Origin of the sequence: Pseudoalteromonas sp. Z9A5 (assembly GCF_011378875.1) — a bacterium.
In the GTDB taxonomy this organism is placed as follows: domain Bacteria; phylum Pseudomonadota; class Gammaproteobacteria; order Enterobacterales; family Alteromonadaceae; genus Pseudoalteromonas.
In genome coordinates, this window is record NZ_WTLC01000027.1 from 1 (window position 1) to 57,671 (window position 57,671).

Consider the following 57,671-nt stretch of genomic DNA (forward strand, 5'->3'; position numbering starts at 1 on the left):
CAAAATTGGCTGTGCACTTCAACTGTTTTTTAAACTACCTTATTGATTTATATTATCAAATTGTGGGGATTCCTCAGGGTCAAATCTTGACTTCATACATCATAATTTTTGACAGTCCGCTTATCGCTCACTGCAGACTATTAGCTTTATGTGCTTTTTAGTTGCCTATTACGCCAGCCGCTCTACTACGTCTTTTTAAAAAAGCTACGTCACGTCTAATATTATTCATTTTCACAACATGGTCGAAAGTTGATAATCCAGTTAAAAACCAAAGGAAGACGTCGATGAAGGCTGCTCGAATCGAAATAATAAAAGTTTAAAAATGGTGTTAAACGCTATTGCAAATAGTGATATTGAACAAGCGACTCACACTTTACTTAAATGCATTAATAATTTAACTATTGAGAAATGAGGTAGTTACTGCGAGTTTATAAAGTGTTTGGGTTTAGTAAAAAAAGCTTAACGAGTGAAGCAGTCTAACAACGCCAAAACTATTGCTTTAGTTTTGGCGCTTATTAAAGGGGTAATATTTACCCTTTCATTTGTTCAAGCTCTTTGCCTTTGGTTTCGTGTAAAAACTTAAATACAAATATGACTGAAACAAACGCGCAAAATGCGTAAAAACCATAAGCCCCTGCTAAACCTATACCGGTGAGCATGACAGGGAACGACCAGGTAATTAAAAAGTTAGCTATCCACTGGGCAAAGCCAGTAACTGCAAGGCCAGAGCCGCGAATTTGGTTAGGGAACATTTCTCCTAACATAACCCACATTACAGGGCCCCACGATAAGTTAAAAAAGAATACATACGCATTAGCGGCTATTAAAGCAACTATGCCCTGCTCTCCTAATTCTAAGTTACCTGTTGAGCCAATATCTGCGTTTAAAAAGGCATAAACAATAACCGAAAGCGTCACCGTCATACCAATTGAGCCGGTTAACAAAAAAGGTTTTCTGCCAATTTTGTCTATAAAACACATGGTAATAAACACTGCTAAAATACTTACAAAGCCGCTTATTATATTAATAAGTAACGCGTCAGATTCAGTAAAACCGGCTGCTTGCCAAAGTACCGCGCCGTAGTAAAAAACAACGTTAATGCCGACTAATTGCTGAAATGTAGCTAAGCCAATTCCTATCCAAACAATGGGACGTAAACGTTTTTTAGGTTTATCAATAAGATCAGATAATTTAGGTTGGTGTTTATCGCCAGCAAGAGACTCTGCTATTTCATTTAATTTAAGAGCGGCAGTTTCAGCACCATATAATGACGATAAAACACGTGCAGCAGCGTCTTTTTTACCAGCCATAATTAAGTATCGAGGGCTTTCGGGGATAAAAAATAAAGCGATTAAAAACAAGCATGCAGGTAATAACTCAACCCAAAACATCCAACGCCATGTTTCAAAGTCGAGCCAAAATATAGCCGTAGAGCCGCCAGCTGTGTTGGCTAAAAAATAGTTACTCACAAATGCGCTAAACAAACCAAAAATAATAGCCACTTGTTGCAGTGTAGAGAGCGTGCCTCTGTATCGTGCGGGGGCAATTTCGCTAATATAAGCTGGGGTCATAACCGATGCAGCCCCTACAGCTAAGCCGCCTAAAATGCGATAAATCACAAATTCAAACGATGTGACTGACACACCCGAGCCCCAAGCACTTATAATAAATAAAGCAGCGGCAAAAAGTAAAATTAGACGCCGACCAAATTTATCAGCCAATCGACCTGCGCAAAACGCACCAATGGCACAACCAATTAGCATGCTCGATACGTTAAATCCCGTACCCGCACTACTGGAGCCAAACGCCGTTTGTAATCCATCAACAGTGCCGTTAATTACACCGCTGTCAAAACCAAATAAAAACCCGCCAATGGTCGCAACAAAGCAAACCAGTACTATTAAAAGTACATTTTCTTTCTCGTTCATAAGTATCCATATTGTGTGTTGTTGTTATTTTATATAGATTTTGAAGCTCAAAAGGGTGTGCGTATTCGCTTATTTAGTTGTTTTTATTGGTTGAGCTTGATTCTCTTTCTATTAATTCAAAATCTAAAATATGTCTTAAGTCTAAGCTTTTTACATTGCTTAAATCGTTATACTGACCCGATGCAAGTAAAGTAATCGCAAGCTCAGCCATTTCATTAATGGGCTGTTTTACCGTAGAAATATTTGGCCAAACTATGGTTGCAAGTTGCGTGTCATCAAAGCCAACAACCGACAGTTCGCTTGGAATATTAATACCTTGTTTTTGAGCTATTGAGATTACAGCGGCAGCCATATCATCGTTAGCTGCAAAAATAGCCGTTGGTTTATCATCAAGCGAAAGTAATTTTATTGCCGCTTCCATACCCGATTGATAGGTAAAACTGCCCTGCTCTATATACTCAGGTGGCGTTATTATTTTATTAGAGCGCAGCGCATCTAAATAGCCTTGGTAACGCAAACGGCTAACACCTTGTTTAGTGTCGCCAATAATATGTGCAATTTTGCTATGCCCTTGATTTATTAAATGTTCTGTAACATCAAACGCTGCTTGGTAATCGTCCATGCATATATAAGGGGAGCGATTTAATTTTGTATCTGGCGTTATTCTTACAAACGGAATATTTGCTTTAGTAAGAACATCTAAAACCTGTTCGTTGTCGCACATAGGTGGCAGTAAAATCATGCCATCAACCTGTGTAACATCAATAAGTTGCTTTACCGATTCAATTGTTTTGTCAATATCGGTATGCGCTTCGTCAACAACAAGGTGGTAGCCCAATGCGCGGCATTTTTTAAGCGCTGCCAATAAAAATTGGCTTATGTAAGAGTCACTTGGGTTATCGTATAAAAGCCCTAAAAAGAATGACTTAGTACTAGCAAGGCGCCTAGCAGACACATTTGGCCTGTAATTTAATTGCTCAACAACAGCCATTACTTTTTCGCGGGTTTTGTCGCTTACTTTTTTGTCTTGGTTGAGCACGCGCGAAACCGTCATCATTGATACACCAGCCTGCTCGGCTACATCTTGTATTCTTGCTCTTTTAGTGTCGGCCATATTCTTATTACCTACTCACAATCATGTGATTGTTATAATTAACTTTCTTAATTTTCATTATACATAATTGTAAAGCTTGATATTGTTTACAGCGCGTTTTAAATGATTACTTATTGACAAAGTCTTATACTACACTGAAAATGTTAGCGCTAACAACAAATTTATAATATTCACACCCAATAATATAAAAAACTTAAAAAGGCCTATATTATGAGCATGCTGCAAAACCCAATTCTAAGAGGCTTTAACCCAGACCCAAACATTGTCAGAGTTAATAACGACTACTACATAGCCACTTCAACATTTGAATGGTTTGGCGGTGTGCAAATTCACCACTCTACCGATTTAGTAAATTGGCGAGTTATAGGCCAAGCACTTAACACCGTAGAGCAACTCGATATGCGAGGAGTGCCCGACTCTTGCGGCGTATGGGCACCGCAACTTAGTTACAATAATGGCCGTTTTTATTTGGTATATACCAATGTAAAAAGCTTTGATGGTCCTTGGAAAGACACACCAAACTATTTTGTATCAACCACTGATATTACCGGTAACTGGTCACAAGCGACTTACTTAAACTCTAGCGGTTTTGATCCGTCTATTTTTCACGATGATGACGGTAAAAGCTATTTGCTAAACATGCTGGTTGATCACCGCAACAACACACTATTTGGTGGCATAGTAATGCAAGAGCTTTGCCTAAAAACCAATAAGTTAATAGGCGATGTTAAACCTATATTTTCAGGCACAAAACTTGGTTGCACTGAAGGCCCACATATTTTAAAACGCGGCGATTACTACTATTTAATTACCGCTGAAGGTGGCACTGGGTATGAACACTGCATTAGTATAGCGCGTGCTAAAAACGTATTTGGCCCTTACCAAGTACACCCACACAACCCTATAATAACAGCAGTACATGAGCCGAGTAATGCGCTGCAAAAATGTGGCCATGGAGATTTTTTTCAAACGCAAAACAGTGATTGGTACACGGTATTTTTAACATCAAGACCACTGTCTGAGCGTGGCCGCTGCATTACAGGGCGTGAAACAGGGATTGAGCAAATAATCTGGAAAGACGATGGCTGGCCTTATGCAAAGCACACAAATAAAGCCCCCAGAATACACGTACCCGTTGAAGGTTTAACGCTAAATCCACAGCCGCAACCATCAACAAATATTAATTTTAGTAACGATGGGCTTACTGTTGATTTTCAGTCATTGCGTATACCCATGTGCAAAAGCTGGGTCTATAAAAATGCCCAAAAAGCATCGCTCACCCTAGTGGGAAAAGAGTCTTTAAGCTCATTGCATCAGCAAAGTTTTATTGCCAGGCGTGTACAGGCTCATCATACTGTTAGCAGCACATGCGTTGATTTTGCGCCGAGCAGTTTTCAGCAAATGGCGGGGCTAGTATGTTATTACAACACCGCTCATTACTACTATTTGCATATAAGCGGCGGCGATGTAGGCGATGAAACCATACCACGTTATTTAAATATAATAAGCTGCGATAAATACCAAACAAGCACGCCTGTTGCACCGCTTTTGCTTAAAACAAACAAACCTGTTTACTTAAAAGCTGATTTTAATGGCGCTCAGCTGCAGTTTTACTACGCCACCGAAAAAAGCTGCTGGATAAAGTTTGGTCCAGTGCTCGATGGCAGTATTTTATCTGATGATTACGTACAGCAATCACCACAAGGGTATCGCCCGTGTTTTACCGGTGCTTTTGTTGGTATGGCGTGCCAAGACTTATCGGGGCAAAATAAAGAAGCTCACTTTTCATTTTTTAATTATGACGAACCTAGCGGCGAATAAATCGCCGCCAGTTAAGTTTATTAGTTGATTTAGAGCTGATATAAAACCATTTAAAAGCTCATTCAAAGCTCTATTAAAACAGGGCTTTAATACGCTCCATTTGCGATTGTAAAAGTAAACTTTGAGAGTGGCTCATAATGTCACTCTCTCGTATATTTTCGCTCAGTAAGCGCCCTACTTCTTGGGCTTCAAAGCTGTAACCTTGTGACTGCCTCCCATCTTCAAAATGCTCAATTAAGTCATCAAGCTCATACAAAGAGCACTCATAAGCCCTAAATGCATCGGGTATTTTTATATAGCCTTTGTCGCCAATAATATACGCGCCATTCCCTAACCGGCATTGAAATGACGTTGCTAAGCTCACCATTACATCGCCACAATTAGCAGTAATAAGTACATCGTCTTCCACGCCTTTGTAGCGAATATTTGCTCTTACGTGTAAGTTTTCAAGGTCGTTATTTAAAAAGTAATTGGCAATCGCAAGCGGATAAATTCCCATATCGAGTAAACAACCGCCCGCTAAATCTGGGTTGTATTCACGCCCATCGGGATTAAAAGGCACAGGATAGCCAAAGTCAGCTTTAACATGTTTAATAGTGCCAATTCGCCCTTGCTCTACCCATTGTTTTGCTTTTTGTATTGCAGGTAAAAAGTACGTCCACATGGCTTCCATTAAAAATACGTCGTGCTTTTTAGCCAGTAAAGACAACTGCTTGCACTCTTCAGCCGAAACCGTAATGGGCTTTTCGCACAATACATGCTTACCTGCTTTAATAGCATCGCTGGCATTTTTAAAGTGAAAGTTATGCGGGGTCGCAATGTAAACTACATCAACGTTTTTATCGTCAAATAATGCCTGATACCCTTCGTAGGCATTGGCCGCACCATACTTGCTCGCAAAAGCGGTTGCATCATCTCCATTTCTTGCTGCAACTGCGTACGCAACACTATTATTTGTATGTGCTAAGTCTTCACAAAATTGTGCAGCAATTCGGCCACAACCAACAATACCCCAGTTTATTTTTTTCATAGTGTTTCCTTATGATCTTAAAAAGAAATTTAAGTGAACTCCAACAACCAAGCAATAAACTTGCAAATTAATTGTTAAACATAGTTTAAAACTAGCTTGACTTAACAATATCAAATCATTAATGTTAGCGCTAACACTAAAACAACATTAAGTATCACATTTATGTTCCTTGGTATCGATTTAGGCACTTCAGGTGTAAAAGTAATTATTTTAGACGAGCAAGACCAATTGCTTGCTCAAGCAAGTGGATCTTTAAGCGTTTCACGCCCGGCACCACTTTTTTCTGAGCAAAACCCTACAGATTGGTGGCTTGCTACCTGTAGTGCAATCGAGGAGCTTAAAAATACTCACCCTGCATTACTAAAATCGGTAAAGGCTGTGGGCCTTTCTGGGCAAATGCATGGCGCTACGCTGCTTAATAAAAACAATAACATTATTCGCCCAGCCATTTTATGGAACGACGGGCGCAGTGCAGCACAATGTGTAGAGCTTGAAAAACGCGAACCAAATTCTCGTAATATTACCGGCAACATAGCAATGCCTGGTTTTACTGCACCTAAATTGGTGTGGTTAAAAGAGTTTGAACCAGAAAACTTTGCAAAAGTAGCCAAAGTATTATTACCAAAAGACTACCTACGCTTTTTAATGACCGGTGATTTTGCATCAGACATGTCTGACTCAGCAGGCACACTGTGGCTTGACGTAGAAAAAAGAGCATGGTCGCAAAAAATGCTTAGCGCCTGCGACTTAACAGAGCAACACATGCCTACTCTTTTTGAGGGCACACAAATTACTGGAAAATTAACAGCCCAAGTTGCTGCTAAATGGGGTATGGAGCAAGTGCCTGTTGTTGCAGGTGGTGGCGATAATGCCGCAGGCGCTGCCGGTGTTGGCGTAGTAAGGCCTAAACAAGCGTTTTTATCATTAGGTACTTCGGGCGTTTACTTTGTTGCTAACGATAAATACCTGCCTAACCCAGAAGGTGCTGTACATACTTTTTGTCATTGCATTGAAAACACCTGGCACCAAATGTCAGTGGTGTTAAGCGCAGCAAGCTGTTTAACCTGGGTCACTAAATTAACCGGTTTTAAAAACGAAAGCGCATTGCTTGAACAAGTAAGTAAATGCGATTTTAGCAAACCAAGCTCAGTGATATTTTTACCTTATTTAACTGGCGAGCGTACGCCGCATAATAACCCCGATGCCAAAGGCGTATTTTTTGGTTTAGATAGCGATACCGATGCAGCAGCCCTTGGCCGCGCAGTACTAGAGGGCGTTGCTTTTGCTTTTGCCGATGGCCAACAAGTACTGCTTGATGCTGGCGCACAAATTGACGATGTAACCGTTATTGGTGGTGGCGCTAAAAGCCCACTGTGGGGAAAAATCATCGCAAGTGTACTCAACCGCCCCCTAATTTACCGAGAAGGCTCAGAAGTTGGCCCCGCATTTGGCGCTGCAAGACTTGCCCGAATAGCAGTAACACAACTCCCTGCACAACAAGTGTGTGTTAACGGCAAAGTAACGCAAACAATTGAGCCAGACCCAGTCATGCAAGACTTTTACGCACAGCAATACACAACATACAAAGCACTTTACCAAAGTGTAAAAACATACTTTTAATACACTATTATAAAATTAATGGAGCACATTATGAGCGAACAATTTTTTACAAACGTTGAAAAAATCAAATTTGAGGGTGAAAACTCTAAAAACCCATTTGCATTTCGTTACTACGACGAAAACCAAGTAGTGCTTGGCAAAACAATGAAAGAACATTTACGTTTTGCAGCCTGTTACTGGCATAACTTTTGTTCTACAGGGTTTGATATTTTTGGTGAAGGTACATTTGATCGTCCTTGGATCCAACCTGTAGGCAATCAATTAGAACTTGCTGAACAAAAAGTAAAAGTAGCCTTTGAATTTTATGAAAAATTAGGCGTTCCTTACTTTTGTTTTCATGATGTTGATATTGCCCCTGAAGGCAAAACACTACAAGAAAGCCACGATAACGTAACGCACATAGCTAACATTATCGAAAAAGAAATGCAGCGCACAGGTGTAAAACTACTGTGGGGTACTGCTAACTTATTCTCAAATCAGCGTTTTTGTGCCGGTGGTGCAACAAACCCTAATCCTAATACGTATGCATATGCAGCAGCACAAGTTAAACATGCAATGGAAATTACGCATCGTTTAGGCGGCGAAAACTACGTACTTTGGGGTGGCCGTGAAGGTTACGATACGCTACTAAATACAGACCTTGCACAAGAAAGCGAACAGTACGCACGCTTTTTGAAAATGGTTGTAGAGCACAAGAAAAAAATTGGTTTTAAAGGCACATTATTAATTGAGCCAAAACCACAAGAGCCAACTAAGCACCAGTACGATTACGATACAGCAACGGTTGCAGGCTTTTTATATAAGCATGGCTTACAAGACGAAATTAAAGTAAACATTGAAGCAAACCACGCAACACTTGCGGGTCATAGTTTCCATCACGAAATTGCAGTTGCTTGCGCTGAGGGCATTATGGGTAGTATTGATGCTAACCGTGGCGACATGCAAAACGGTTGGGATACTGACCAATTTCCTAACGACGTAGCCGAGTGCACACTTGTTGTTTACGAAATTTTAAAAATGGGTGGTTTTACAACCGGTGGCTTTAACTTTGACACTAAACTTCGTCGTCAATCGTGTGAGCGTGATGACTTATTCATTGGTCACATTGGCGGTATGGATACAATGGCTAAAGCATTACTCAATGCAGCAGCAATGATTGAAGGTGGCGAGCTGACTGATTTTGTTGAAAAACGTTACGCTGGTTGGAAAGAAGACCTAGGTCAAAGCATTCTAAATGGTGAGCAATCACTTGAGAGCCTTTCTGCCTTAGTACACGAGAACAACATCGATCCTAAGCAAGTTTCTGGTCGCCAAGAGCTGCTTGAGAATATTGTTAACCGCTACGTATAAGGACATCGCCTCGGTTTTAAAGCCGAGGCGTACATCATTATGAACTTGTTAGAACAACTCAAAAAAGTAACCACAGTCGTTGCCGACAGTGGCGATGTAGAGTCAATCAAAGCCCTACAACCGGTTGATGCAACAACCAATCCTTCGTTAATTTTACAAGCTGCAAAATTACCTCAATATAAACATTTAATTGAAGACGCTATACAAAAAGCTGGCAACAACGTTGACGCTATATGCGACCAACTTATTGTTAACTTTGGCTGTGAAATACTAAAAGTAATACCTGGGCGTATATCGAGCGAAGTAGATGCGCGTTTGTCGTTTGATACCCCAGCAAGTATTGCCAAAGGGCGTAAGCTTATTTCACTTTACGAGCAAGCGGGTATTTCAAAAGACCGCGTACTTATTAAACTTGCTTCAACGTGGGAAGGCATTAAAGCCGCCGAGCAGTTAGAAAAAGAAGGCATTAAGTGTAACTTAACACTGCTTTTTTCGATGGCTCAAGCCATTGCGTGCGCACAAGCTAACGTAACGCTTATATCTCCGTTTGTTGGGCGTATTCTTGATTGGTACAAAGCCCGCGATAATAAAGAATACACCCCAAGCGAAGATCCTGGTGTGCAGTCGGTTACAGGTATTTATCAGTACTATAAAAAGTACGATTATAAAACCGTGGTAATGGGCGCAAGCTTTAGAAACACCCAGGAAATAATCGAACTTGCTGGCTGCGATTTACTGACTATCTCGCCATCATTACTCAATGATTTACAAAGCCAAGAAGGTGAACTGGTTACAAAGCTTGACGCTGCAAACATTGCCAAAGCACCGCAAAGTGACTTAACCGCACTCACCCATGAGCAATTTTTATGGCAGCACAACGAAGATCCAATGGCCAGCGAAAAGCTCGGTGAAGGTATTCGTAACTTTGCCAAAGATCAGCGTGTTTTGGCTAAATTGGTTGAAGACTTACTAAACTAATTTCCCTCAAGCCTGCCACATTACGTGCGGGCTTTTTTAATTTTATTTGAGGTAATACATGACTCAGCTTTCTTCTCGTGCGCCTTTTGCTAATGCCATTCGCGCACTCAGTATGGATGCGGTACAGCAAGCAAATTCAGGGCATCCGGGCGCACCTATGGGTATGGCCGATATAGCCGAAGTACTGTGGAACGATTTTTTAAACCACAATCCAACCGATCCAAATTGGCCAAACCGAGACCGCTTTGTACTCAGTAACGGTCACGGATCTATGCTTATTTATTCTTTATTGCATTTAAGCGGGTACGAACTACCACTTAGCGAGCTTAAACAATTTAGACAAATGCATTCAAAAACCCCAGGTCACCCTGAATACGGTTATACCCCAGGTGTTGAAACAACCACAGGTCCGCTTGGCGCAGGTTTATCAAATGCCGTAGGTATGGCTATTGCCGAAAAAGCCCTAGCAGCACAATTTAACAAAGAGAGTTTTGATATTGTTGATCATTACACTTACTGTTTTATGGGTGATGGCTGTTTAATGGAAGGCATATCGCACGAAGCATGTTCGCTTGCAGGCACATTAGGCCTGGGTAAACTTATTGCTTTTTGGGATGATAACGGTATATCTATCGACGGACACGTTGAGGGCTGGTTTACCGACGACACCGCTAAACGCTTTGACGCTTACGGCTGGCATGTAATAAAAGATATAGACGGCCACGACCCAGAACAAATTGCCAGCGCCATTGCACAAGCCAAACTAGTGAGCGATAAACCTACCCTACTTTGTTGTAAAACCGTGATTGGCTTTGGCTCGCCAAATAAATCAGGCTCGCACGACTGCCATGGCTCGCCATTAGGCAATGACGAAATAACTGCTGCACGCAAATTTTTAAACCTCCCAAATAAAGCATTTAGTATCAGTGATGATATTTACGCCCATTGGGACGCTAAACAAAGCGGTGATAAAAAACAAAAACAATGGCAGCAACTGTTTAGCGACTACACCAATAGACACCCTGAGCTTGCTAAAGAATTTGAGCGCCGCGTAATTAAACGCACCCTTCCTGACAACTTTGAAGCTATTGCAAACAACTATATTGCACAGTGCAACAAAGACGCCGCTAACATTGCCAGCCGAAAAGCCTCGCAAAACACCATTGAAGCCTTTGCCCCGCATTTACCAGAGTTATTGGGTGGCTCTGCCGATTTAGCCGGTTCTAACTTAACACTGTGGTCTGGATCTAAAGGCATAAGCGCAGATGACGCCAGCGGTAATTACCTGTTTTATGGCGTGCGCGAGTTTGGTATGAGCGGCATTATGAATGGTATATCACTGCACAGTGGTTTTATTAATTACGGTGCTACATTTTTAATGTTTATGGAATACGCCCGTAACGCAGTAAGAATGTCAGCACTTATGGGTATTCAAAATATATTTGTGTATACCCACGACTCTATTGGCCAAGGTGAAGACGGCCCGACTCATCAACCTATTGAGCAACTAGCCAACCTACGTATGACCCCAAACTTAGTCACATGGCGCCCGTGTGATGCAGTAGAAACCGCCGTTTCGTGGAAAAACGCTATACAAAATCAGCAGCAACCTACGGCGCTTATTTTTAGTCGCCAAGGGCTCAACCACCAGCCACGCAGCGCTCAGCAAATTAGCGACATAGAAAAAGGCGGCTATATTCTTAGCGAAAGCAATAAAGCGCCTGAGCTTATTTTAATAGCAACGGGGTCTGAAGTTGATTTAGCAATGCAAGCCGCAAAAGAGCTTACAGCACAAAGCGTTGCAGTACGTGTGGTATCAATGCCAAGCACCACATTGTTTGACCTGCAATCAGACGATTATAAGCAAAGTGTATTACCAAACTCGGTTGCAAACCGCATTGCAATTGAAACATCACACCAAGATTACTGGCTTAAATATGTAGGCTTACAAGGCAAAGTAATTGGTATGAGCACTTTTGGTGAGTCGGCGCCAGGTAACGTGTTATTAGAGCACTTTGGCTTTACCACCAAAAACGTAGTTAGCACCGCGCAGGCGTTAATTAAAGCCAACGCCTAATACATTTAGTACGCGTAATGCGCGCAATAATACAATTTTATCCAATTAATGCGCTAAGCCTCCCAAAGCTCGGCGCATTTTTATAATTAACTAACAAAGGTGAACTATGAAATATTTACTATTAATTATGCTTTTTAGTGCAGGTACTAGTTTTAACGCATGGGCAAATGACAAGCAAAATGATGAACTAATGCTAACGATTTTTTTAAAACACGACCAATCAAAAAACCTCTCTGAAATAAAAGAAATACTAAACAACGCTAACTTTTACAAACACTTCCCACCAGAGGGCGCAACGGTAGAATCTTGGAAAGTAATGATGGGTATAGGGCAAGTAGTTACTCTGCGCTTTCCGGCAGCGCTACTGCCAAAAGTAAATTTATCAATAGAACGCTATGGCTGGAAAGCTTACAGCACTGAGTTTTACCCAACTTACGATCTGTATCCAATCGTAAAAGAAGAAATTAAAAAAGCCAGAACGAACAATTAAAAGAGTAACCAACATGACAACTTCAATTGTTCAATACACACTAAGTAATGAAACAAACGATACTATTTCTATTATTAACTACGGTGCCCGGCTTACCAGCTGGGTTACCCATGTTGATAATAAAAAACGAAATATTATACTTGGCTATTCTAATATTAATGACTATTTAAACGATACGTTTTACTTAGGCGCGGTAGCCGGTCCTTATGCAAACAGGCTAAATAACGCACAAGTACACATTGATAATAAAGCCTATGCGCTTAATAAAAACGAAGGAGTAAACCAACTCCACGGCGGTCAAAAAGCATTAAGCGACTTGTTTTGGCATCTCGATTACCATCAAAAAAACGTGTTAAGTTTAAGTATTACCCTACCCGATGGTTATAACGGCTACCCCGGTAAAACCACATTTAATGTGCTGTACAGCTTTACAACTAACAGTAAAAACCAAAGTAATCTTGATATTAAATTTACTATTACCAGCAATAAAAAAACCATTACGGGGCCTACATTACACCCGTATTTTAATCTAAATGGTATTACTAACAGCGCACAAGGGCATGTATTAACATTAGCCGCAGCGCATTATACGCCCGTGGATACACATGCCATTCCTACCGGTTTAATAGCCCCTGTAGCCAATACGCCTTTTGACTATACAAATGCGCGGGTGCTTAATAAAACCGATAAACTTGATCATAATTTTGTAACCGAGCAAACGCTTAACCTGCAAACTATTAAGCAACACGCGACGCTTACAAGCGCTGATGAAAAAGTAATGCTGAGTGTGCTTTCTAACTACCCTGCCATTCAGGTGTATACAGGGCAGCACTTAAAAGGTGCGTTTAATGCATATGACGGTATTTGCCTAGAGCCGCAATTTTGCCCCGACAGCCCTAATAACCCACACTTCCCATTTAGCTATTTAACACCACAAGTGCCTTTGCAAACGCATATTAGTTATTGCTTAACTAACTTGAAATCTTAATAATAAACCTATCAAAAATAGCTATTTTAAGCGCTTAAAACCAAAAAAGGATCGCTCTTAAGCGATCCTTTACGGGAGATTAAATGTTTTTTACTATTATAAATCGCTTACAAAGCTTTTAAGTTTTAACTCACGGTCAATTAATAATGGGTAATCGGTGCGCCCTTGCATTGGCCAATCGTTACGCCAAGTGCCTGCATCGCTTATACCCCAAAATGTTACGCGACTTACTTTATCGTCATGCTTTTTAAGTATGTTAAACACGGCTTTATAGCGCTCGCCTAACTGGGTGTTTACTTCACTCGGTAAACCATCTGGGTATGGGTTAAAGCGCTCTTGCAAGGCAATATCTAACGAAATATCAGCCCCTTGTTCTTCACCTTCTGGGAATGGCAAAACCGAAATATCAAGCTCAGTGATCATCACATCAATACCTGTGGCTGCGTATGCCACAATAGAGTCTTCCATTAACGAAAGCTCTGGGTTATCAAGCGAGTAATGCGCTTGCATACCAATACCATCTATTTCAATGCCTTTGCTTTGTAAGTTTTTAATAAGCGCAATTGCACCGGCTCGTTTTTCTGGCTTATACAAGTTGTAGTCGTTGTAATACAGCTTGGCATTAGGCGCTGCCTGCTTAGCGTATTTAAACGCGTATTCTATAAAGTCGTCACCAATAATGGTGCTCCATTTAGATTCGCGCAGTGTGCCGTCTTCGTTAAGTGCTTCGTTTACCACGTCCCATGCAAAAATGCGGTTTTGATAACGCCCTGCAACAGCATTAATGTGGTTTTGCATGCGCTTAAGTAATGCATCGCGGGTTAGCGGCTCGCCTTGTTCGTCTTCAAAAACCCAGTCGGGAGTTTGCGAATGCCACACTAATGTGTGCCCAACTAATTCTTGGTTGTTCTCTTGTGCGTACTGAACTAACGCATCAGCGGCTTCAAAATCATAAGTTTGAGGCTCTGGGTGTATACGCTCCCACTTCATAGAATTTTCTGGCGTAAAGGTATTAAATTGCGCTTTAGCCACGTTTAAATCTTCAGGCAAAGCCCCTAACACTTGGTCGCGGCTAATTGCTGTACCAATTTTAAAATGATCTTTAAATTGCGCTTTAAGCGTTAATTGCTCCGGCGCTTTTTGTGCTTTTAGTGTCGGTTTACTTTGCTCTGCTGAGCCATTACAGCCAAGTGCAAGGCTCGACATTCCTAATAAAATAGCAATCGTTAGTTTATTTTTATGCATGATGTACCTGTTGTGTGTTTTTTAGTGTGCAAGGTAAACTTAACACCATATAGTCTTTTTGACAACAACGTTTTATTAAAATAGACTGAACAAAAATAACACGAACAAAGTTCCTTAATCACACGCTTAACTAGCAAGAAAATCAGCAAGGACATACATGAAAAATCAAACAATAAAACTGCTGCTGTTAATTAGCGCATTTTTCGCTTCATTAATTTTCAGCGCCCTAATTCGCGCGGAGCAAACCAGCACTCACGTGCCTATTTGGCATAAATTAAGCTTAACCCTTGAAGGCCCGCACACCAGCGAGCTTGCCACGCCTAACCCCTTTACCGACTACCGCTTAGACGCTACATTTACCAGCCCCACTAACAGGCAATATGCAGTACCTGGGTATTATGCAGCCGATGCAAACACTGCTCAAACACATGCAACAGCAGGCAACAAATGGCAGGTTTTGTTTTCGCCCAACGAGCTTGGCAAATGGCGCTATACACTCTCATTTGTTAAAGGCAGTAATATCGCAAGCGTGCCATTAAATACTGTTACAAATGAGCAATCAGCCGGATTTTTTGATAAACAAACAGGCGAGTTTAATGTTACCGCCGCCACTAAATCATCCAGCAGTAAAGACTTTAAAAGCAAAGGTAAGCTTGAATACGTTAATAAACCTTATTTGCAGTTTAATAGCTCAAAAGAGTACTTTTTAAAAGCAGGGGCTAACAGCCCCGAAGTGCTGCTTGGCTTTTCAGGGTTTGATGCCACTTCCACAAAGCGTAACTACCAAGCGCACATAAAGCATTGGCAAAATAGCGACCCTACATGGCAAACAATCAATACAGAGACTGATAACAGTAGTCATCAATCTTCTAAAGGCATTATTGGGCTAATAAATTATTTAGCGTCGCTTAACATTAACGCGTATTACTTTTTAACCATGAACGCCTACGGCGATGGCGACCAAGTTTGGCCATGGCTTAGCAAAACCCAAACCACACGCTACGATGTATCTAAATTAGTTCAGTGGGATATTGTATTTAGCCACATGCAGCAAAAAGGCATAATGACTCACTTTGTAATGAGCGAAACCGAAAACGAATCACTGTTTGAATGGAACGAAAGCCAGCTTAAAAACGACTTTGCTGTTAGTCGTAAAATTTACTATCGCGAGTTATTTGCCCGCTTTGGCTATCATTTAGCAACCACGTGGAATATAGGCGAAGAAAACGGCTGGCAAGATCCAAGCGGCGACGATAAACAACAAAAAGCCAATACCACCAAACAAAGAAAGCAATTTGCCGATTACTTTCAATCACTCACCTACTATCCTGAGCATATTGTTGTACATAATGGCCCGTCGCTCGACTACCACATTTACGATAAACCAAACGACAATATTTTGGGCTACCCCGCCTACACAGGGGCAAGCTTACAAGGTGAACTTAAAACTAACACCACTTACGGCGATGTTTTAAAGTACCGCCAGCTTACTCAAAACAATCCTCACCCGTGGGTGATCACCATGGACGAGGCCTATATTTACGAGTATGCAAACAATGTAGATACGTGGCGTAAAAGTAACGTGTGGGCCACATTTATGGCAGGTGGCGCAGGTATTGAGTTTTATTTAGGCGGTGGCGGCGACTTAACAGAGCAAAATTTAACGCCATACAAAGATTACTATTTAGCGATGACCAACGCTGTTGCGTTTTTTCAAAAATACGTGCCTTTTACAAAGCTTACACCCACTCCAGAGCTTACAAAAACAGGCTGGGCGTTAAGTGATAACTCAGCGTTTTACTTATTTTATTTTAGTAACGCAAGCCAAGCTCAGGTCACATTACCAAATGCCTGCTATACACTCGACTGGTTTAACCCACGAACTAACAACTACATAAACGGCAAACGCTTTTGTGTAAATACCGCAACGAGTACACAACTGGCAACACCACCCAACACACCTAATAACGACTGGGTTTATTTAATTAACCTAAGCGCTAAATAATAAGGATAACAACCATGAATCATTTAACAGTTAAACATTGTGTAACCGGCGTATTACTTACAACCGCAGCCACCATAGCATTGCCTGTAAACGCAGCAGATAAACCCACACAACTTACATCAGCTATTGTGAGTCAAAAAGACGCGCACATTACTCACTACGAAGGCGGCGATTTTCATACTTACTTTTATGGCGATACACCACTCACCAAAGTTGCTATTACGGGCGTTGCGGTTATTAAACCTAATAACGAAATACATCCCGCCCACCAGCATCCTGATGAAGAATACTTAATGATTCTTGAAGGCTCTGGCACGTGGACGCTTAATGGCAAAAGCCAGCCAGCACGCACTGGAGATATTTTATTTGCAGCCCCTAATGACGTACACGGCATTTATAACAACTGCGATGTGCCACTTAAGTTTGTGGTAGTGAGGTATCAAGCTAAGTAGTTTTGAATGGCTTTTTTAGTTTTTAAGTGAAATAGACCAAGAGAATGATGCACAAAGAGGTTAAGAGACGCTTCGCTTTTAGAGGAAATAAAACAGCCTGATATATGATCAGGCTGTTCTATGTTTATTGCTTATACACTCTTTAGTTATGATGAAGTCAAAAAAATCTATTGTGAATATAACTTTAAACTCCTATCTGTATATAAATTCTAAAACTGACTAAGCGTTAAACAAAGTAAGAAGTTTCAACTATATTTTCTTATGTTAAATTTTAGTTTTGTTATTTGCTCAATGTGTATTCAACTTTACCCGAACCAAAATCTTCCAAAACAGCATGTACAAAATCTTTCGCATCAACAGAAATAAATAAATCTTGTTTAGTTAACTCCCAGAGAACTTTCACATTACGAAGTTTTAATTTTTCTCCAGATGGAAAAATAACTCGAGCTTCAATAGGCTCAATTACATCTTCTTTCTTAACATTACACTCAATTAAATTATCGATAATATTTTTATCAAGCCAGTCACTAATAAATAATACCTCACCACAATCTTCAATAGTTGAATCATATATATTGAAAGATACTTCCATTTCATTAGCTTCAAAAAATTTCTTTGTTTCAGGATCTCGAGCATCAAAATCAGCACTTAAATTTAAATATTGCTTTTGATAAATCTCACCGCTTATATCCACAATCTGAATGCATCCATCCCAATCTGAGCCTTCCGGGGGTCTGATTCTTTTTAGACTAATCTCATAGTGATTACAGAAATCAACTACTCCAGATTGAAATCCCTGTGTGGTAACAATTAATCCCTGACTATTCGCGATATCATTAAGTAGTCCTAACATGTTTCGAGCATGGATTAGTGATATTGGTTTAGAATAATATTTACACTCTATAAGTACTTTATGACTAACGCCTGCATATTTATATTCCCAAAAAACATCTATTTGATGTTCTACACCTGACTTACCTTTGATTTTTTGATCATGCTTAACTTCAAGGTTTTCAACACCTTCTGACTCCAATATAGATTTATATATCTTTTGGGTAAGTAGTTCATAATCTTTTGATGTTTCACAAAGTTCCAAAAGCAATCTCCTTGAACATAACAATATTAGTAAAGGACAATTTCATAACTAATTGATAGCAACTTATCCTAGTCTATTTCCTATATTAGTACCAAACACTATAACGTATTGCTAGTTATTAACTTTAAACTCCGCGTTCTTTTTCTGATGCAATAAACTCATGAGGCACTTCTCATTTTTTATTTTTGTGAAAAACTCCGAAAACACAAAATAGAGGAGCATATTAAAAATACTCGATTTTGAATACTCAAGCTACCCTGCTGCATCATGCACAAACAATTAAAGCCCGCGCAAAAAAATAGTCTGTATAAAAATACAGACTATTTAATCTGGGGTTAATTACTTTTAGTTAGGCTTATTATTCGACCAAGGTTACCGATACATCATCCACATAAAAGTCAGCGGTGAGTTCACTTGACTCAACATAAAGTAAAGCGGTGCTTTCCTGCGTTGTAATTGAATGTGTGTAAGTACCTGATAACTGTACCCAGTCACCTGCGTTAACGGGTGTAACAGGCGTCAACTCAAGGTATTCAGTGCTAGCATGTTCTATTTGTAGTGTTAGTTTTAAATCTGGCGAAACGGTACTGGTATCGTCAGATAATTTAACCCATGCAGATACGTTATAGGTTTTATCTGCTGTAAATAAGCCTTTTACATCCTTTTGTATCCCATTCCACGTTTCAGTTCGCCCTTGTACTAAAGCGCTATAATTACCGCTATGAGCTTGGGTTGACTCTAAGGTTATGCTTGCACTGCCACGCGCTTGCCATGAATCAAGTCCGGCTTCAAAGTCGCCATTAGTTAGCAGCTCTGATGAAGGTGCTGGTTGTACAACTTCAATTAACTCTTTTAATGCATTAGCAAATCCTTGTAAGGCAGGTTTTGCAGTAAAGTCATTAAAAAATAACAGTGGCCATTCTGTTGTCGGCTCTGGCCAGTTTTGTAACCAGCTATCCTCGTCAATTACGCCCCAAATAGTTATGCCACCGCGTTGATCTTCAGGTACAGTTTCTAGGTATGTTTTAACAATATCATAGTAATACTGCTTTTGTTCATCTGCTCTTTCACTGGTTAGGTAAGTTAGAGGAATGCCGCCTTCGTTGTTCATACGAACATCTAGCTCGGTAATTTTTACTTTAATTTTAGGGCGAATATCGACCACTTTTTGAAGATGTGCCTGAATGGTTGAAATGTCAGGGCTGTTAAGTGAAATATGAGATTGAAACCCTATACCATCAATAGGCACGCCATTGTTTTGAAAATCGTTAACCATAGATATAACGGCATCTAATTTATCAGCATTCCAAATCAGGTTGTAATCATTGTAGTATAAGTCGGCATCAGGATCGGCCGCTCTTGCTGCTTTATAGGCTAAGGGTAAAAATTCGGATCCTATATTTTCAAACCATACAGATTCGTCGGCGCTGTCGTCAGTGGTTTTTTCACCACGGTATTTACCATTTTCCATAAACGCTTCGTTAACTACATCCCAGCTAACTACGGTATCGTTATCGCCTTCTTCTTCAAAGTGAGTGGCAACTTGAGTGATGTGGTTTTCCATCATGGTTATCCACGCGGCTTTATCACCTTGAAAACTTTGCATCCAAGGCGCAATTTGCGAGTGCCACACAAAAACATGGCCATGCACAGTGAGTGAGTTGTCTTTGGCGTAGTTAACTAGCTCATCAGAATCATCGTAAAAAAATTCGCCTTGGGTTGGTTGTAAATAGGTAGGCTTCATAATATTTTCAGCCGAGAGCTGATTAAAGTGTTGTTCAATAATCGTTTTAATCTCTGGTCTATCTATTATACTGTTACCAAAACCACCCGCTGGCACAGCCACGCCAATATTAAAATTAGGTGCCAATGCTTTTAAACTTTGTGCTGTTACTTCGCTATATTGAACATCAGGTATTTCTTGTGCTGGGACATCGTCTAAAATAAAGCCTGAAAATTCGTCTAGGTATATAGACTTATTAATGTTCTCTTCTTTTGAAAAGTGAATTGCCAGCCTAATTAAAGAGTCAGCTTCGGCTGTTGCGGCTGTTAATGTTATTTTTTGCCACTCGCCTGTGAGTGTTTCTTTTACTAGGCTAAGTTGACCGTAATCTGGCGCAGGCGTTTGAATCCAAAAATCAGCACTGGTTCCCTCTTCACCTTTGGCCCAAACACTAAACTCATAATTTTTACCTCCGGTAATAGGAAGGTCTTCATAAGCTATTTCAATACCCCACGGGTTGTCACCCAATGTATTAACGCTCACCTCAACTGCTTTTGTGCCTTTGTAAGTATTAACGCCTTCTTCGGATTCTATTACTTCTATAGTAGAAGTTGCGCTTGATTCTTGTGTTGGCCTAAATACCCAATTTCCGACGGGCGTTGTTTGACCTGCAGTGTCTTCCTCTAATCCACCATTAACTATTTCAGCCGCAATTGGGGCTTCAGGCTCTGGAGTATCAGGTGCTACCACTTCCGGTATTTGTACTTCAGGTATCTGCGTATCACTTTTATTACCCCCGCACGCCACTAATAGCGACACTAAGGTCACTAATCCGGTGTTACGAAAAATCGATCTTTTCATTTTTTATTCCTTAGACTAAAGCAATAAATGAGTCGTTTTTTAACTAGATGCAATAAACGTCATTTAAGTGAATAAATATGCTCAAAGTGTTTTTTACAACACTTTCAAACTATCTATTATTCAATATGACTACAACTTACTAGTAAAAATAGACTGTCATCTATATTTATTATTGTAATATCTCTTTAATTATTAATATTCACCTTGTAAAAAACCACAAAGAGAAGCTAATAATCAATTAGTTATAGTTAAGGTTTAAATTAAATTTTTACTGTTCTATATCGTGTGTGTGAATATATCATCATTAAATTAACCTAAAACCAACACTGTTATAGTCTAATTAACAATAAGTATCAAGATTAAAATTTGTTCTACTTTTATATTTGCCTAGGTGGTTAAATCGTAAGGTGAATACTTTTATAAAAGGCATAGTGGTATCTGAACGTATAACACTTGCGTAAAATCAGGATATTTAAAATCACTAACTAGCTAAGCTAGTGAAGCGGTTGCTCATTATTTTTCTTTGTAACAACTTCAAACACAAAAAGCCGAGTATTTAAAAACACTCGGCTTTACATTTTACACATTAAATTGCTTACTGAACTACATCAGCAATTGTTTTAATAATCGGCTTAGGGTTTAAATTACGATCCCATAACAACGGGTAGTTTGTTCTGTTTGGGATTGGGTAGTCGTTTTTCCACGACATACCATCGTGTAATCCCCAAAAGGTTACGCGGTCTATCTTGTCGCGTTTTGCGTAAAACAGTTCAAACAAGGCTTTATAACGGGCGTTTAATTGCGCCTCTACGTCGCTAGGTAAGCCATTTTTGTATGGGTCGAGGTAGGTTTCAAACTCTTCTAACTGAAACTGTGGTTTCATCATATCGGTGCCGGTAATCTGCCCTTCTTTTGTTAAAGGCAGCACGTCTATATCAAGCTCGGTGATCATCACTTTTATACCCAGCGCGGCGTATGCATCGATGGCTTGTTCAATATATTGCATTTTAGGAAAATTAAGCCCCCAGTGCGCTTGTATGCCAATGCCATCGATTCGAATACCTTCTTTTTGCAACATTTTGATCATACGTATAATGCCGTCTCTTTTTTCTGGTCGCCATGCATTAAAGTCGTTGTAGTAAAGCTCGGTATTAGGTGAATACTGCTGGGCGTATTTAAACGCGGCTTTTACCATTGTATCGCCATCACCTACGCGGTTAACCCACACAGTTGGGCGATAAGAGCCGTCATCAGCAATTACTTCGTTAACTACGTCCCATGCATCTACTTTGTTTTTATAGCGCCCTGCTACCAGCTCTATGTGTTTGCGCATTTGCTCTAACTGCTCTGCTGGGGTATTTGGCTCATTTTTGCTATTTGTAAAAAACCAGTCAGGCGTTTGGTTATGCCACACTAAGGTGTGGGCTACGGTAAACATGTTATTTTGCTTGGCAAAATCTATAAACGCATCTGCACCACTAAAATCGACCTTACCTTTTTGCGGATAAATTACTTCAGCTTTCATGGCGTTTTCTAGGGTGACTGTATTAAATTGCTTAGCAATAATTGACTGCGCGGCTGCGTTTTTGCCTGTCACTATATCTTGATTTACAGCAACCCCCATTTTGAATGAGTCTGCAAAGGTGTTTTTAAGACCTTGGTCTTGTGCAGCGTTTACGCTTAATGATCCTGCAAGTAAAAGCAGGCTGAGTGTGTGTTTTTTATGCATGTGTGTGCTCCGTTGAATCGTTATTATTTTCGATAAATATCATACAACGAAAAAAATAAATGATATAGTCAAAATGACCATTAATTATAAATTAAACAAACCTGAGTAAACGTCCATGCTAAAAACACACAAAAAAACGCTAAGCTTAGTTGTATTAATGCTCTGCTTTAATAAAGCAGCGCTGGCACAACAACTTGAAAATACACCTTTGTTAAACGCTGTAAACAGCCAAAGCAATGAGCACTCACCATTAATAAAAGGCGTTAAGCCCACACTTGTTAGTGACGAGCTTTTGTTTTTAGAAGGGCCTACGTGGTCAAGCCAAGACAATGCGTTTTATTTTTCAGAAATGAACTTTGCTAGCTCGCAAGCACTTGGCCCTGATTCGACCATTTATAAATTAGTGCTGCCCAATACCCTCACCACTTATTTAAAACACAGTGGTACAAACGGCTTGTATGCCAAAGGGCAGAACCTCTATACGCTTAACCATAGTACGCAGTCGCTTTCTAAAATTAATATAAAAAGTAAAACTAATACCGTAATAGTTAGCGAGTTTGATGGGCTAAGCTTTAGCTCGCCAAACGATATGACTATGCATAAAAATGGCGATATATTTTTTACCGATCCTAACTGGCAAATAGGCGAACGCACTCAACAAATGCCTTATACTGGTGTGTATAATTTAAGCAATACAGGCGTACTTAGTTTAATTGACGCTACTCTTGAAAAGCCCAATGGTGTTGCGCTCTCGCCCGATCAACGTACCCTTTATGTTGGCGACTTTAGCAACCGCGTAAGCAAATACACTATTGATGAAAACGGTGATATTTCACCGCGCGAAGACTTTATTAAGGTAACCTCGCCCGATGGTATAAAAGTAGATTCAGCTGGCAATATTTACGTAAGCAGCCACAAAAAAGGCGTTATTAATATTTATACGCCACGCGGCTCACTTATCGATAAAATTGAACTGGGCCCTAATGTAACCAACCTTGCCTTTGGTGGTAAAAATCGCAAAACATTATTAATAACCACCGCAAAGGGCTTGTTTACGCTTGATGTAAAAGTAGCGGGTTTGGCTAACTAATTAAGTACTTATTAAAGGGAAAGTTAAGCTCACTCGTTAAGCACAAAAACCGGTGTAACTTGGTTACACCGGTTTTTTATTATTTAAGTTTTTGCTGCCTAAGCTTTTGCTACTTAGATTTTTGCTACTTAGGCACCGTTATTTTAATTAAACGTGTTGTTATAAAACTTAAAATTGCCCGATACATGCAGCATAGCTAACATATATAACGAACCATTGTAGTAGCGGTAGTTACCTGTTGGTTGTGATAAAGACCAGAAGTCATTAAAAAACTCATTTGCTTGCCCAGCGTTTGTTGAAGCAAGTAACGCTACTGCATTCGCGGCTTTTTGACCTTCACCTGCGCAGCCTTTGTTTTGCGCTCCACCGTACGAATACACTTGCTCGTAACAGTTTTTACTGTTGTTTGTTTTTGCATAACTTAAAAAGCCTAATGCTTTATTTACTGCACTTTTATGCCATGCTTGAGCACCCATTAAATGCGCGTCTAAGCCAACATTCATAATTACGCGCCATGCATCAAACTCATACCATTGACCTGGGTTTGCTTGGCCGTTAAAAATGTAGCCAATAACAGGGCTGCCATCTAAGCGCGATAAAAATGTAGGTAAGTTCCAATGCGGATTATCATTCACTTTTGTAAAATGGTTTTTAAGTAAGGTTCTACTTTTTGTAGCCACTTGTCGCCAGTAATTTTTGTCGGCTTGATTAGTCACGTTATTTGCAAAGTAGTCGTAAAACGCAGGTATATGATAAGAAGGGTCTGTTAGGTTATCAATGTAAGGTGAAAAACGGATTATTTGGTTTTGCATCAGCTTGTTTTTAATTGTGTTTAACATGGTAATGGCATCAGCATAATAATCAAATTCGCCCGAATTACCCCAACGGGCTGACGCATTAAGTAGTGCGAACGCAAAGTACTCTTCGCCATCCGGAGCGGGGCCCTCATCTACTTTATAAACAAAGCCGTTTTGATTAAGCTTTAGTTTCCACGCGTAAACGCCTTGTTTTTTTACATCAGGGTGATTGTCTGGATTTTTTTGATACGCTTTAGCAAAGCGCCATAGGTTATCAAATTCTTCTTGCTTGTAGAGCATAACAGCGGCGGTCATTCCCCACGATTGCCCTTCTGTTCTTATATCGTCGCCTTCGTCTGGGTTAATTGCTTTTATGTAGTGTGCTTTATAAACACCGTTTTCGGTGTACGGGTAGTAAAGTTGTTGAGTGTTGTTATAGCCAAACATATTGTCAAAAGTACTATTCACCTTTTGCTGTATATTTGTTTTACCCATTTCTTGTGCGAGGTTACGGTATGTCCCTGAACTGTCGGCGCCTACACTCGATGGGTTATTATTAAATGCAGCAAGTGATTGATAGCTTATTAGTGTTAACAATAAAGTTGTTATTTTAAAAAATACTTTCATGTTTATCCTCTTTATTTGAATTATATCAGCGTGCAAATTTAATATAGTCTTTTTGACCATTTGATCAAGCAATTCTCAAAATTATTTGTTTATTTTATAAACTAAGTGAAATGAGTGAGGTGTTTAAACAGTGCCTAAAATGCAAAAGGCCGCTTAAAAAAGCGGCCTTGAACGATGTAAATAAAACTAAAAAGTACATTTATGAGTTATTCATTAATTACTGCTTTTTAACCCTTTACCTGTTGCAGCCCAATAAATACCGCCATAAATATGTTCGGTTAAAAACTCACTGCTATACACCGCATTAGTATGCCCAAGAGCGGTATAAAATGAGCGGCCGCCATCGTAATTGTGATACCACGAAATAGGATGAAACGATCCCATGCCTGAGCCTGTTTTGTTATTACCCCAATCGGCAGTTGGGTTGTAAGTTTGCTCATCAACCGTGAGTAAGTAGTTTAACTTAGTGAGCTCTGGCCCAAACTCGTACCACTCGTCAGTCCAAAGCATTTCCTGCGGCATATGGCTTAAGCCAATAAAGTTAGTATTAGGCACTTTGCTTAATACACCGGTTTGAATAACAGGATGAATGTTAAAGGTGCGCCCCACCAGCTTTTGATACCACAGCCAATCGTATTCGGTGTCTGATGCGCTATGAATACCCACAAAGCCTTTACCTGCTTTTACAAATCGTTCAAGCGCGGCTTGCTCTTTTGGGTTTAAAATATCGCCTGTGGTTGATAAAAATACCACTACATCAACATTTTTTAAGTAATCGTCGTTAAAATAATGGCTTTCTTCGTGCCAAATTAAATTAAAAAAGTGCTTATCGGCTAAGCCTTCTAGCGCTTTAACGCCTTCGGTTTGCGACTTATGGTGCCACCCTGCGGTTTTTGTAAATAGCAGCACATTAAATTGCTTTTTAGGGAGGGTATCAAACCCTGTAGCATGACTTTTTTGCACTGTTGCCATACTCAGCGCCAATACAACAAAGCTTAATAGCCAACCCTTATATGCGAATCTAGGTAAAGAAAAAGACATAGTATTCCTATTTAAAATGAACAAACATATTGGCCGTTAACCGCCCTGTTTGTGGACACGGTGAAATATCGGTGGCTGTATTAAGTAAACTGGTGTGCAGCAAATACCCAGGAAACACAATAAGCCTATTTGGCTTGTAGGGTATGTGCTTGTAGCATTCAAACTCACTGTGCTGTGGGGTGCAGTAACTAGGTTTTGTGTTACTGCACTCAAGAATGTGTTGAGCATGCGTTAAATACGTGTTTTTGCGCTTTGTGCTTATTGTTTCAAACCCTGTTTTTTTATGCCTAAAAAACCCCGTTCCGCCATGCGGCCCCTCTCCAAGGTAATGAATAATGGCAATTAGGTTAGGATCGTTGGTATCAAAGTGTGGCAAGGTTTGTATTGGTGATAGCTGCTGCTCCGTTTTAGTAATTAACGATAAGGTATTATCTTTTGGGTATGGGGTAAGTGTTTGCCCAATATTAAATACGTTATAAAACCCCTGTATAAGAGGCTTTAAGTAATCAACCACACATTGCTTTGGCAGCGGCATACGTAAACCTGGGTATTGAGTGAGTTCGTCGGGTTTAAACTCTCCATTACTTTGAGCAGCACTTTGCGCTAATTTTATAAGTTTTTGCGGCTCACTAAGGTAGTCGTCAATTATAATAATTGGCGTTTGCTCTTGCCCTATAAACTCATACTCTGGCTGTAAGTTATTGCCAAGTGTTAGCATAATACTTACTTAGCCTTGCAATAATGATTAATAAAATCAATGTGACTCGGTAAGCTATTTGCTTTTTTAGCCACATGATTTTTTATTGATTCTAAAAATCGTTTAAGCTCATCATCGCTCATGCTATCTACAATGGGGTGATAATTTTGCGGCACTAGCCCTTGCCCTAACATCACTTGTAACCACGATGCTTCGCCAAATAGCTCTTGCTCTGCTTTATAAACATGCCCGCTTTGTTTAAATAGCTCAAGGCGTTTAGCGAGCGACTCTGGTATTGGCATATTTTTACAGTAACGCCAAAAGTCGCTGTCGGTGCGCTGCGTTACGTGGTAATGCAGTACAATAAAGTCGCGGATATTTTCCGCCTCAAAGCGCATTTTGTTATTAAAGTCATCTTGATAGCACGACTCAATTGCTTTGGTTGGCATGTTTTGCATTAATCTAATAATGCTTTGCTGAATTAAATGAATACTGGTTGATTCAAGCGGCTCAATAAAACCACTTGCCAAGCCAATAGCAACACAGTTTTTGTTCCAATGTTTACGCCGTGTACCGGTGCGGTATTTAATAACGCGCGGCTCATTAATAGGTTTGCCTTCTACGTTATTAAGGAGCGCTGTTTTGGCCTCATCATCGCTCATGTATTTACTACAAAACACTAAGCCATTACCACGGCGGCTTTGCAGCGGTATTTGCCACTGCCAACCACATTTATGTGCCATTGCACGCGTATATGGCACTATTGGGCTTACTAATTCGGTTTGTACTGCTACTGCGCTGTCGCACGGGAGCCAATGGCTCCAATCTTCGTATCCGGTGTGTAGCGCTTGCTCTATTAATAAACCTTTAAAGCCGGTGCAATCTATAAATAAATCGCCCTCAATAATTTGCCCGTCACCTAAAGTAAGCGATTTTATAAAGCCATTATTGGGCTCTAAGTTAACTTTGCTTATCATGCCTTCTATACGTTTAGCGCCGTTTTGCTCTGCAAAATTTCGTAAAAACTTAGCGTACAAACCGGCATCTAACTGATAAGCATGGTTACGGTCTTGATTCGGCACTACGGCAAATTTACCCAAGCGACTTGCTACGTGCTCTGTGCAATAATCACCAATATCGGCTGCTACACCTTGTTGCATACCTTTTAGCCAAAAGTGCTGAAAACCTGCAGCCCAACAACCTTGCCCCACATAACCAAATGAGTGAAAGTAGCTTTGCTGGTTTTGTTTCCAGCCCTCAAACGATATGCCTAATTTAAACGTGGCGTTAGTGGCTGCCATAAATTCTGATTCACTAATTTTTAGTAAATCATGAAATATATGCAGCGTAGGAATAGTTGACTCCCCGACCCCTACGGTAGGTATTAAATCGGATTCAACCAAGCATATTTCAATATTTTTACCTAGCAGCTTTGCCATTGCAGCGCTGCACATCCAACCAGCGGTGCCGCCACCTGCTATTACTATTTTTTTAATTGCATTTTGATTCATAATTCAAACCTTACAAGTACGCTTAGCGTCTTAATTTATTTTGTAATTCGGCTCTTAATTTACGCGCTGTTAGCTCATCCATTGGCTTTGTTAAAATAGCCTGTGCGGGCTCTGGTATGTGGGTAAATTCGTTATCAGCAAATACATAGTAATTAAACAAGCGTTGCCATGCTGCTCGCTCATGTTTTGGTAAATTACGTATGTTTAAAATAGCAAGGTGCAACGCATTAGTAGGCTGCCCATACACCGCAGGCGTATTTTTAAACCAATAATTAAACAGTATATTTAAACTGCCAAGCCCCTCTACTTGGTGCCACCACATGCTGGGTAATATAAGGGCATCGCCGGCTTCAAGATCAACGGTAATTGCCGCTTTTATTGCCTGCTCAAACTTAGGGTATTGCGTGAAGTTGGGCGCAGTTGTGGTGGTTAAGCTTATTGGCTGACCACCGGGTGCCTTATCAAGCGGGCCTATGTATAAATTATCTATTTGATCGGGGGAAAATAAAGTAAAACGCCTTTTACCTGCAACACAACATGCTAAATTTTGCGCTACGTCGTAATGTGCTGGTACGGTAACTTTTCCGCCTGCCCATACATTAAATAAACAGCCTTCGCTTAATGCGTTAACATGGCAGTGTTTAACCAAAGCAGGTAAGCACTGTGCAATGCTGGTAGAGCCAATGTATAAAGTGTCGGCTTGTGGGCTATTTGCACTTTGCGTTATTTGCTCAAGCGCATTAATAAATGCAGCTTGCTGATTAGTAAAATTAAAACCGCTCATATCGGGGTTATACCCTACAACCCCGCTTTGACTGGCGGGTATTGTGCAAGTATTAACTAAAAAACCTTCGTAAAACGGCGTTAAATAATCAATCGCTGCACTGTCTGACTTTTTAGCAGCAATAACTAAGGGCCAATCGCTTACAAACCCTTTTAGTACAATAGGCACAGGCGAGTTTAAAAGCTCCTTGGGTAACGTCCTGGGAGTTAAGCCACTCAGCGTTTGGATATTATTTGCTAAATTTTCCATAGCTAAGTACTTACACAGCGTGCTTTTGTAGCATAAGTTGCTCGTTTTTAAGCGCCACTAAATCACGCACATGTACTTGCGATGCAATGATCATGTATATACACGCTAAATATCCTTGCGAATGCAGCTGTGTAATTGCATCGCTACTTAGCTGGTTAAGCGACTCTTCGTTTATGGTATAAAAACCAAGTAAGTTATGTTTAAGCCCGTTTACTAAATCAAGCTCTAGCGATACCGATTCAAGCAAACCATGTTTAATTAAGGTTTTAATAAAGGGCTGGTTTTGTTGTAGGCCGTGATGAAGGCTGTCGAGCACGTTTATTATATTTTCGAGGTAATCACTATTCCCGCCGTGTTCTAAAAATAAGTTAATACCCTGCTTTGTTGACACTTTTGGCGAGTCTAAATCAATACTAAGCATGCGCTCTTGCGTTGCTACACCGTTTTGCATTGTATTTTGAGTCGCAATAGCAAAAGGCAGTCGCTGCATGCTGAGCGGAATGTAGTGTGCTTGCCATTGTTGGTTTACTAAAAATAAGTTTTCGTCTTTGTTTATGCCGTATAAACACACCGGCGAAAATGTATTTGTTGTATCGTCTTTGGTAAAAAATATTGGGTAATGTGCTTGAGCGACTCTAAATTCACTCACAAATGTTTCGCTGTACCAAACCCCGTCACCTAGGTGTGTGCTGCGTGCAGGGTTTATTTTTAAATGCTGATGTTCAACATTATTTAATAATGCATGATTGGCCATGGATTGTGTGCTCCAATTGTTGTTGTGTGCCTTTACCTATTGCTACACATTAAATGTAACTAATAAGTTAAATTCACATTGACTATAACAGCTGGATATTATTATTACTAGGTTAATTTAGGCAAATAAAAAAGCCGCAAAATGCGGCTTTTATAAGGTTGCTACAAGGGTAATTTATTAAAAATTATAACGAACACCTAAACCGTAACGAGAGCCTGTTTGAGTGATGTTATAAATCAACTGTTGCTTACGCCCGTACGATGTTACGTACTCGTCGGTAATGTTTATACCTTCAATAAATACAGTAAGTCCCTCTACTGCTGGTACTTCGTAACTTACGTTAAAGTCTATTTGGTAATACTCATCGGTGTAAATTGGTGCGGTTAAATCGCCATTTACACGACGTTCATTTAAAAACGAGTCGCGCCAGTTATACGCAATACGTGCTTGTAAGCCTTCTTTATCGTAAAAGAACACCACGTTTGCAGTATCACTTAACCCTACGAGTGCTTCTGTATCCTCTAGCGAATCGTTGTCGTATTCAAGACCCGAGTCAACCATGGTGTAGTTGAAAATACCGCCAAAGCCTGACTCACCAAATAAGTGCTGAATATTAAATTCAAAGCCATCAATGGTGTATTCTTGGTCGCCATTTACAGGCACGTTTATTCTAAAGTTAATTGGATCATCTGAGTCTGGGTCACCAACAATTGTGCCGCCGTCTAACTCACCATCTTCATCAAATTTAGGTTGCACATTTGGATCATCAGCAAAGTTTTCAAATATGTAATTTCTGATGTCTTCGTTAGATGCATTACCACCTAGAGCACTTGATGCAGCTCTAAATTTTTCACCATTTAATGGATCCGCTAAGTTAAATATATTTGAGTCGATAGTGCCTGTAGTTATCCAGTTTGTTACGTCTTTTTTAAAGTAACCAAACGAAATATAGCTTCCTTCGCCGTAATACCATTCACTTGATAAGTCGTAGTTAATTGATTCAAGCGGTTTAAGTCCTGGATTACCAGACCCACCCGAATAACCACTTAAACTACCGCCGGTATTAATAGTTGTGCCGCCTTGCAGCTGACCATAACCCGCTCTTGAAATAGTTTTGCTTGCTGCTGCGCGAATCATTACATCTTCAACAACTTCAATATTAAAATTAATATTTGGCAGGAACTGGCTGTAATCTGCCGACTGGCTTAGCGTTTCAATACCGGTAACACCCGTTACTGATGTGGCTGTATCTTCGTTCCATTCTACGCGGCTGTAGCCGGGTGCGGTTGCTTTAGAATATACGTCTGTTTTTTCGTAGCGTAAGCCAACTTGTAGATCGAAGAACATGCCGCTCAATTCGCCTTTGTAATTTACTTGTGCAAAAGCAGACTGCGTTTTTTCTTCAGTAAAGCGGTTTGTTGCTGCATCCCAATCGGTTGAGGCACAAAATTGTCCTTCCCCGTTTGGTCCTGCCGCTGCGCCGTCGGCTGCTTTACAATCACCGTAAAGGTTATCTACGTTGGCAATCGGATCTGCGTACTCTGCTGCATTTACAATCGCGTCAAAGTCGGCAAAAAAGATTGTATTAAATAAATCATATTCGCCTTGTGTTGCAGTGCCTTCAAAATTACCCGCTTTAGCTTGAAACTTATCTAAAATAGTATCTTGGCGCCAATCGATATCAGCAAAGTCGCCCTCAACACCAACTCCACCCCAATCTGGGCGCTGTACTTGCGTATGACGATAATGGTTATTTACTTTATTAACCGCAACGCCAAAATCAATACTTAAACTGTCGTCAAAGAAGTACTTACCTGAGATTTGTGTTTGATCGATTTCTGAATCGTATTTGTCGTTTGCAAACCAGCTACCCGATAAACGCATGGTTTCTGGCGTGAAATTTTCAATGTTACCAATAGCAATACCTGGTAAGTCACCGGTTAAATCAAGCCCTGTACGCGAACGAGTGTACGACGGTAACTGAATATTATTACGTGTACCGTGGCGTGGATCAGTTGCTTTCATTGATGCTTTTGAACTGTGATGATCAAATTCTAGGTTAAGCTGATCCGATACCGCCCATTCTAGGTTAAAGCCTAATGAATCTGTTTTTTCTTCGCGACCCCAAGAACCTACCGTAAGCGACGTATCGCGGTAGTCGGCATCACTTTGAATGTCATAAATTTCTGAGTAAATAAGTGGATACGCGTTAGGCTCGCCCGCCCAAACAGATTCACTTCTGTCGCCAGCGTAGTTAAACCATACTGAAGCATCAGTGTGCTGCTCTTCAACGGTTGTTTTAAAGCCCGTGTAATCAAGGGTTGCTGTAATATTTTCAACAGGTTGATATTGAAATACCAACTGACCATTTACACGTTCACGTTGACGCTCTTCAAACACATAACGTGGTTGTTGCGGGTTTGAGTAAATGCCTGATGTAGGTCTGTTTGTTCCGCCTTCAGCGCCTGCAGGTACGCCGCCCCATCCTGTATTTGTGTAATCAGATGCTCTGTAGCCTTGATCTTGAATAAACTGTTGCATACCGCTTTCACGGTCTTGGTAGCTACCTGAAATCGAAATACCAAACTTGTCATCCCCAAATGTTTGCGAATATAAACCGCTTACCTCTGGTGTAATGCTACCCTCGTCGGTAGATTGATCGTCTACAGCTTTAACGCCAAACGATGCTTTTATACCTGGGCTATTTAAGGGTCTGTTGGTTGTTAAGTTTATAGTTGCACCAATGCCACCTGAAGTAACACTTGCGTCTGATGTTTTATAAACTTGCACGCCCGATACGCTTTCAGATGCGACATTTGCAAAATCAAATGTACGGTCACCTGTTGTATTTGGAAGTTGGCGACCATTAATTGTAATTAAGTTATTAGCAGGTCCAAATCCACGGACTGTTACGCGGCTACCTTCACCGCCCGCTCTATCTATTGATACGCCGGTAATACGTTGTAGTGATTCAGCAAGATTGGTATCAGGAAATTTCCCCATATCCTCAGCCGAAATTGCATCGACAATACCAGAAGAATCGCGTTTAACATCCATAGAGCGCTGCAATGAACCTCTAATGCCTGTTACTTGTATTATTTCTACATCTTCATCGGCAACGGTTTCTGCAGCGTAGCTTTGGTGAGGAAGCGTAACGGTACCCATTGCAGCGAGTATGGCTGTTGAAATTATCTTTTTCTTAAACATCATGATGCCTTTTTCTTATTAAATTATTATTGACGTACTGCAAGACTTTAAGAATTACTCGAAACATAATTGTAAACTATTTGTTTCATTTTACGGTCAATAAATAATTATTGTGTGTGTATGTTTTAAACGTTTTACAAAGACCACAACCAGTTTTAAACATGTGCTACTTAACTAATAAATCTTTAAATAACAGCATGTTTATGCTAATTCTTTGTGCTATTTTTTACTTTAAAATGTTTTCATTTTTTCATATGTCCTCAGCTTCCTCTTATTTAGACCATTAACAAAATAAATAAATGGTCATATTGACTATATCTTTTTAATGCAAATAAAAGGCGTTGCAGTGCTCACGCAGATAATTTGCATTGTTTGTAACTATTTATATTAAGCGTGTTCATATGGGCTTATTGTTTGGATTTTTCCGTTTGAGTCGTGCTCAAGCTTAGCCATTTTCATACTGCGTAAATGGGTTTGTCCGCCCGACAACGTACTGTCGTGATAAAATAAAAACCAACCATCATTGTGCTTAACAATTGAGTGGTGCGTGGTCCAACCAAGTACTGGGTTTAAAATAACGCCCTGATAGGTAAATGGTCCGTATGGGTTATTGCCCGTTGCGTATACAATTTTGTGCGTATCACCTGTTGAATACGAAAAGTAATAAACACTGTTGTGTTTGTGTACCCAAGGGCCTTCAAAAAAGCGGCGGTTGTTATCGCATACTGTTATTGGTAAGCCGCTCTCATCAAGTACAATAACCTCTTTTACGTCTTCGCTTAGGCTGATCATATCTTCAGATAATTTTGCAACACGCGCAGGGATTGCAGCTTCACCAATTTTTGGATACGTGTTTTCTTTGTTAAATTCGCTCGTTTGCCAATTTTGTAATTGGCCACCCCACAAACCACCAAAATACAAATAATGGCTTGAGTCGTCATCTTCAAATACAGCAGGGTCAATACTAAATGTTCCTTGAATATAATCGTCTTCGGCTTTAAATGGACCTGTTGGACTGTCACTTTTTGCAACGCCAATTCTAAAAATACCTTGCTGATCGCGCGCCGGAAAATAAAGGTAATACTGACCAAGTTTATGCGCTGCATCGGGTGCCCACATTTGCTTGCTTGCCCATTTTACGTCGTCTACACAAAGTGCTACGCCATGATCTATGGCTTTGCCTGAGTTTTCGTCCAGCGAAAACACATGGTAGTCGCGCATTGCAAAGTGGTCGCCGTTATCATTAATTTCATTTTTTGATTCAATGTCGTGCGACGGATAAATATACACTTTGCCGTTAAACACATGCGCAGACGGATCGGCGGTATACATGTGATCAACTAATACATTATGATTTTGTATTAACGAGTTGGCTCGTTGTAAGTCTTTTAACTGTTTAAGTTCAGCGTCACTTAATCCATTAGATGGGGGTGCTGCTTGTGCTGTATTTTGCATTTTCACTCCTAGTATTGCCTGCCCACTTTGCACTTTTAAAAGGTGCAAAGTGGACTGCTAAATTAGTTTATGGTTTTGTTATCAGCCAGCTGCGTTTGAATGCGCTTTACTTCAGGCTCGGTAAGTTTGTAACGTGTTATAAAAATTAAACATGCCACGGTACAAATTACTGGAATACCAGCAAAGGCGAGTAAAATGCCTGATAACGTGTGTTCTGATTGCTCTTGATTAGGCACGTATGCATAGCCAGATAATATCCACCCTGCAATAGCACCGCCAATTGCAAAGCCTAGTTTTATTGCCAATAAATGACCCGAAAACGTAACGGCGGTTAATCTGCGACCAATTTTTAATGCCCCGTAGTCAACCGTATCTGCCACCATCGAAAACATAATTGGGGTAATTATCATGTGGGCAAAGTTAGCAATAAAGTAGACGATAAAAATGGTGACTATAGCGTCGCTCTCAAGTACGTAAAACATGCTGTGAGAAATAATTACGACAACTAAAGCGACTATAAATAGTGTTTTCTTTTCAATAAATTTGGTTAAAAAGTTGGTAGACACAGCCCCTAGTACTGAGCCAATTGCTGAGAGTGTTAAAAAGTTAGAAGTAAGTGAGGCTTCTCCTACGTAGTACTTAATATAATGTGGTGCTACAGAGGCTCTAACGCCAATTAATATTAATGTTGCTAGGCTTATAACGGCTATTACAACCCATTGATCGTTTTTAAATAAGCTTAAAAACTCAAGAAAGGCATTCTTTTTACTTTGCGCGGGTTTAACTTGTTTGGTTTCTTTGGTCATTTTAAAACACAGTAAAAAACAAGCCGCTGCAAGTCCGCCTAAAAACACCATGGCTAGTGGGTAACCTACTACATCGTCGCCGTCGCCAAAAAAAGCAACCAGCTTAGGCAGTGCCCATACAATTACAAGCAGTGCAGCCATTGCCATTGCAAATCGATATGACTGAAGCGATGCACGCTCTTTAGGGTCGTTTGTCATTACTGCGCCAAGTGCGCCATAAGGTATATTAATAGCGGTATAACACGTCATTAATAGCCCGTAAGTAAAGTAGGCATATATAAGCTTGCCCGTAGAATCAAAATCGGGGGTTATAAATGCTAAGCAAGCAAACACACCGTAAGGCACGGCTAAAAATAATATATATGGGCGGTAAGACCCCCAACGGCTGCGCGTTCTATCGGCAATGCTGCCCATTATAGGGTCGGTAATACCATCAAATAAACGAACCGCTAATAATAAGGTACCCGCAGCGGCTGCAGATAAACCGTAAACATCGGTATAAAATATCAACATAAAGTTAGCGACCATTTGAAATACAATATTACTGGCTGTATCACCAAGGCCGTACCCTATTTTTTCTTTAATTGTGAGTGTGTGTTTTGTGTTGTTCATGTGTGCTCAATTTTCAATGCAAATCGATATAGTCAAAAATACTATATGCATTTTTAGCGGATGTAAACATTTATGTTACATTTTTAATCAGCCAGTAATTTATTTAATACATGGCGCTAATTAAGCGTTAAATTTACTAACATACAAAGGTATTATTCGTTCAATAAAAAACCAATACCAAGCCAAAGTCGAATATCGGCGTTAACGCGTAAAAACAGGTACAGTGTATAAAGTGATTAATTAAATAGATGTGATTGTTTTAAATAGGAATTATAAAAGCTTTTTATTTGCGCTTTACCCACCTTTTATATACCCTTAATAGTCTTTATAACAATATCTTCGTATAGCTTTGGCTGAGTAATTTATGCACTATAAAACATCAAACATTTCTAACAACATCGACGAAGAATCGATTCCTGATGACTGCATTAGTAATCTAACCGTAGATAATATTGTATTTGCTATTCATGAAGGTAAGTTAAAGGTGTTGCTGGTTAAATATAATCGAGGCCTTGCAACAAGCCAATGGGGTTTAATTGGTCATTGGGTTCGTAAAGATGAAAACTTAGACCTTGCAGCTCTGCGTGTTGTTAAAAGTACGACCGGTGTTGAAAACCTGTACTTAGATCAGTTAGGTGCTTTTGGTAACGTAGACCGCTACCCTGCCAGACGTATTATTACCATTGTTTATTATTCGCTCGTTCGCTTTGAAGAAACCAACCTTGTGAGCGGCGACAATGCTTTAGAGTGTGAATGGTTTGATGTAAATAGTGTACCGGCTTTAATGTTTGACCATGCTGATATTTTAAAAAGCGGCTTAGACTACTTACGCTACAAAGTAAGACACGAGCCTATTGGTTTTAGCTTACTCCCTGAAAAATTCACCCTGCTTGAGCTACAAGGAATTTACGAGTCGATTTTAAATAAATCACTCGATAAACCTAACTTTAGACGTAAGTTTCAAAAAATGAACTTATTAATAAACTGCAAAGAAAAACAAACCAACGTAGCTCACAGAGCCGCAACGCTTTATCGTTTTGACATAAACGTGTACGAAAAATTAAGAGAGTTTGGTTTTACATTTGAGTTTTAAATACAATGAATAATTGCAGTATTAAACATTGAAACGGGGAAATAAATACAACCCCCTCTTTTTTTAGATTATGCTATTAGCCTACTCGGTAGATTAAATAAAAGTGTTTATCAAGTTTTAGTTATTGATATAAAACTTGATAATATACAACATAATTAAATAGTTAAATAGTTAAATTATGTTGTATATCAAAAATAAACGTTAGCTAATACCTTGCAAGCTTACTTCACAGTTTTCAATGCTAAAGCCTCTGTCTTTTGCTATTTTAACTTTACTGTTATCAATGTCTGAGTTAAAAAACACGTCGTTGCCTTCAATAGAAATACTGCCTATTTGCTTTTGCATCGCAATCCCGCTGCTTGTAAGCTTAATGTCCATGTCGTCTGTAAAACCAATTAAAATAGGATCTGCACCAAGTGTTAAATTAAAGCTGTGTGCTTTTGCTAATGAAACGCCAGTACCAACGGGCTTTAATGTGACGTTAATTGATGCTTTTCTAAATACCTCTTCTGATGTTGCAACCATAAGCCCAATTACAGCGCCGGTTACAATAACGCCCATGGTGTAGCTTAAACCTAAGTTCATTACAACAAGCCCAATTGCACCACCTACTGCACCGGCAATTAACGCTACTTGTGCTTTTAAATTAGGTATTCTTAATGAGGCAACATAACCTGCTGCGGCTCCACTAATACTCCAACCAATAAGTCGCCCCATCTCATCAGATAACATATTCATTGATAAAAATGCTAATAAGCCACCAGCAGCACCTATACCAAGCCCTTTAGATGCACCATTAAATATTTTATTGGTGTTATCCCATGAATTGCTTTGGTAGTAATTTTGAACATAAACAAGGGATGCACCAATTAATGCAGCATCAAGCGCTCCTGTAAAAACCCAACTACTAAAGGCTGATTCAAGAATACCTGTAATATGCGCCAAAATTGCACTCGCTAAACCGCCTACACCGGCGCCTGCTGCAAACAAAACTTTTTTATTTATCATTTTCCTTCCTATAGAAAATTAGTGTTTTAGTTACTGTATACCCAACTAAAAATATACATGTAAAGATTTAATCAACAGTCACTATCAACCATTTGAATATTTAATAATCGGTCACCTCTTTCATTACCAATGAGTAAATTAATCCCATCTGTAATTTGAATCTGACTTCCTACTGGGTAACTTTCTTTTGTGGTTGCATTTATTAGGTGAGGCATATTTTCGTTTACCAAATACCAAGCGTGATTATGAAAAACAAAATAGCCTTGTCGCTTTTTATCATGTGCTTGCAGCCTTTCGTTTGGTGTTACAAAACGATTGGTGTGCCATCTGTATAATGATTGGTTTGTGTAAACCATTAACCTGTGGTCATCAGAAACAAAGCGCCCTTTTTCTCTTTCAGAATAAAAGTTAATTACAGGAAGTAACCCGTTGTACTTGGTACCGCAAAAAGGGCATGTTGGCGAGAGTGTATTATCAAAAATATACCAGCCTTGTTTGCACTCTGCGTTAACGCATGGCTGAATCAAATCAATCGATTTAATTAATGCGCTTTCCCATTCATCAGCAGTTGGTCGGCTCTGTGGCGAATGAAGCCCGTCAATAAAAGCTCTTTCAAATAACTTACTTATGTATGGACCGGTAATTGAGTAAGGTAGTTTGTTGGTGTCTTTCCAAGGTAGCTCGGTTGGTTTTACTCTTTCTAGTTTTATTCGGTTGTCGGCGTTTGTAGGGTGCTCTACAAATAAAGCTTTTTCGCCCATGGATAAGGTTTCGTCTTTTTGCGGGTCTAAGTCTCTTACTTTGTCGCCTCGCAAAGGGTGGCGTAGTAATAAGTAGTTATAAATTAAAACAGCTAACGCGTGTCTATCTGTTGATATATTTGGTAAACACCTCGCTGGGTCTGTTTTAGATAGGTGCGCTGTGGCTACCACCTCAGGTGCAATAAAATCAGGTGTGCCTACTACGTCTGGCGGGTACTTTCCTGGTACAACCAAACCATCAACATCAATGATGGTCGCAAGTCCCTCTACAGGCGACACAAGCACATTTTTATAACTTAAATCAGAGTGAGCAAGCCCTGCTGCATGTAATCTGCGTACGGCTCTGGCAATAGTAAGGGATATTTTTAGGTATTTAGACCAATCCCCTTTTTCTCGGTTATCAAGAAAACGGTTTTGGTTATTTGCCGATGCAAACCATTTACCTTGTTTTTCTTTGCCTTTGATATTTAAAAAGTCATTATTAACTGAGCCATAATCAAAGAAAAAATGCGCCTGATACGAGGGTACAACAACGCCTATTCGACCGTCGTGTTCAACAATTTTTTCAGGCCAACAAAAAAAGCTTTTCCAGTAATCACCGGTTTCATGCTGAAAAATACTTTCGCGATACCGACCCGTGATCATTTCTAATCGTTCTATGCTTGCATGATCTAGCTCGTCTCTGTAAAAAGCGACCACGTAGGATTTGCAAGGGCTAAAGTACACATCTTTCATTGCACCTGAGCCAATGATCTCATCAACAAATTCTACAACAGAACCATCAAGTGCGTTTATTTTAATAACTGCCATAAATCACTCCTTAACGAGGCAAACAGAAATTGTACGATCGTCATGGTTACCCTTTGACCAAAAATCCATCCACTGGGTTAAACCTTGTAAGCCATCTTTACGGTTTTTGTTTGTAACATGAGGCTCTAACTCATTCCATAGTCGGTCCCAATGAGTTAGTGAATCTAGTTGTTTTTCTGTTTCAAACCATGCATCGGTGATCCCATCGGTGGCAAGAATAAGCGCACTCATAGATTCAACCTTTTCGATTCTAACGCGCCTGTAAACACTGCCATCGTCAAATATTTTGTTATCTAAAAATCGCGTTTGCCCAGCAAATTCACCACTGTCTGGTTCGCCCATTAATACTACTTTTTTATTTTTATCGTATATGGCAATACCACCATCCCCAATCCAAAAAGAGATAACGAGGTAGCCACCTGCCACTTTTTTATGCGCGGCAAGTATTAATGTTGTAGAGAAGTCTTTTATACTGTCGCCTTGGTTTGCATCAACACTATTGTTTATTGCTTTAGCGGCACTAAAAACGGCTTTTACGATAGTATGCTGGTAGGCTTCGAGTAATGATTTTTGGTTTTCTTCGTTACTATCATTAGAGAAGTCGTTATACGCTTTTTCAAGTGCGGTGCCGTAATGTCCATTTAAAGATTCTTTAAGTGAATCGGTTGCATTGTTTACGGCAACAAATGCGCCTTGGCGCGAATATTTGCACGAACCTGCACCATCAGCAACACAGCTAATAATCCATTCAGATGAGTCGTCGCAGTAAAGTTTAAAATCGTCATCGCGATGAATGCCTTTATGAGCATGCGAGCGCCCCCTTACACTGCTACCCATTAACAACATGCTGCTATTTTCACAATATGCGTGGTGTGTGTCTGGTTTATGAAAACGAGCAGTGTCGTCTGAGGGGATATTTTTCCACAGTGATTTTGGATCGGGCACAATAGTTACTTTTACTCTTACAACCACACCCTGAACCTGCCCATTAGCAAGCGGTGTGGAGCCGTATAAATCAAACTGATGATCGCCAACTTGAGTTGTTGTGCCAGACAACGTTAATTTATCTGCATCAAATTCTACGCCCTCAAACTCATCAATACTTTTGGTTTGAAAAAAGCTGATCTTTGCATCAGTTTCACTCGCAAGAGATATCGATTCAAAAAACAGCGTATTAGCTTTAAGGTTAGGCAAGCGGACATTAATAACCAAAGGCGGTATTTGTTTATTTACACTTAAGTTGTTATTTTTTTTATGCAATTTAGCGCCCTCTGTTGTTAGACGCACCATACTTTTGTCATTTTTTACTAATGGCGTTAGCTCATTAAGCAATGCATTTATATGATGCTGTACAACGGTTTGATCTAAATGTTGGTTAGCTCGCTTTTGAACAAATGACTGTTTTGTATTTGTAAGTGAGGCTTGGAGTAAAATGTCTAATAATGCTTGTTCGAGCTTTACTTTACTCATTAGCCCTGACCTCGCGTAATAGAAAAGTCACCGCTTCCTTGACTAAACTTAATGCTTTTTTCGCACCACGGACACATAACAATATCTTCGTCGCCAATGCACAATAATTTACCACAACCGCACATTGCAAAAGCTGACTGATTACCGCATTGCGGGCAAGGCGGAATACCATCAAGTGAAGAAGTATCGACGCTCTGTGCAACGTAATTATCAGAAGACCATTCAAAGTAACTTTCTTCTAATTTATAGGCACCTTCGAGGTGATAATACTGATGATTTTGAATAAAACGCTCCATCCCTTCAACAAGTTTTGGTTTAGCGTATTTAATTAAATAAGGACGACGATTGCTTGAACAACGACCCGTTAATGTTACACAACTTGAATCAGACGCACTCGCCTCATGGTTGTTAAGCTCGCTTGTATTACCCATTATTCTTAAGCCAGCGTTACTTACTTTTTCTAGAGATACGGGAGAATTTTTATTATCTAGCTCTATCATTTGGCTTTGTGCTTTAACAGATGCACTTACCCATTCAATAAATTTAAAGAACTGATTTTTATCGGTATTTTCCAACGCTAACACGGGGTTTGCAACTTGATTTAATATATCAACATCTGCATTTAAGCCCAACGTAATGGCAATAAGGCTGGCATTTTTAGCGTACTTATCTTGCCAACGCGTAATTGCCTGGCTTGGATCGTCTGTTGGTTTTCCATCAGTTATAAGAAAAACAATAGGTTCCCAATCACCACGTGTTTCATATGTGGTTTTTTTTACATTGGTATCTATTTCATCCATTAATACATTTAATGCGCTACCTAAAGATGTACCGCCACCAACAGGAATTTTAGGCGGATAAAAAGAAATCAAATCAACTAAGGGAGCAATTGTTTTAGCTTTGCCGGCAAATGCTATAACGCTAATAAAAACAGTTTCTAATGAATGAGGATCTTGACGCAAAGAAGAAACGATATTTTCGATTCCTTTTTCCATCAATTCAATTGGCTCTCCAGTCATTGACTCTGATACATCTATTACAAAAAATATCGGTAATCTGCGCATGCTATTTCCTTATAATACGATTTGAAACTCCGGCGGTGGAGGTGGTAGCGAGTTCTCCAGTGGTCCATCTACACCTGAGCTCATTGAGCCGGCTGCTATAGAATCACTTACCCATTTAAAAAATTGTGAAAATGCCGAACTTTCCATGTTATCTAACACAACAACATTACTTGTTAATTGCTTTAAAAACTCAGGTTTTGCTTTAGGACCCGCAGCACACGCAATTATTTCAGCAAAGTTACTTGCCTTAACTTTTGGTAGGCTTTCTTTAAACACCATTAAATCTGATGGTGAGCCATCGGTCATAATAAACAGCATGGGTCTAAAGTCGCCTTTAGTATCATCTGAGGATTTAATTACATTTTTTGCTACTTTATCAACAACAAATTCCAGAGCTTCTCCCATGTGAGTAGCACCCGATTTAGGTAATTCAATCTCTGAAAATTGCGCACTTTCGAGCGGTGTTAAAGGTAAGATTTCTTTCACTTCACGATCAAATGTAATTAACGATAAATACACAGATTCAAGCGCGTAAGGGTCTTGTCTTAACGCGGTTAGCATTGAACTAATACCTACGTTAACAGCATGAATAGGCTCGCCTTGCATAGAACCAGAGCTATCAATTAAGAGGTATACAGGTAAACGTCGACTCATTACTGACTCCTATTTTTTGGTTAAATCAACTAAGTTAATTTCAGGTGGTGGCGGCGGAAGATCCGATAGTTGAGACGCTTCTGATTCGCCATTTTCTACTTTTTGAGAGTTTGTAGAAATACTTGCAGATACCCACTCAAAAAAGGCTGAAATTGCTTTAGAGTCTGCATTTTCAAGATGCACAACATTTTCAGTTATTCTTGTAAGCTCATCTATTTTTGCATGATGACCAGCAGCGCAAGCAACTATAATACCCATTTTTGTTGCTTTTAAATCATCGATACCTTTTTGAAAATCGTCGGTTGCACCACCATCACTAAATACAAAAACGAGTGGTCGCCAATCGCCTTTTTCGTCAAGCGTTGTTGTTTTAACTTCTTCATTCACTTTATTAGCAAGTAAAGTAAGTGCAGCCCCAAGCGATGTGGTGCCTGAAGGCGTTAAATCGGGTGATTGAAACGACATTAAATCAGTAAGAGGCACTGACTGAACGGCTTTAGTGTTAAATTCAATTATTGATAAAAATGCAGTTTCTAGTGCGTAAGGGTCTTGGCGAAGTGATGAGAGTAAGGTTTCTAAACCATTTTTTACTGATTCAATTGGCTCTCCATACATTGAGCCAGATGTGTCTAATAATAGGTATACTGGTAAACGCCTCATAATGAGTTCCTTAATAGATAATTAACGAAAACTCATGCGTAGATAAAGCAGTTAAACATAAACTAATAACACAAAGTGATAGTTGTCATTATTAATTTGTTAGCATATTTGTTTACTACCTTCTCTACACATTAATTTTTGTAACTGATTTACAAATCAAACTCAGATGGTGCAATACCTACCGCATTACACGCTTCTTTAATTGCACGTTTTTCGTCTGCGTCAAAATCGCCATCAGCACCGCCAATAACAATACCTAACTGAATACACGCACGCGCTTGGTCTGGTTTACCTTTTAACGCGCTCAAAGCTTGAATTGCTTCTATTTTACCAAAGTCGTAATCGGCTTCTAATTTGTTGCAATAAAAGTCAAACTTCTCTTTTAAATCAGAAGCAGAAAAAACCTTTAAAGACTCGTTAGACACAATAAAACCAGCCGTTTTTTTACGCTCGTCTGCGTCAATATCGCCATCAGCCGCTGCAACTAAAGCACATATAGCCATTGAAGCATCTGCAAATTTTTTGTTTTTAAATTGTCCGATGTTTTTTTGTAAACTGTCGTTTGCATCGCTTATTTTTTCTTTAACGTTATTCCAAAAACTCATACTATTCTCCATTAATTGTTTATAAACGGACTTAATTGCCCTTTTTTTACATAAAACTTTTTTTCAGCGAGCTCTAACATGGGTATATCTACGGGTAAATTACCGTATGCCTCTTCAACTGAGCACGTTAACTTTTCGCTCGCAATTAACGAGTTAAATCGCGCTACTTTTTCTTCAATTTGACACTCTGTACCAATTAACCCATTTAGTACATTATCATCTTCTTTCAATAATGTACCAATTACTCTTTCAACGGGCCATTGTAGTTTATTAACTATGCCTTCAATAAAGTATTGGGGCGAAGCGGTAATAATCCAAATTTCTACCCCTTGAGCATGCAAGTCCATCATTCGCTCTAGCACTGGCTTAATAGGGGTTAATTTTTCGGCTGTGTTTACACCCGCTTCAAATACCAGTTCGTTGCTTTTATTATTTAAAGAAAGCATATAGAAATGCTGTTTAATTTCATTTTTTATAATTTTTCTAGATACTTTTCGTTTTGCTACAATGGGTAAAAGATAAGTAAAAAGAGGTCTTCTACCTAAAAAATACTTGAACAAAAAACTCAAAGAGTTTTCTTTAACCAATGTTTCATCAAAATCAAATACTGCTATTTTTTTCATAACTAATCTACATCTTTTATAAGTGCACACGCACCAAATGGCATTTCGGGTAATACACAGATCTCAATGCTCTTTTCGTTGGCTATTGTAATCAAATGCGCGGTATTTGGGTTACTCGCATCATTTACAATCAAAAGGTCAGGTACTCTGCGTAACATTACTCGTGTTGCTTCTGCTATACCGGGTTTAATTCTGTTTATATCGGTCACGCTAAATTTGTTCATTAATAAGCGAATATAATTTTGAGTTAGCTGATTACGCGCTTCTCTTTGTTGCTCATCTGGCACGGCTGCTAGTTTATAATATACCGCTTTAAAGCAATTGGAAATTTCAGAAATAAACCAATTTGAATAATCATATTGAGCTAAATGCTCATACGAAATACAGCCATGAAAATCATCTTTTTTAATCTGATCATTAATAACTGAGCGACTAATTAAACCACTTACTGTTGAGTTCATTAACGCACTGGGTATTGCATAGTCCTCAAAAGTAACGCTGTAGTCAGCGGTTCCACCTATGTCGGATACAACATATAACGTGTTGCTTATATTAACTTTACGGCTAGCATTATAATCTTCAATCGCTTTTTTAAGCTCTTTAGTAATAACCCCTTTGGCAGTCCAACCATCAATAAATACAATGCTTTGAGGAGGTATTTTTAAATCAAAAATAAGATAATCTAAAGCATTAACATCAATACCTTTATCGCGAACAATGCTAATTGAGTAGTGCGTTGAGTTATATTGTGAGTAGTTGTTTATACCTTTATTAACAAGCACGCCAATAGGTGTACCCGCTCTAACTAAAGAAACAATGCACACATCTTGCTTAACATTATTGGAAATGAGGCACGATAGATTAAGAATTTCTTCAGCTAATTTGTGTTTATATTTTGCTGTTAAATCATGAAATAATTTTTCATATTCAGGAGTTGGCTTACTTTCTTGGCTAACCATTTGAGAGTAATGCAATTGTCCTGTTTGAATTAAGCGTTCTTTATCTTCGATAGAATGAAATTCTGGTTTTATTTTTTTTAATAAGAACAAGCAATCATGTTCTGGATAACTACCCATTAATGGAGTTTTCATTGATATTGCTCCTTGTCTAAAATTTGCGAACCGTTGGGAGCAATTAAAAAATCAGACTCTTTCATAAAAGGTAAATCACTATTACTGTCGCCAATACTAAACACCGTATCATGCTCTCCTATCTTCAATTTATCTTTAATAAACTTAACCGCAATTTCTTTTCTTGCATAAGGTGGTAATATCGCAAAATTACGTCCATTGCTGTGCAATAACATGTCATTTGGAAGTATGCTTTTTAAATACGAATCAACCTCTTTGGCTTTATTTTCGCTGTAATCACTTCTTGATACTTTAACACACACATAAGCTGTAATGCCTTGATCAACAATAAGCCTTACCCGCAATGAACTGTCTAATGCTGTAAAATAATTATGTAGATGATCAAACGTTTTTACTAACTCGCTTTGCAATAATGCTAAGTTAAACTCTGCGTTAATAAATGCGTGCCATTGCTCTAGCAATGCATGATTTTGATCTAATATAACGGCGCCATGCGATACCACCGCATACGGTGTATTTTTAATAGCAGGTAAGCTGCAATTTAAAAACGAATCTGTTCTTCTGCCTGTTACTGGTATAAATACGCCACCTGCGGCTTCAAAAATATTAAGCAATTTTTGTTGCTGTAACGAAGAATACCCTTGAGGCTCACCTTGGTTATTTGTTGTTGCCACAAAAGATAAGTCACCTTTTGTGTTTTTTAGGCTTTTAAACAATGTGTCGTCTAAATCAGTAAACACAAACAGCCTTGAGGTGTGCTGTGCTAGCATTTCCATTCGTGGTATTTAACCCCATCAGTAAATAGTAGCCCTTCATAATTTTTTTCACTCACTACAAATATTGATTTGTTTTCAGGGAAAAAATTATATAAATAATGTTCAGTGTCGTTTTCTACTGTAGTAATTCTATGCTTATTAACGATTGTATCGCACAGTAATATTGGCGACCGATTAATAGATTGAAAAACCACTTCCACCCCTTTATTTTCAAGTCTTTCGGCTAATAAAAATGGAATATATTGATGTTCTCCATCGGCAATAACTACCGTACTTTGAGATGTATTAATGCTCTTTATTTTTTCTTTGTAAGGCATTAATAAACCACACCTGCCGGTATCATTTGCAGAGGCCGCATTAGAGAGCTTAGAATTTACTTTATCAGGGAGCTGAGGATTAAAATCAGGGTCTTTATCTAAACTAATATTAGCTTTGAGTAAGGAGACATAACGAATTGGAATATCCAAATTTAAGTCATGTAAATAGTTTTGTTCGCCCATTAAATCTACGATTGACGTAACTACTATTTCTTCTAAATCGGGTAAGTAAGGAAGTATTTTTAAAAGCAAAACCTTAATAGTGCGCCCAGTGGTAATTTCATCATCAACTATAACAAGTCGTTTAGATTTAATTATAGAGTTTAATAAATTTTCACTTGGTTGGTAAAACATGTGATTAACTGCGTGGCTATGTTCTTCATCTACAGTAAACCATAGTTTTTCATCTAGTTTATGCCTTGTAGTGTGTTGAAAATAAACATCATCATTTTGGGTGTGAGCCAAACTGTCAGCAACACCTGCACCTAAACCGGTTGCCGCTTCAGCAAAACTTACAACATAGGTTTGAGACCCTTCGCCTATCTTTTCGGCTAATTGGTTGTAAGTTTGTCTCATTACTTTAGGAGCTGTTGGGGTGTAACGTCCTATTAATTTATTTACTAAAATAAAATGGCGTTTAGGATTTTCTCGACAAGCAAATGTCAAAATACGATCTAGTGTTGTTCTTTCTTCAGCCGTTTTTAACGAGAGAGTACCGGCTTTAATGTCGTAGATATGTTTCATATTTTCCAGTTATATTTTCTGTATGCTTATAAAAATCCCAGTTGCTATTACGCTCCTGTTTAACTGAAAATTTTTTAATACATTTATAAGTCAATTGTGTGTGTTTAAATTAATGTGTGCCGCTTTTTACAAGCCACTTCAATTATATAAATATTACTAATGCTATATCTAGTGCACTAAATAAGCGGTCAATAATAGCAATTGTAAAAAGGCGCTGTAACAAGGCAATAGTTTAGATATTTGAAGTGCCAAGACGAGGAGTATATAAATAAATAATAAATTTATAAACCCAAAATTCATACACCACAATTATAAATGGGCTTAATATTTAAGCCCATAACGTTTAATAATATCAAGCTTATAGCGCTTGAGACTAATTAAATACCTATTGAATAACGAAGTACATACTCGCTGCCCAAACAGCAAACATAGCAAGTAAAAAATACGCTATGGTTTTTGTCACTTTTTTATAATTAAATAATAAGCTCGCAGCAACTGCAGCCGTTACCCCAACAATTGACCAACGTAATATTGTTAAGTTGGCATCTTGTACAAGTGGTAAAGAATCCACACCATTAATTATAAACCAAGCTAATAATGGGAGTGCAAATGCAATGGTCGTATCAAAAGTGTTAGATGCTAATGGATTAGCAACTGCATCTTCGTATTCGCCTTTTTGAGCATCTTTAATTGATAAAATTAAGTCTGGTACAGACGATGCAGCAGCACCAAAAACTAAACCAGCAAAAAATTGAGGTACACCTAATACTGTTGCGCTGCCTAAAACACCTTCAACAAGTATGTGAGAAGCACCCGAAATAACTGCAATAGCTAATGATATAACAACTACAGCACTTGTTGCCGTAAAGGTACGATTTGAGAAAAATAACGCGTTAAAGTTAAAGGTAAAGATATTCGCGATAACACCTTTGTCTTCAATCTCTTCATACTCATATTCTTCTTCATCGTCGCCGCTTACATGATTTTTAGCATCAAAATATAAATGAACCGCATATAAAAAATAAATTACATTTAATATTACAGCCATCCAAATTGTAAAACTATTAAAACCAAGGCAAACAATTAACGTAATTTCTGCGATTAAAACCCAAAAAACATCACGTAAAAGTACACGTTTATTAAGTTCAATATACTCTACCGATTTACCATTTCCATCTTTAGCCATAATGATAGACAAAGCAGGTATAACACAACCATTAAAGATAGCAGAACCCGCTGTAACACCTAAAGCAACCATAACGAGAGATGGGTCGTTAAACCAAAATAAACAAGCGATTACAACACACATTTCCGGCATGCTAGAACCAATAGCATTTACTGTTGCACCTTTAACCCCTGGCGGGAAGTTACGACCTAAATACCCTGCAGCCTGCTCAAATGTGTCGCACGCAAACTTAAGTAAGTAACACGACAAAATAATATATATAAATGGTAATATTGTATCTAACACGTCTTTCTCCGACTAGGCAATATTAACGCCATAATTAACAGCCATAGCATGCAGACCACCTGCGTACCCTTGACCTACCGCTCTAAACTTCCACTCATTGTTATGTCTGTAAAGCTCGCCAAAAATAATGGCTGTTTCGGTTGAATAATCTTCTGATAAATCATAACGAATTATTTCTTCGCCTGACTTTTCATCAACAACACGTATAAATGCATTCGATACTTGTCCAAAGTTTTGAGATCTGGCATTTGCATCATGAATGGTTACACCAATTACAATTTTATGAACGTTACTAGGCACGATTGATAAATCAATTTTAATTGACTCATCATCTCCATCTCCGTCCCCAGTTAAGTTATCTCCAGTATGCTCTATTGATAAGCAAGGTGAAGTTAACGCACCATAAAAAATAAAGTGTTGATCAGATATAATTTTTCCAGCTTCATTTAACATAAACGCTGATGCGTCTAAATCAAAATCAGCGCCATCTGATGATCGTGAATCCCAACCGAGCCCGACTAAACACTTACTGATACCAGGTGCAATTTTTTCAAGAGATACATTTGCACCCTTTTGTAAGGATATTGCCATTAATTACTCCTTTAATATCTATAAATACTTTACAGGTAGCTGCTTTCTGCTGTTTTGATTGTTTGTTCAAGCTTTTTATCACTTGTTGTTTCACCAATCGCAGAAAATTTCCAGTTGCCATTATGCTTATATAATTTACCTAAAATCATAGAAACAGAACCCGCAAACTTAGGATCGTTTGCAATATCGTATACTGCATGAATCGAATCAACGCGACTAGGTGTGCCTTCGTATAAACGAATTGACGCAAAAGGAATTGTTTTAAAGTCATCGCCACTGAACGAGTTAAGTACAAATACAATTTGTTCTGCATTAGCTGGTAACTGGCTCAAGTTAACGTTAATTACTTCGTTATCTAGTCCATCATCGCCATCAGTATCACCGGTTAAATCGTCGCCCGAATGCTGAATACCTGTCGAGTTTAATTTTCCGAAATATACAATGTCTAATAGCTTTTTGTCAGCATCAAATACAGCACAACTTGCGTCTAAATCTACTGCAACCATTTTTTTACCAAAGAAGCCTTTTTTCTCAATAGCTCCCCAGTTAACGCCTACACAGATGTTTGTTAAGCTAGAACCATTAGACTTTTCAAGGCTGATTTTCTGACCTTTTTGTAATGAAATTGCCATTTTAAATCCTTTATATTAAAAAAAATCAGTTGAAACTATAATTAATTTCAACTGATTTATTGGTTAACTATTTATATTCGGTATTAAACAGAAACGCCGTATTGACGAGCTAAAGGTGCAAGACCACCTTCAAAACCCTGACCAATCGCTTTAAATTTCCATTCACCGTTATGGCGGTATAACTCACCGAAGATCAATGCAGTTTCGATTGAGTAATCTTCAGATAGGTCATAACGTGCAACTTCTTCATTTGATGAAGCATTAACAATACGAATAAATGCGTTTGATACTTGACCAAAATTTTGTTTTCTTGATTCAGCATCATGAATAGTTACAGCAACTACTATTTTAGTAATGTCTGCTGGGATATCTTTAAGGCTAACTTTGATAGATTCATCATCGCCTTCGCCTTCACCCGTTAAGTTGTCGCCAGTATGTTCTACTGATTTACATTCAGAAACTAAATTATTAAAAAAGATAAAGCCGTTATCAGCTTTAACTTTGCCTTCAGCATTTAACATAAATACCGATGCATCTAAGTCAAAATCAGCGCCGTCTGTAGCACGAGAATCCCAACCTAAACCTAATAAACAATTTGTCATCCCTGGAGCAACTTTCTCTAGAGAAACATTACCACCTTTTTGTAAAGATACTGCCATTTTAAAAACTCCTTTATAATTTATGTAAACGAATAAAAATAAAACACTTACGATACAAGTTTAATGTATCGACTTAAAAAAATAATACCATAATGAACTATCTAAACAAGAGCAAGATAATAAGACTTCTTAGTCTCATATTTATTGCCTTTATACCTTAAAAATGCAATGAGAAAACTCATAATAATGAATTCAAAATCTAATATTTTTTTAGCTATTTCACTATAAGAGTGTAATACAGTAACATCTCTGAGCCTATAGGCATCAGCTCTTCTCATTTTAAGGTTCGTTATTTACTTCCTGCGCTCCATTTAAAGCCCCATCCATATGCTTTATCACAATCTGCATGACCTTTAAAAAAGCGATTAAGTCTCTCTACCGCAACAGTATTGTTTTTTACGGTTAGCTCTGCAATTGCACAAAACCCTGTATTACTTGAGGTTTCATTTAGCTGAGTTTCGATAGGCGGCATATCTGGTACATGCAACGTTACTACTGCATTTGCTTTGTCCCAATTTGGACTGCCTGAATAAATAAAAGTAAAAATAATAATACGTTTTACATTATTAATATTATTACCATCAATGTGTATCCATTCACCATTTGAGCTATCACCCGTTCTGTCATCAGCTAATAACTTAATATAAGGGCTATATTCAAAACGATTACCTAAAGCTTGCACTATGCTCTTGTCACCGTTTTTGAGCTCTATAAATGCACCAAGATCAAGATCTATTCCTGAGCTAAAAAAGCTACTTTTACCCTTTTCCCAGTTTAAATTAACTTTTATTAAACCTAATGATCCAGCCTTTTTAATGAGATCAACTTTAGGAGAGCTTTTAGTTAAACTAATTTTACTCAAATTTACTGTTGGTGCAGGCGTAGTTACAGGTGCTGGCTTAGGTGATGATGGTTTAACTACCGGTTCATCAGCTATATCTACACCATAATGTTCAGCTAATGGCTTTAGACCGCCATTGAAACCTTGACCAACAAACTTGACCTTCCAACTATTATTTCGTTTATAAATTTCTAATAAAATAAGTGCAGATTCAGAACGTCCATCAGTATCAAATTGGCATTCAAAATCAGGACCAGTAAAAGAAATATTTGACTGAGACGCAAAGGTGTCATTATCGACTGTGGCAGTTATAGAGAACTTTTCTATGTTAGAAGGTACATTTTCAAGATCAACTAAAATTGCTTTAGATTGTATATTAATGGTGCCGCAAGGACTTTTAGGCGCTCCGTAAAAAACCATACCATCGTCATTATGTACTTTGCCATTTTCACCTAAACAAAAAACTGAAATATCAACCGAGTCATTAATTGTATGTTTTATTGTAAAGCTTGGTTGAGTAATGTTTGTATTACTACCTATAACGAGTATTCCCAAAACGAATTCCTTTTAAAATATGTAACTGCTAATCAATGTGTTCTAACTCCAGCCCTTCTTCATCAAGAAGCTCGCTGAGTTTTTTAATATTATCATCTAGTGATTCATACATGGTGTCAAACGGCTCACTTGCCCAGTCACCATTACCACTTCGCCACTCAAACCAGGCACACGCTTCAAACTCATAAATCTCGTTTGTTTTCTCTGATTCTTCACCAGCTAAAAATGCAATGAGTTCATTTAACGAGAGGCTTTTATTTTCAACTAATTTTAAAACTTCAGGTCCTGATAATACAGTTTCATCAGGTAGTGAAATATCAACACAAGAATCTACAACAAGTTTGTAACCTTTATATTCAAGCAAAGTGGTTACTTGGCTGCAATCAAAATGTGAAACTAAAATACTTGCGTAGTTATCACTAATTTCACCATTATTGAAAGACAATTTTTTATTCATTTAGTTTCTCAGAAATTAAGTTTAAAAATATACGGTACTACTTAATACACTCTATAAAAGTATCATACCTGCATAAATAAGATAAAAAAAGGGTACTAAATTACTGTCAGATATTACGCTTGTTAACCAATAAACTATTTTAAAATTTCATAAAACCTAACCAACTTTTATATCTTGTGATGACTAATTACTCATCTTCATCAATATCTAATACAAAGAATTTTGCATAGAGGAACATTGCTAATTTTGATAACAACCACATTTTTATATAAAGTGTGTGGGATGTCTATTTCAGCATTATTTAATATATTAAAAACAAGGGTTCAAATTGTTAAAATTTAACATAAAAAGTTTTTTATTAAGTCTGCTTTTTCTTGGTTCACTTATATACATTGCACTTTTTGTTAATGATCAATTTGTACGCCCGTTTCTTGGCGATGTATTGGTTGTTGGCTGGTTGTACCTTTTTGTTAAGTCGTTTATTAAAATTAAAAACTCTACGTTGGCCCACTCCGTGCTTTTGTTTGCTTGCATGATTGAAGTTGCACAGTTTTTTAATTTAGTAACCCTTCTTGGTCTTCAACACATTAAAGCGGCGCGTATAATAATAGGATCTACATTTGATTGGTTAGATATTCTTGCATATGGAATAGGTTGGGCGTGTATTTTATTAATTGAATTTTATCGATTTAAAAGTAAACAGCTGTAATTAATGAGCTTTAACAATATAATTTAACTTAAATAGTTACTTTGAAAGACATTTAATGTGAGATTAAATTTGAGCTAGTTTCATATCACTCACTCGTTGAAGCGACCTACACAGATGAATGCGCTTTTTGCAAAAAAAGATAAGCCTACTTATGATGTTGCGAGGTTTATTATAAAGCTTAATGGGTATATTTTTGAATGAACTCCATCCAAAATGGAAAATAATAAAGTTGATGGCGCTTGTAAAAGCTGGTTTAGATTTATCGGGCTTGAATATTTTGCTTTGACCACTTACCTTGTGCGCGCTAGTTAGCACACAAAAATACTGATAGCGCTTTAGCTGAGCTAAAAGCTGTACTGACGTAACTAATTCTAACGGAGAAAACTAAATGGATTCATCATCAATTATTGCGTGGAGTGTTTTATTTGGTGGCATAGGCATTGGCTACCTAACTTATGGACGAAGGAAAAAAGCCGTTGTGCCATTGTGTATAGGCTTGTCGTTGTTAGTGTTTCCGTACTTTGTGACGAGCGTATCGATGTTGCTTATTGTGGGCACTATTTTGGTAGCAATTCCCTATTTTATTAAGCTTTAATGCTATAAGTACCTTATTACCCAGTGATAATAAACACGTTTAAAATTGCTATATCTAATTACTTTGATATAAAAATCAGCCAGCTTATAACCAGTGATATTGCTAATAGCAACGATAAGCCACGCCAAAATACCACTGGGTTTTTCTCCGCCCACGCAATGCTACCAGTGCCTAACAAACTGTTATTAGGGTGGCGTAAATCGTAAATAAACTCCGACATTACCTGGTACCGATAAGCTGGGTTTGGCTGTAATGCTTTTTTAAGCGTAGCGTCTAACCACAAGGGTATATCGCGTTTTGTATCAATCACGCTTATATAACTTAACTTACTTTGCGCGGCTATGTTATGCGCTTTGGCGGCTTTTGTACCATATGGATATCGCCCGCTTAACATATAATAAGTAAGCACTGCGAGTGAGTATAAATCGGATCGCTCACTCGCCCCCGATCCCACCAAATATTCAGGTGCAGTGTACATTGCAGTGCCAAGTATTTCATCGCCATTGCCATCGGTTACGCCCATTATTTTGGCTGAACCTAAATCGATAATAGTCACTAAGCCACTACTATCTATTAAAATATTTTCAGGTCGAATGTCTTGATGTAAAATATCAACTTTATGTAGCGCTGTTAATCCTTTCGCTATTTGTTCTGTAATATCGCGTATTTTTTCAAGATTAGGAGTTGGATTGTCTAATAAAAACTGGGCTAAAGTCTGCCCTTCTATATATTCGGTAACTGTATAATAAAAATTACGCGCACTATGCGGTGGCACTGCTTTAACTATGTGCTGATTGTTTACTTTATGATTTACTTTGTTAAGCACCCACTCCTCAGTTAATAACCTATTTAACTGTGCGGCGTTATTTGTTAGCTCTACTGACGGCGCTTTAATTATGACAAAGTCGGCAGTTTTTAAGTCGAGCGCTAAATAAACGTGGCTTCGATTCGATGAATGAATAACACGCCTTATTTTATACCCTTGAGATCCATAAACGCCTTCTTGAATAGAGCCAAGTTTATTGCTTTCAAATAAATCACCTTCTTTTAAAATAGGTGGAATACTTAATTCATCCAGTTTATTTATTTGTGCTTTCGCGAGCTGATTTATTACAATAACCTGCATGGTTAGGTTGTCGTTACTACCAGCATTAACTGCTTCATCGACAACTATTTTAGCTTGCGTGTTTAAGTCATTTTTTTGATAGTTTAATAACGCTAAAATACGCTCTTCAGTCAAAAAGTTAAATATGCCGTCGGTCATCAATAAAAACACATCACCAACGATTAATGGCTCACAAAGGTAGTCGAACTTAAAATGTGGCGTTATTCCGAGCGCTTGGCTTAGTACCGTTTGACCATTGGCTTGTATATTATGATCAGTTGTTAACAATGTAAGTTGGTTATTACGAAGGCGATAAATACGTGAATCACCCACATGAAAAATATGAGCGCATTGGTTTTGCAAAATAAGCGCTGAAAAAGTACATACATAACCTTTTTCAAGATTGTACTTATAAGGGCTGTGCTGATTTTTACAATATAAATGGGCATTTACACTTTTAAATACTTGACCACCAGCATGCTCAACGGACCATGCTGGTGATGTACAATAATAATCGTTAATAAAGCGCTTAACCGCACTTTCACTCGCTACTTGGCTAACTAAACTGCTACCTACCCCATCGCTAATAGCAAACACGGCACCTTTAAGGTTAAGCTCATCTAATATTGGCACTCGGGACAAAACAAAGTCTTGATTTATACTTTTACAACCTTGTGTTGTAAAATACCCAGTATTGAGTGTTAAGGCAGTCATCGGTTATTAACTCGTATGCGGCGTTTGAATGTGACGCTTTGGCGCTGTTTTGTAGTGCGTGGTGTATAACGTTAAACCAGTAAACGCCAAGCCACCGACTAAGTTACCTAATACGGTTGGAATTTCGTTCCAAATTAAGTAATCCATTACCGAAAATTCACCGCCCATAATAAGCGCAAACGGGAATAAAAACATATTCACTACTGAGTGCTCAAAGCCCATAAAAAAGAACAACATAACCGGCATCCACATGGCAATTACTTTACCGCTTACATTTGTTGAAATCATTGCGCCAACAACCCCAAGCGACACCATCCAGTTGCATAACATGCCTCTAATAAATATAGTTAACCAACCTGCTGTTCCAAATTCGGCATAGCCCAAAGTACGCGCCTCGCCTATTGCAGCAACTTTTTTAGCAATTGCACCGCCATCTATGTTGTACCCATAAGTAAAAATAAACGACATCATAAAAGCAACCGTTAGCGCCCCTAAAAAATTACCCAAAAACACTTTGCCCCAATGCGGTAATATTTGCGACCACGTAACGCCTGGTCGCTTTGCAAGCCATGCTAGTGGCGTAAGTACAAATACACCCGTCAGTAAATCAAAACCCATTAAGTACAACATAATAAAACCAACGGGAAACAACATCGAGCCCACTAAATGTGAGCCAGTGGCAATGCTAACGGTAATTGCAAACACTGCAGCTAACGCTAAAATAGCGCCAGCCATAAATGCACGAATTAACGTATCGCGCGTTGACATATAAATTTTAGACTCACCAGAGTCCACCATTTTAGTTACAAATTCGGTAGGGATTAAATAAGCCATTTTTTTACCTTTATTTTGGTAGTGCTATTTTAATTTCCATTTGCAGCAATATATTGCAAGCAAAAAAAAACGCCTACACCTTACTTTTTTAAAGTAAATGTGTAGACGTCTTCGTCTGGAATCATATTGGTCTTAGCAAGGGGAGAAACCTTACTGTATGTTAATTTGCAAAGTTGGTGCCATTACAAAAAATTAAATTATAGCTATTTAAAAACAAGTAGTTAGTTGATTTAATGTAATTTTAAAAATGATATTTACGCGCTATTTTTGTGCATTAAAAGCCGTTTTGCACCAAATAAAGTAATTAAACATTATAAATAACAACCTTAAAAAGAAGCATCCAGCTACAGTATTGATAAAATCAATATCAGTTATTGAAAACAACAATTTCATTAATAATATACTTAGCGCTAGAGTGAAGTTAAGCCAACAAACTAAGAGTAATTATTATGCCAACTACCGCTATCTTCACACACCAAGACGGATTATTCATTGATGCTAATTTACATCAATTCATTAAAGAGCAGTTATGTACTAAAGCGACTTTAAAAACGACTGAGATTTACCAAGCTTTAGCTACGTTAGTTGATGAATTTGGGTGTACTTGTCGTAAAAATAAGCATCAACCAAGTGATACTCTTGAAGTAGACACGCTATTAAATGCGTATCAACAAAAAAATCATCCACATTGCCAT

Annotated in this window: 49 protein-coding genes (1 of these 49 running past the window's edge); 14 read left to right on the plus strand and 35 right to left on the minus strand. The window is 38.7% G+C overall.

Translation table 11 applies throughout. The features are described 5' to 3' along the window. Positions 1–530: 530 nt before the first annotated feature. Positions 531–1,940, minus strand: coding sequence for a sugar porter family MFS transporter (locus GQR56_RS13960; RefSeq protein ID WP_346775767.1), 1,410 nt, complete (start codon positions 1,938–1,940; stop codon positions 531–533). 61 nt (positions 1,941–2,001) lie between these two features. Beyond that, entirely contained in the window at positions 2,002–3,042 is a 1,041-nt protein-coding gene (locus GQR56_RS13965; protein ID WP_166112491.1) for a LacI family DNA-binding transcriptional regulator, read from the minus strand. 210 nt (positions 3,043–3,252) lie between these two features. On the opposite strand from GQR56_RS13965, the gene GQR56_RS13970 reads away from it, so the two are divergent. Continuing rightward, positions 3,253–4,863, plus strand: a complete 1,611-nt coding sequence (locus GQR56_RS13970) for a glycoside hydrolase family 43 protein (protein ID WP_166112493.1) — start codon at positions 3,253–3,255, stop codon at positions 4,861–4,863. Positions 4,864–4,936: 73 nt separating this feature from the next. Here GQR56_RS13970 and GQR56_RS13975 read toward each other — a convergent pair whose 3' ends face one another. After that, positions 4,937–5,893: a Gfo/Idh/MocA family oxidoreductase gene (locus tag GQR56_RS13975; protein WP_166112496.1), complete on the minus strand. Its 957-nt coding sequence runs from the start codon at positions 5,891–5,893 to the stop codon at positions 4,937–4,939. A gap of 162 nt (positions 5,894–6,055) precedes the next feature. Between GQR56_RS13975 and xylB the strand changes: the two genes are divergently transcribed. The 6 genes from xylB to GQR56_RS14005 all read left to right on the plus strand — a co-directional run bounded on the left by xylB (position 6,056) and on the right by GQR56_RS14005 (position 13,396). Next, positions 6,056–7,513 (plus strand): xylulokinase, encoded by a 1,458-nt coding sequence (gene xylB / locus GQR56_RS13980; RefSeq protein WP_166112499.1) that lies wholly within the window; start codon positions 6,056–6,058, stop codon positions 7,511–7,513. Positions 7,514–7,543: 30 nt separating this feature from the next. Continuing rightward, complete coding sequence (gene xylA / locus GQR56_RS13985; RefSeq protein WP_007375167.1) at positions 7,544–8,863, plus strand: xylose isomerase; 1,320 nt, start codon at positions 7,544–7,546, stop codon at positions 8,861–8,863. Between the two features lie 39 nt (positions 8,864–8,902). After that, positions 8,903–9,841, plus strand: a complete 939-nt coding sequence (gene tal / locus GQR56_RS13990) for a transaldolase (protein WP_166112502.1) — start codon at positions 8,903–8,905, stop codon at positions 9,839–9,841. A gap of 58 nt (positions 9,842–9,899) precedes the next feature. Beyond that, complete coding sequence (tkt, locus tag GQR56_RS13995; RefSeq protein ID WP_166112505.1) at positions 9,900–11,918, plus strand: transketolase; 2,019 nt, start codon at positions 9,900–9,902, stop codon at positions 11,916–11,918. A 106-nt stretch (positions 11,919–12,024) separates the two neighbouring features. Beyond that, positions 12,025–12,408 carry a hypothetical protein gene (locus tag GQR56_RS14000; protein ID WP_166112508.1) on the plus strand — a complete coding sequence of 128 codons (384 nt, stop codon included), beginning with the start codon at positions 12,025–12,027 and terminating at the stop codon, positions 12,406–12,408. A gap of 13 nt (positions 12,409–12,421) precedes the next feature. Beyond that, a complete protein-coding gene (locus tag GQR56_RS14005; protein ID WP_166112511.1) occupies positions 12,422–13,396 on the plus strand; it encodes an aldose epimerase family protein in 975 nt (324 codons plus the stop codon). Positions 13,397–13,492: 96 nt separating this feature from the next. Here GQR56_RS14005 and GQR56_RS14010 read toward each other — a convergent pair whose 3' ends face one another. Continuing rightward, entirely contained in the window at positions 13,493–14,641 is a 1,149-nt protein-coding gene (locus tag GQR56_RS14010; protein WP_166112514.1) for an endo-1,4-beta-xylanase, read from the minus strand. Between the two features lie 157 nt (positions 14,642–14,798). On the opposite strand from GQR56_RS14010, the gene GQR56_RS14015 reads away from it, so the two are divergent. Continuing rightward, positions 14,799–16,646, plus strand: coding sequence for a DUF5060 domain-containing protein (locus GQR56_RS14015; protein ID WP_166112517.1), 1,848 nt, complete (start codon positions 14,799–14,801; stop codon positions 16,644–16,646). 14 nt (positions 16,647–16,660) lie between these two features. Next, entirely contained in the window at positions 16,661–17,098 is a 438-nt protein-coding gene (locus GQR56_RS14020) for a cupin domain-containing protein (RefSeq protein WP_166112520.1), read from the plus strand. Between the two features lie 280 nt (positions 17,099–17,378). On the opposite strand, the gene GQR56_RS14025 is transcribed toward GQR56_RS14020, so the two are convergent. From GQR56_RS14025 to GQR56_RS14035, 3 genes are all read right to left on the minus strand, one after another. Then, positions 17,379–18,194, minus strand: a complete 816-nt coding sequence (locus GQR56_RS14025) for a restriction endonuclease (protein WP_166112523.1) — start codon at positions 18,192–18,194, stop codon at positions 17,379–17,381. A gap of 358 nt (positions 18,195–18,552) precedes the next feature. Continuing rightward, complete coding sequence (locus GQR56_RS14030) at positions 18,553–20,778, minus strand: endo-1,4-beta-xylanase (RefSeq protein ID WP_166112526.1); 2,226 nt, start codon at positions 20,776–20,778, stop codon at positions 18,553–18,555. Positions 20,779–21,373: 595 nt separating this feature from the next. Beyond that, a complete protein-coding gene (locus GQR56_RS14035) occupies positions 21,374–22,507 on the minus strand; it encodes an endo-1,4-beta-xylanase (protein WP_166112529.1) in 1,134 nt (377 codons plus the stop codon). Positions 22,508–22,622: 115 nt separating this feature from the next. On the opposite strand from GQR56_RS14035, the gene GQR56_RS14040 reads away from it, so the two are divergent. After that, positions 22,623–23,597 carry an SMP-30/gluconolactonase/LRE family protein gene (locus GQR56_RS14040; protein WP_166112532.1) on the plus strand — a complete coding sequence of 325 codons (975 nt, stop codon included), beginning with the start codon at positions 22,623–22,625 and terminating at the stop codon, positions 23,595–23,597. Positions 23,598–23,740: 143 nt separating this feature from the next. On the opposite strand, the gene GQR56_RS14045 is transcribed toward GQR56_RS14040, so the two are convergent. The 9 genes from GQR56_RS14045 to GQR56_RS14085 form a co-directional block, all read right to left on the minus strand. Then, positions 23,741–25,021, minus strand: a complete 1,281-nt coding sequence (locus GQR56_RS14045; RefSeq protein WP_166112535.1) for a glycosyl hydrolase family 8 — start codon at positions 25,019–25,021, stop codon at positions 23,741–23,743. Positions 25,022–25,234: 213 nt separating this feature from the next. After that, positions 25,235–26,062 (minus strand): ThuA domain-containing protein, encoded by an 828-nt coding sequence (locus GQR56_RS14050; protein WP_166112538.1) that lies wholly within the window; start codon positions 26,060–26,062, stop codon positions 25,235–25,237. Between the two features lie 7 nt (positions 26,063–26,069). Then, a complete protein-coding gene (locus tag GQR56_RS14055; RefSeq protein WP_166112541.1) occupies positions 26,070–26,780 on the minus strand; it encodes a DUF6445 family protein in 711 nt (236 codons plus the stop codon). A 5-nt stretch (positions 26,781–26,785) separates the two neighbouring features. After that, positions 26,786–28,270, minus strand: coding sequence for a tryptophan halogenase family protein (locus GQR56_RS14060; protein ID WP_165727807.1), 1,485 nt, complete (start codon positions 28,268–28,270; stop codon positions 26,786–26,788). A 22-nt stretch (positions 28,271–28,292) separates the two neighbouring features. Beyond that, positions 28,293–29,303, minus strand: coding sequence for a cupin-like domain-containing protein (locus GQR56_RS14065; RefSeq protein ID WP_166112544.1), 1,011 nt, complete (start codon positions 29,301–29,303; stop codon positions 28,293–28,295). Positions 29,304–29,313: 10 nt separating this feature from the next. Then, the gene (locus tag GQR56_RS14070) at positions 29,314–30,057 is read right to left on the minus strand and encodes a SapC family protein (protein ID WP_166112547.1); all 744 of its coding nucleotides are present in this window, start codon (positions 30,055–30,057) and stop codon (positions 29,314–29,316) included. 177 nt (positions 30,058–30,234) lie between these two features. Next, the gene (locus GQR56_RS14075) at positions 30,235–33,264 is read right to left on the minus strand and encodes a TonB-dependent receptor (RefSeq protein ID WP_166112550.1); all 3,030 of its coding nucleotides are present in this window, start codon (positions 33,262–33,264) and stop codon (positions 30,235–30,237) included. 387 nt (positions 33,265–33,651) lie between these two features. Next, positions 33,652–34,719 carry a glycoside hydrolase family 43 protein gene (locus GQR56_RS14080; protein ID WP_166112553.1) on the minus strand — a complete coding sequence of 356 codons (1,068 nt, stop codon included), beginning with the start codon at positions 34,717–34,719 and terminating at the stop codon, positions 33,652–33,654. Positions 34,720–34,781: 62 nt separating this feature from the next. Then, complete coding sequence (locus tag GQR56_RS14085) at positions 34,782–36,137, minus strand: MFS transporter (RefSeq protein WP_007585185.1); 1,356 nt, start codon at positions 36,135–36,137, stop codon at positions 34,782–34,784. A gap of 364 nt (positions 36,138–36,501) precedes the next feature. Between GQR56_RS14085 and GQR56_RS14090 the strand changes: the two genes are divergently transcribed. Beyond that, positions 36,502–37,230 carry an NUDIX domain-containing protein gene (locus tag GQR56_RS14090; protein ID WP_007585186.1) on the plus strand — a complete coding sequence of 243 codons (729 nt, stop codon included), beginning with the start codon at positions 36,502–36,504 and terminating at the stop codon, positions 37,228–37,230. A gap of 201 nt (positions 37,231–37,431) precedes the next feature. Here the strand turns inward: GQR56_RS14090 and GQR56_RS14095 are convergent, their stop codons facing one another. The 17 genes from GQR56_RS14095 to GQR56_RS14175 all read right to left on the minus strand — a co-directional run bounded on the left by GQR56_RS14095 (position 37,432) and on the right by GQR56_RS14175 (position 53,019). After that, a complete protein-coding gene (locus tag GQR56_RS14095; RefSeq protein ID WP_166112556.1) occupies positions 37,432–38,238 on the minus strand; it encodes a hypothetical protein in 807 nt (268 codons plus the stop codon). A gap of 71 nt (positions 38,239–38,309) precedes the next feature. Next, the gene (locus tag GQR56_RS14100; protein WP_166112559.1) at positions 38,310–39,809 is read right to left on the minus strand and encodes a kinase; all 1,500 of its coding nucleotides are present in this window, start codon (positions 39,807–39,809) and stop codon (positions 38,310–38,312) included. 3 nt (positions 39,810–39,812) lie between these two features. Next, positions 39,813–41,279 carry a PP2C family serine/threonine-protein phosphatase gene (locus GQR56_RS14105; protein ID WP_166112562.1) on the minus strand — a complete coding sequence of 489 codons (1,467 nt, stop codon included), beginning with the start codon at positions 41,277–41,279 and terminating at the stop codon, positions 39,813–39,815. Continuing rightward, on the minus strand, positions 41,279–42,343 hold the full coding sequence (locus GQR56_RS14110) for a TerY-C metal binding domain-containing protein (protein WP_166112565.1): 1,065 nt from the start codon (positions 42,341–42,343) through the stop codon (positions 41,279–41,281). Before GQR56_RS14110 ends, GQR56_RS14105 begins: the two co-directional genes overlap by 1 nt. Positions 42,344–42,352: 9 nt before the next feature. Further along, positions 42,353–42,997, minus strand: coding sequence for a VWA domain-containing protein (locus GQR56_RS14115; protein WP_024610999.1), 645 nt, complete (start codon positions 42,995–42,997; stop codon positions 42,353–42,355). Between the two features lie 9 nt (positions 42,998–43,006). Continuing rightward, positions 43,007–43,657, minus strand: a complete 651-nt coding sequence (locus GQR56_RS14120) for a VWA domain-containing protein (RefSeq protein ID WP_024610998.1) — start codon at positions 43,655–43,657, stop codon at positions 43,007–43,009. 149 nt (positions 43,658–43,806) lie between these two features. Next, positions 43,807–44,262, minus strand: coding sequence for a TerB family tellurite resistance protein (locus tag GQR56_RS14125; RefSeq protein WP_166112568.1), 456 nt, complete (start codon positions 44,260–44,262; stop codon positions 43,807–43,809). 11 nt (positions 44,263–44,273) lie between these two features. Continuing rightward, the gene (locus GQR56_RS14130) at positions 44,274–44,885 is read right to left on the minus strand and encodes an HAD family hydrolase (RefSeq protein WP_166112571.1); all 612 of its coding nucleotides are present in this window, start codon (positions 44,883–44,885) and stop codon (positions 44,274–44,276) included. A gap of 2 nt (positions 44,886–44,887) precedes the next feature. Further along, on the minus strand, positions 44,888–45,976 hold the full coding sequence (locus GQR56_RS14135) for a cysteine protease StiP family protein (RefSeq protein ID WP_166112574.1): 1,089 nt from the start codon (positions 45,974–45,976) through the stop codon (positions 44,888–44,890). After that, complete coding sequence (locus GQR56_RS14140) at positions 45,973–46,716, minus strand: HAD family hydrolase (RefSeq protein WP_166112577.1); 744 nt, start codon at positions 46,714–46,716, stop codon at positions 45,973–45,975. The genes GQR56_RS14135 and GQR56_RS14140 overlap by 4 nt, the downstream gene beginning before the upstream one ends. 23 nt (positions 46,717–46,739) lie before the next feature. Then, on the minus strand, positions 46,740–47,813 hold the full coding sequence (locus GQR56_RS14145; RefSeq protein ID WP_024610993.1) for a phosphoribosyltransferase domain-containing protein: 1,074 nt from the start codon (positions 47,811–47,813) through the stop codon (positions 46,740–46,742). 385 nt (positions 47,814–48,198) lie between these two features. Beyond that, positions 48,199–49,284, minus strand: coding sequence for a sodium:calcium antiporter (locus tag GQR56_RS14150; protein ID WP_166112582.1), 1,086 nt, complete (start codon positions 49,282–49,284; stop codon positions 48,199–48,201). A 12-nt stretch (positions 49,285–49,296) separates the two neighbouring features. Next, the gene (locus tag GQR56_RS14155; protein WP_166112585.1) at positions 49,297–49,875 is read right to left on the minus strand and encodes a TerD family protein; all 579 of its coding nucleotides are present in this window, start codon (positions 49,873–49,875) and stop codon (positions 49,297–49,299) included. A 29-nt stretch (positions 49,876–49,904) separates the two neighbouring features. After that, positions 49,905–50,507, minus strand: coding sequence for a TerD family protein (locus GQR56_RS14160; RefSeq protein WP_166112589.1), 603 nt, complete (start codon positions 50,505–50,507; stop codon positions 49,905–49,907). 83 nt (positions 50,508–50,590) lie between these two features. Further along, positions 50,591–51,166, minus strand: coding sequence for a TerD family protein (locus tag GQR56_RS14165; protein ID WP_166112592.1), 576 nt, complete (start codon positions 51,164–51,166; stop codon positions 50,591–50,593). Between the two features lie 289 nt (positions 51,167–51,455). Then, the gene (locus GQR56_RS14170) at positions 51,456–52,562 is read right to left on the minus strand and encodes a TerD family protein (RefSeq protein ID WP_166112594.1); all 1,107 of its coding nucleotides are present in this window, start codon (positions 52,560–52,562) and stop codon (positions 51,456–51,458) included. A gap of 28 nt (positions 52,563–52,590) precedes the next feature. Next, entirely contained in the window at positions 52,591–53,019 is a 429-nt protein-coding gene (locus GQR56_RS14175) for a hypothetical protein (protein WP_166112597.1), read from the minus strand. Positions 53,020–53,347: 328 nt separating this feature from the next. Between GQR56_RS14175 and GQR56_RS14180 the strand changes: the two genes are divergently transcribed. Then, complete coding sequence (locus tag GQR56_RS14180) at positions 53,348–53,728, plus strand: DUF2809 domain-containing protein (RefSeq protein ID WP_206018182.1); 381 nt, start codon at positions 53,348–53,350, stop codon at positions 53,726–53,728. A gap of 388 nt (positions 53,729–54,116) precedes the next feature. Further along, on the plus strand, positions 54,117–54,323 hold the full coding sequence (locus GQR56_RS14185) for a hypothetical protein (protein WP_029880556.1): 207 nt from the start codon (positions 54,117–54,119) through the stop codon (positions 54,321–54,323). A 58-nt stretch (positions 54,324–54,381) separates the two neighbouring features. Here the strand turns inward: GQR56_RS14185 and GQR56_RS14190 are convergent, their stop codons facing one another. Together GQR56_RS14190 and GQR56_RS14195 are read right to left on the minus strand one after the other, a co-directional pair. Then, positions 54,382–56,142: a protein kinase gene (locus GQR56_RS14190; RefSeq protein WP_166112600.1), complete on the minus strand. Its 1,761-nt coding sequence runs from the start codon at positions 56,140–56,142 to the stop codon at positions 54,382–54,384. A 6-nt stretch (positions 56,143–56,148) separates the two neighbouring features. Then, positions 56,149–56,976, minus strand: coding sequence for a formate/nitrite transporter family protein (locus GQR56_RS14195; RefSeq protein WP_166112603.1), 828 nt, complete (start codon positions 56,974–56,976; stop codon positions 56,149–56,151). Positions 56,977–57,425: 449 nt separating this feature from the next. Here GQR56_RS14195 and GQR56_RS14200 point away from each other — a divergent pair, with 449 nt between their 5' ends. Further along, positions 57,426–57,671 carry the 5' portion of a hypothetical protein gene (locus tag GQR56_RS14200; protein ID WP_166112606.1) on the plus strand. The gene runs 201 nt beyond the window's last position, so the window shows 246 of its 447 coding nt (coding positions 1–246); the start codon lies at positions 57,426–57,428; the stop codon falls past the right edge of the window.

What these genes read in the sequence shown, in the direction of transcription:
- GQR56_RS13965 (WP_166112491.1), bottom strand. Translation starts at nt 3,042, where the DNA reads ATGGCCGACACTAAAAGAGCAAGAATACAAGATGTAGCCGAGCAGGCT.
- GQR56_RS13970 (WP_166112493.1), top strand. Translation starts at nt 3,253, where the DNA reads ATGAGCATGCTGCAAAACCCAATTCTAAGAGGCTTTAACCCAGACCCA.
- GQR56_RS13975 (WP_166112496.1), bottom strand. Translation starts at nt 5,893, where the DNA reads ATGAAAAAAATAAACTGGGGTATTGTTGGTTGTGGCCGAATTGCTGCA.
- xylB (WP_166112499.1), top strand. Translation starts at nt 6,056, where the DNA reads ATGTTCCTTGGTATCGATTTAGGCACTTCAGGTGTAAAAGTAATTATT.
- xylA (WP_007375167.1), top strand. Translation starts at nt 7,544, where the DNA reads ATGAGCGAACAATTTTTTACAAACGTTGAAAAAATCAAATTTGAGGGT.
- tal (WP_166112502.1), top strand. Translation starts at nt 8,903, where the DNA reads ATGAACTTGTTAGAACAACTCAAAAAAGTAACCACAGTCGTTGCCGAC.
- tkt (WP_166112505.1), top strand. Translation starts at nt 9,900, where the DNA reads ATGACTCAGCTTTCTTCTCGTGCGCCTTTTGCTAATGCCATTCGCGCA.
- GQR56_RS14000 (WP_166112508.1), top strand. Translation starts at nt 12,025, where the DNA reads ATGAAATATTTACTATTAATTATGCTTTTTAGTGCAGGTACTAGTTTT.
- GQR56_RS14005 (WP_166112511.1), top strand. Translation starts at nt 12,422, where the DNA reads ATGACAACTTCAATTGTTCAATACACACTAAGTAATGAAACAAACGAT.
- GQR56_RS14010 (WP_166112514.1), bottom strand. Translation starts at nt 14,641, where the DNA reads ATGCATAAAAATAAACTAACGATTGCTATTTTATTAGGAATGTCGAGC.
- GQR56_RS14015 (WP_166112517.1), top strand. Translation starts at nt 14,799, where the DNA reads ATGAAAAATCAAACAATAAAACTGCTGCTGTTAATTAGCGCATTTTTC.
- GQR56_RS14020 (WP_166112520.1), top strand. Translation starts at nt 16,661, where the DNA reads ATGAATCATTTAACAGTTAAACATTGTGTAACCGGCGTATTACTTACA.
- GQR56_RS14030 (WP_166112526.1), bottom strand. Translation starts at nt 20,778, where the DNA reads ATGAAAAGATCGATTTTTCGTAACACCGGATTAGTGACCTTAGTGTCG.
- GQR56_RS14035 (WP_166112529.1), bottom strand. Translation starts at nt 22,507, where the DNA reads ATGCATAAAAAACACACACTCAGCCTGCTTTTACTTGCAGGATCATTA.
- GQR56_RS14040 (WP_166112532.1), top strand. Translation starts at nt 22,623, where the DNA reads ATGCTAAAAACACACAAAAAAACGCTAAGCTTAGTTGTATTAATGCTC.
- GQR56_RS14045 (WP_166112535.1), bottom strand. Translation starts at nt 25,021, where the DNA reads ATGAAAGTATTTTTTAAAATAACAACTTTATTGTTAACACTAATAAGC.
- GQR56_RS14050 (WP_166112538.1), bottom strand. Translation starts at nt 26,062, where the DNA reads ATGTCTTTTTCTTTACCTAGATTCGCATATAAGGGTTGGCTATTAAGC.
- GQR56_RS14055 (WP_166112541.1), bottom strand. Translation starts at nt 26,780, where the DNA reads ATGCTAACACTTGGCAATAACTTACAGCCAGAGTATGAGTTTATAGGG.
- GQR56_RS14060 (WP_165727807.1), bottom strand. Translation starts at nt 28,270, where the DNA reads ATGAATCAAAATGCAATTAAAAAAATAGTAATAGCAGGTGGCGGCACC.
- GQR56_RS14065 (WP_166112544.1), bottom strand. Translation starts at nt 29,303, where the DNA reads ATGGAAAATTTAGCAAATAATATCCAAACGCTGAGTGGCTTAACTCCC.
- GQR56_RS14070 (WP_166112547.1), bottom strand. Translation starts at nt 30,057, where the DNA reads ATGGCCAATCATGCATTATTAAATAATGTTGAACATCAGCATTTAAAA.
- GQR56_RS14075 (WP_166112550.1), bottom strand. Translation starts at nt 33,264, where the DNA reads ATGTTTAAGAAAAAGATAATTTCAACAGCCATACTCGCTGCAATGGGT.
- GQR56_RS14080 (WP_166112553.1), bottom strand. Translation starts at nt 34,719, where the DNA reads ATGCAAAATACAGCACAAGCAGCACCCCCATCTAATGGATTAAGTGAC.
- GQR56_RS14085 (WP_007585185.1), bottom strand. Translation starts at nt 36,137, where the DNA reads ATGAACAACACAAAACACACACTCACAATTAAAGAAAAAATAGGGTAC.
- GQR56_RS14090 (WP_007585186.1), top strand. Translation starts at nt 36,502, where the DNA reads ATGCACTATAAAACATCAAACATTTCTAACAACATCGACGAAGAATCG.
- GQR56_RS14095 (WP_166112556.1), bottom strand. Translation starts at nt 38,238, where the DNA reads ATGATAAATAAAAAAGTTTTGTTTGCAGCAGGCGCCGGTGTAGGCGGT.
- GQR56_RS14100 (WP_166112559.1), bottom strand. Translation starts at nt 39,809, where the DNA reads ATGGCAGTTATTAAAATAAACGCACTTGATGGTTCTGTTGTAGAATTT.
- GQR56_RS14105 (WP_166112562.1), bottom strand. Translation starts at nt 41,279, where the DNA reads ATGAGTAAAGTAAAGCTCGAACAAGCATTATTAGACATTTTACTCCAA.
- GQR56_RS14110 (WP_166112565.1), bottom strand. Translation starts at nt 42,343, where the DNA reads ATGCGCAGATTACCGATATTTTTTGTAATAGATGTATCAGAGTCAATG.
- GQR56_RS14115 (WP_024610999.1), bottom strand. Translation starts at nt 42,997, where the DNA reads ATGAGTCGACGTTTACCTGTATACCTCTTAATTGATAGCTCTGGTTCT.
- GQR56_RS14120 (WP_024610998.1), bottom strand. Translation starts at nt 43,657, where the DNA reads ATGAGGCGTTTACCAGTATACCTATTATTAGACACATCTGGCTCAATG.
- GQR56_RS14125 (WP_166112568.1), bottom strand. Translation starts at nt 44,262, where the DNA reads ATGAGTTTTTGGAATAACGTTAAAGAAAAAATAAGCGATGCAAACGAC.
- GQR56_RS14130 (WP_166112571.1), bottom strand. Translation starts at nt 44,885, where the DNA reads ATGAAAAAAATAGCAGTATTTGATTTTGATGAAACATTGGTTAAAGAA.
- GQR56_RS14135 (WP_166112574.1), bottom strand. Translation starts at nt 45,976, where the DNA reads ATGAAAACTCCATTAATGGGTAGTTATCCAGAACATGATTGCTTGTTC.
- GQR56_RS14145 (WP_024610993.1), bottom strand. Translation starts at nt 47,813, where the DNA reads ATGAAACATATCTACGACATTAAAGCCGGTACTCTCTCGTTAAAAACG.
- GQR56_RS14155 (WP_166112585.1), bottom strand. Translation starts at nt 49,875, where the DNA reads ATGGCAATATCCTTACAAAAGGGTGCAAATGTATCTCTTGAAAAAATT.
- GQR56_RS14160 (WP_166112589.1), bottom strand. Translation starts at nt 50,507, where the DNA reads ATGGCAATTTCATTACAAAAAGGTCAGAAAATCAGCCTTGAAAAGTCT.
- GQR56_RS14165 (WP_166112592.1), bottom strand. Translation starts at nt 51,166, where the DNA reads ATGGCAGTATCTTTACAAAAAGGTGGTAATGTTTCTCTAGAGAAAGTT.
- GQR56_RS14175 (WP_166112597.1), bottom strand. Translation starts at nt 53,019, where the DNA reads ATGAATAAAAAATTGTCTTTCAATAATGGTGAAATTAGTGATAACTAC.
- GQR56_RS14185 (WP_029880556.1), top strand. Translation starts at nt 54,117, where the DNA reads ATGGATTCATCATCAATTATTGCGTGGAGTGTTTTATTTGGTGGCATA.
- GQR56_RS14190 (WP_166112600.1), bottom strand. Translation starts at nt 56,142, where the DNA reads ATGACTGCCTTAACACTCAATACTGGGTATTTTACAACACAAGGTTGT.
- GQR56_RS14195 (WP_166112603.1), bottom strand. Translation starts at nt 56,976, where the DNA reads ATGGCTTATTTAATCCCTACCGAATTTGTAACTAAAATGGTGGACTCT.